This window comes from bacterium (assembly GCA_035419245.1).
Taxonomy (GTDB): domain Bacteria; phylum Zhuqueibacterota; class Zhuqueibacteria; order Residuimicrobiales; family Residuimicrobiaceae; genus JAKPUX01.
The window spans coordinates 1-55,273 of sequence record DAOLSP010000020.1 but is presented as its reverse complement, the minus strand read 5'-3'; the positions used below and the strand labels follow the sequence as shown (position 1 = coordinate 55,273).

Sequence of the window (55,273 nt, the reverse complement as noted above, 5' to 3'; positions counted from 1 at the left end):
GGGGGGGGGGGGGGGGCAAAAAATTTGGGGGCTTACGGGTGGGCGCCAGATTTGGGGATCAGCGGATGGGGACCAGATTTCGCGTGGGACAAGCCCATTTCGCCGTTGCGAAAGACGTTTGCATTTCATACCTTTCCAGGTGCTGAATTCCTGCAGCGAGACCGTCATGAAAGATGAGATCCTCCTGGTCGGCCCGGTGCCGCCTCAGATCGGCGGCGTTGAGTTCTTCATTGCCGCCCTGCTCAAATCGCCCCTTAACGAGCGCTTCCGGCTGCGCCATTTCGACATCTCCAAGCCCCGAAGCCGCAACCGTGACCAGTTTGACTCGCCAATGGGCTACGCCCGTTCCTTCCGACGCGATTTCCTCACCAGCTTTTTCAGTTTTGGCTATTCGTTCCTCTTTTTCATCAGGTATCTTTTCACCATTCCTGATCCCCGCATCGGCCTGGTTCATCTGCACGCCTCCGCGTATATGTCTTTCTGGGAAAAATGCGCTTATCTGGATGTGGCCAAGCTTTGGGGCAAGAAAGTGGTCCTCCACATCCATGGCTCCGGTTTTGACCGTTTTATCCGCGAAAGTGGTCCATGCGCCCGGCGGGCGATCGTCCGCCACCTGCGGCGTTGCGACCGGGTGGTGGCGCTGTCGCAGAGCTGGAAGACCCTTTTGCTGAATTATCTGCCCGCCGTCAAGGTTGCTGTTATCGAGAACGGCATCGATCTTTCCCTCTTTCGCGACCTCCAACCAACGCCGGCCCCGGTGCCCACCATCCTTTTTCTTGGAGAGGTCTGCGGTCGCAAAGGGGTCTACGATCTCCTGCCCGCTTTCAGGAGGGTACTGGAGCAGCTTCCCGAGGCCCGCTGCGTTCTTATCGGCCCCGGCGAGCTGGAAGAAGTCCGTGCTGCAGCGCAGGAACTTGGCATTACGGCCGCACTGGAGATTGCCGGCCCGAAGTGGCACAGGGAGAAAGCCGAGGCGCTCAGCCGTGGATGGCTCTTCGCACTGCCCTCTCATGCCGAGGTCTTTCCCCTGGCCTTGCTCGAAGCCTATGCGGCCGGACTTCCCGTGGTCTCGACCATGGTCGGGGGCATTCCCGATTTTGTCCACGATGGGGAGAACGGCTTCCTGATCGCGCCAGGCGACCGGGAGGGCCTGGCGGCTGCATTGTCCCGACTTTTGTGTGACAGGGCCTTGCGGCAAATCATGGCGGAGAATAACCGCCGCTTGGCCTGGGAGCGCTATGACATCTCCCTCTGTGCAGAGAAAATCGGCGCCCTTTACTCGGAATTGTTAAAGCAAGCAAGTTCAGCTTGAGGCGCAAGATTTTATCTTGCTTTTTAGACAAAAAATAAGTATACTAAACGAATTGTGATGAATCCGGAGCAGGCTGCTAGGGCGTCTATCCATGCCGATATATGAGTACAAATGCCGGGAATGCGGCGGGGCCTTTGAAGAGCTAGTCGCCGCGGCAAGCGCAGCGGAGCATACGCCTTGCCCCCATTGTGCCAGTCACGATGTGGAGCGCCTGATCTCCAGCTTCGGCTTCACGAGCGGCGGGACACACAGCACTGATACCCGTTCTTCCTCATCGGGCCATTCCTGCGGGTCCTGTTCCAGCCATGCCTGCAGCCATTGTCATTGATGCAGTCTGCCTGAAAGGAAACCCCTATGACCAAAGCAGAGATCGTCGATATCGTTGCTGAAGGAACCGGGTTGACCAAGACAGAGACCCAGGCTGTGATCGAAGGTTTTCTCGCAACGGTCGGATATGCCCTGCGCCAGGGGGACCGGGTCGACTTACGCGGGTTCGGGAATTTCAAGGTCGTCGACCGTGCCACGCGTGCGACCTTCAATCCGGTCACCAAAGAGCCGGTGGTCATTCCTGCGCACCGGGCGCCTCTTTTCAAAGCCTCACGCGAATTGAAAAAGTTCATCAATAAAACTTGAGTTGACGAATGCGCTGCCCGATCGGTTGCGCCAGGATAGGAGGTGATCGTTTTGCCAAGCGGAAAAAAGAGAAAAAGAGCCAAGATTGCCACGCATAAACGTAAAAAAAGATTGCGCAAAGATCGACACAAGAAGAAATTACGCTAATCTTATACAGGGCTGAGAGTCGCATCTTGGCCCTTTTCCTTTCCCGGAGGCGCGGCATCGGCCGGCGTCCGCCTCCATCCTGGCGCCGTAAACCACACGCACCTTCAGGACCGATCCATGGATCACTGGGACACGACCCCTTCAAGCTATTCCGTCACGGAATTCACCCGCCGGATCAAATCCCTGCTCGAGACCGAGCTGCCACCGGTCTGGCTGCATGGCGAGATCTCCAATTTTGTCCGGCACACCTCGGGGCATCTGTACTTCTCCCTCAAGGATGAATCGGCCCAGATCGCCTGTGTGATGTGGCGCAGCCGCACCGCGTCGCTGCTCACCACGCCCTGTGACGGGATGCAGGTGCTGCTGTTTGGCCAGGTCACGCTCTATGAAAAACGCGGCGTCTACCAGATCGATGTGGTCAAGATGATCCCGGCGGGGGTGGGGCAGCTGCAGTTGGCTCTGGAAAAGCTCAAGGCGCGGCTGGCGGCCGAGGGACTCTTTGATCAAGCGCATAAAAGGCCGTTGCCGGTCCTGCCGCAGCGCATCGGCATCGTCACCTCGCCGACTGGGGCGGCGCTCCGCGATCTGGTTCAGATCGCGCGGCGGCGCATGCCGTCCATCGGTATTGTGCTGCGCCCGGCTTTGGTTCAGGGCGAGGGAGCGGCGGCGGATATTGCGGCCGCGATTGCCGAATTCAATGCCTGGGGCCAGGTCGATGTGATCATTGTCGGTCGGGGAGGAGGCAGTCTCGAAGACTTGTGGGCTTTTAACGAGGAGGTGGTGGCCCGGGCGATTTACGATTCGCGTATCCCGGTTGTCGCGGCGGTGGGCCACGAAATTGATGTCACGATTGCCGATTTTGTCGCCGACCTGCGCGCGCCGACGCCATCAGCGGCGGCTGAGCTGGTGGTCCCCGATGCTGGCGCGCTGCGCCGCCGCCTGGCCGAAGTGGCCCGGCTCCTGCTCAACGCCACCCGGCGCCGGCTCGACCTTGACCGCCTGCGCCTTAAGGGGTTGCGCGCGCGCCACGGCCTGCGCCGGCCCCTGGACCTCGTCCATCAGCGGCGCCAGCGCCTCGATGAGCTCGACCACCTCCGCCTCCTTGCCTTGACCAGCCGCCTGCAGCGCGAACGCAGCCGCGCCAAGGCGCTCGCCCAACGCTGCCGCGACCTGGCACCCGGCGCCGTGCTCCAACGCGGCTATGCCCTCTGCTGGCGTCCGGAGGACGAACACTTTTTGCACAGTGCGGCCGGCCTGGCCCCGGACGATGAACTTATCATTCAGCTGTCCAGCGACCGTCTGGAGAGCCGTATTACCATGATCCATCCCGGGCTGACAGTCCTCGATGAGCGGAAGCCGAAGGATGGAAAGCCTGCACAAGAGAGAGGAGTGGAGCCATGACCACCCGGAATTTTGAGTCCGCCATGGAGCGTTTGGAGGAGATCGCCACCTTGCTCGAAGAGGGCTCCGCCCCCCTCGAGGAGTCGCTGCGGTTGTTCGAGGAGAGCAATGAACTGCTCGTTTTTTGTCTGGCCAAGCTCGACGAAGCGGAGGAAAAGATTCAGCTCCTGAGCAAGACCGCCGAGGGCTTCCAGCTTGAAGAGACCCCGCTGGATTAGATCGTTTGGGCCCGGTGTTATAACCTGTGGCCTGGAAACAAACCCTGGCAAACCTGCATCATTCTAAGGTAGTATATGGACGCTCTGCTCCCCCATATCAATTCTCCCCAGGATATTCGCCGCCTGGATATTCCCCAACTGACCCAACTCGCGCGCGAGATCCGCGAATATATCATTCACACCATCAGCGAGACCGGCGGCCATCTGGCCCCCTCCCTCGGTGTCGTTGAACTCACCCTGGCCCTGCACCATGTGCTCGACACGCCGCACGACAAAATCGTCTGGGACGTCGGCCATCAGGCCTATGCTCACAAAATCATCACCGGCCGCCGCGAGGCCTTCAGCCGGGTGCGGCAGGAGGGGGGGATCAGCGGATTTCCCAAACCCTCAGAGAGTCTCTACGACGCTTTCGGGGTCGGTCACGCCAGTACCGCCATCTCCGCTGCCTTTGGCATGGCCTGTGCACGCGACCTCGCTGGCGACGACAACCGGGTGGTGGCGGTCATCGGCGACGGCGCCCTGACCGGTGGCCTCGCCTATGAGGGATTGAACAACGCCGGCGCTTCGGGCAAGGATATCCTCGTCATCGTCAATGACAACAGCATGTCGATTTCCCATAATGTCGGCGCGATGAGCAAGTATCTAACCAATCTCATCTCCAATCCCCTCTACAACCGGATTAAGTCCGAGGTTTGGGATTTCACCGGCAAATTTGACCGCATGGGACCGCGCATCCGTCAGACCGCCCGCCGCATGGAGGAGAGCCTGAAGGGCTTTATCATGCCGGGGGTGCTCTTCGAGCGGCTCGGATTCCGCTATCTCGGTCCGATCGACGGCCATAATTTCGCCGAAATGCTCCACACCTTGCACGAGATCCAGGCGCTCAAGGGGCCGATCCTGCTGCACGTTCTGACCAAGAAGGGGCGCGGTTATCGCCCAGCTGAGGAAAACGCGCCGGTTTTTCACGGTCTCGGCAAGTTCGACAAGATCACCGGCGAGGTGATCAAGAGCGGCAATGGACCGACCTATACCGAGATCTTTGGCCGCACCCTGATCGAGCTGGCCGACGGACATCCTGAAATGGTGGGGATCACCGCCGCCATGTCGTTAGGGACCGGCATGAGCCGTTTTGCCGAGAAATTCCCCGAGCGCTTCTTCGATGTCGGCATCGCCGAGGGCCACGCCCTGACCTTTGCCGCCGGCATGGCCTCGCAGGGATTCCATCCGGTGGTGGGCATCTATTCGACCTTTCTGCAGCGGGCTTATGATCACCTCCTCCATGATATCGCCCTGCAGAAACTGCCGGTGGTACTGGCCATAGACCGTGCCGGGATTGTCGGCGATGACGGCCCGACCCATCACGGTGTTTTTGATATTGCCTATTTGCGTACCGTGCCGGACCTAGTCATCATGGCGCCGAAGGATGAGGAGGAACTGCGCCAGATGCTCTACACGGCGATGGAGTATAAAGCAGGCCCGGTTGCCATCCGCTATCCGCGGGGGGCCGGTGAAGGGGTGGCCCTCACGAGCGGCTATCAGCCGCTGGAGATCGGCCGCAGCGAACTTCTCGATGCGGGCGAAGAGATTGCCATTCTCGCACTGGGGCATCTGGCCAGCAAGGCCAGTAGTGCTGCCCGGATCCTGCGCGAGCAGGATCATCTCTACGTCCAGGTCATTAACACGCGCTTTGTCAAACCCCTTGATCTCGATATGCTCGAGGAGGTGACGGCGCATTTCAAGGCTCTCATCACTCTGGAAGAGGGGACGCTGGCAGGGGGATTCGGCAGCGCCATCGCGGAATATCTCGCCGACCACCATCTTGAGGGGGTCGAACTGTACCGTTATGGTCTGCCCGACCATTTCCTGTTGCAGGGCAACCGGGACCGCATGCTCGACCAGGCTGGTTTGAGCATCCCGGCGATCGTCGCCGCGGTGCGCAGCGTCCACAGGGGGCTGGAGGAGAACAAACCCGGCAAGATTCGCAACCTGTTCCGCTTTAACAAACACGCGAAAAGCGCATGATCATCGGCATCGCCGGCAACACCCATAAACCCAACGTCCGCGAGGCCATCCTTCATCTGACCGCTTATCTGGATGGGCTTGGCGTGCCTCTCGTCATCGACCGGCAGCTGCAGGGATTCCCAGGTCTTGGAGCCGAGCGGGACTACTTCTCCCTCGAGGAGATCGGCCGCCACTGCGACCTCCTCGCCGCTTTCGGCGGCGACGGCACCCTCCTGGCAACCGCGAGCAAGGTCGGCGCCAGCGGCACGCCGATCCTCGGAGTCAACCTCGGCAGTCTGGGATTTCTCGCCGAAGTCCCGCTGGATGAGATGGAGGCAACCTTCGACGATCTTCTAGCGGGGCGCTACACCTTGATCGAGCGCATGCTCCTCAAGATCACGCTGGAAAAGGGCCGCCAGATCAGGAGCCACCATGCGCTCAACGATTTGGTTGTGGAAAAGGGAAGCGTGCCCCGCCTGATCCTCGTCGAAGTCTGGGTGGACGGTACCTACCTAAACACCTACCGGTGCGACGGGGTGATCATCGCCACGCCGACCGGATCGACCGCCTATTCGCTTTCCGCCGGGGGACCGCTGCTGATGCCGACCATGGAGGCGATGATCGTCACCCCGATCTGTCCCCATTCCCTCACCGTCCGGCCGGTGGTGCTCTCGGAGACGTGCCATCTCGAGCTACGGCTGGTTGATCAAACCCACACCGCCCAGATCAATATCGATGGCCAGAATTGCTGCGATCTGCGCCCATCGGACCGCATCTTTATCGAAAAGGGGACGTACAAGATCAAATGGGTGGACACCGGCCGGCGCGACTTTTTCAATCTACTGCGAACCAAATTCAACTGGGGCATAGACCTGACCGCCTATCAATCCGCCAGGAACAGGAACGAATCCTAACCCCGCGGCTTTGACCCGTAAACCAGAAAGAACCTGTGACGCACGGAGATACCAAAACACCATTGATGGAGCAATACCTGGCCATCAAGAACAAGCACAAGGATGCTGTGCTCTTCTTCCGCATGGGTGATTTCTACGAAATGTTCTTTGAGGATGCCAAAACCGGGGCCTCGGTTTTGGGCATCACCCTCACCTCACGCGCGCATGGCAAGGCGGCGAATGTGCCGCTCGCGGGCTTTCCGCATCATGCCCTGGATACCTACCTGGCTAAAATGATCAAGGCCGGCTATCGAGTCGCCATCTGCGAACAGACCGAAAACCCCAAATTTGCGAAAAACATTGTCAAACGCGAGGTCCTCGAGGTGGTGACACCGGGGACTGCGGTGGTCGATGATCTGCTGGAGACCAAACGCAACAACTACCTCCTCGGGCTCGTCGTGCGCGACCAGCGCTGCGGCGCCGCCGCAGTGGATGTCTCGACCGGAGAGTTCCAGGTGCGCGAGCTGGCGCTCTCCGCCCTCGACGAGTACCTCCACGCCCTCGCTCCGGCTGAGCTGTTGATTTCCACGATGCCGCATCCGGCTCTCGAGAAGATCCTGCAGCCACTCGCGGAGGTCACGATCACCCGCCGCGAGGAATGGATGTTTCTCTACGACTTTGCACTCGAGACCCTCAATGACCAGTTCGGAACGCTCTCGCTCAAGGGATTCGGGATCGAGGATCTGCCGCTCGGCATCTGTGCCGCAGGCGGCGTGCTGGCCTATCTGCGTGAGAACCAGAAAGAGAAGCTGATCCATATCAACCGGGTCTCCCGCGCCGCCGAAGAACAGTATATGGTCATCGACAGCAGCACTCGGCACAATCTCGAACTGGTGAGTTCTTTTCATGCCGCGCGCAAGCATGGTTCTCTGCTCGGTATCCTCGACCAGACGCGCACGCCTATGGGGGGGCGCATGCTGGTGCAGTGGATCACCTGCCCGCTGATGGATCTGGAAGAGATCACGGCGCGACACGACGCCGTCGAGGAGTGGACCCGCAACAGCAGCGGCCGCAAGGCAGTGATCGAGACCCTGCGGCAGAGCGGCGACCTCGAGCGGCTTCTGGCGCGCTTCGTGACCGGCCGTGCCAACGCCCGCGATGCCATAGCCGTGCTTAATTCGCTTCAGGTTGTTGCGACCCTGCAAGCCCAGCTGCAGGAAAATGACGCGGCGCTGCTGGCGGGGGCGCGCGCAGCCCTCAATCCCCTGCCCGAACTGCGCAATGAGATCGAGCGAGCCCTGGTTCAGGATCCGCCCCTCGCCATCACCGAGGGCGGTTTCATCCGCAGCGGCTACAACCCCCAGCTCGATGAACTGCGGGAGATCGCCTTCCGGGGCAAGGACTGGATAGCACGACTGCAGCAGCAAGAACGCGAGCGGACCGGCATCCCCTCGCTCAAGGTGAGCTACACCAAGGTCTTTGGCTATTTCATCGAGGTGACCAATCCCAATCTCTCCCGTGTGCCGGACTGGTACATCCGCAAGCAGACCTTGGTCAACGCCGAACGGTTTATCACGCCTGAACTCAAGGAGTATGAAGAGAAGGTCCTTGGGGCGGAAGAGAAGATCATCGAGCTTGAGTATGAGCTTTTCAATCAGCTGCGGCGGCGCATCCTCGACGATACCATGGCTTTGCAGGAGAATGCCCGGATCATCGCCCGCATTGACTGCTTGAGCACCCTGGCTCAGGTGGCCGTCGATTATGGCTATGTGCGCCCCGTGATGCATGGCGATTCCAGTCTGGACATCCGAGAGGGGCGCCATCCGGTGATCGAGCGGCTGCTGCCGGCGGGGGAAAGCTTCATCGTCAACGATACCCACATTGACACCCGCAAGGAGCAGATCCTGATAATCACCGGTCCCAATATGGCTGGGAAATCGACCTATTTACGCCAGGTCGGGCTGATCGTCATCATGGCCCAGATGGGCTCTTTTGTGCCCGCCACCGCCGCCGAGATCGGGGTGGTCGACCGCGTCTTCACCCGGGTCGGGGCTTCGGATAACCTGGTGGCTGGAGAGAGCACTTTCCTTACCGAGATGAACGAGACCGCCAATATCCTCAACAATGCCACGCCGCGCAGCTTGATCCTCCTCGACGAGATCGGGCGCGGCACCAGCACCTTCGATGGCCTCTCAATCGCCTGGTCCGTGGCCGAGTATATTCATGAAACGCCGCGCATCGCGGCAAAAACCATCTTCGCCACCCATTATCACGAACTGACGGAACTGGAGCTGGTGCTGCCGCGTGTAAAAAACTACAATGTTGCGGTCAAGGAGTGGGGCGATCGCATTGTCTTTCTGCGCAAGATCGTCCCTGGCGGTTGCGATCACAGCTATGGCATTCACGTCGCGCAGCTGGCTGGGCTGCCACGGCCGGTTATTCTCCGCGCTCGGGAAATTCTCGCCAACCTCGAGACCGTTTCGCTCGACGACGACAAGGCGCCCCAGTTGGCGCACCACCGCCGGGCTACCGCAACGCCGCCACCGCAGCAGATGAGTCTCTTTGCGGAACTGGAGAAGAGCTTGCGCGAGGAACTGCAGCGGCTCGATCCCAATCAGCTCACGCCGCTCGAGGCCCTCAATAAGCTGGAGGAATTGCGGCAGTTGGCTTCAGACCGGTAGCACCCGGCACCGGCCTGCTGCGTAAAACGTGCTACAGGTCGCATCCGGGCGATAATTCGTTTGCAGGTTGGACAATTTTCTGTAAATTATGGTTATATTACCCCGGCATGGCAGCCGGACATCCCGAGCAATCTGAGGTAGAGCGTGGTCACTCGAACCAGGTTAGTGTTGACAGGAGTTATCCTTCTCTGGACCGCATGGGGCAATGCGGCGGCGATCCGTAAATATGCCGGTGAATTCATGGCGGGTGGGGTCGGCGGCCGTGCCCTTGGCATGGGCGGAGCCTATGTCGCGGTGACCGGCGATGTGACCTTCAGCTACTGGAATCCAGCCGGCCTCTCGACCATCCGCTATCCCGAACTCGGTTTCATGCACGCCCGCCGTTTTGGCGGCGTGGTGAATTATGACTATCTGGGCGGCGCCCTGCCGGTCAGCCGCCGTGAGACCATCGGCATCAGCCTGGTACGCCTGGCTGTCGACGATATTCCCGTCACCGCCCTGCCGCGGCCGGATCTGCCCCTCGATGCCGTCTACACCAACGAAAGCGGGGAGACGCTCAACAACCGGCCCTTTGCCGTGCGCAGCGTCAGCGATGGCGAATATGCCCTCTACCTGAGCTATGCGCGCATGCAGATGGGGCGCTTTGCCTGGGGCGTAAGCGCCAAAATGGTGCACAAGGCCACCGGCGACAACGCCGCCTGGGGCGCCGGCTTCGACCTCGGCGCGGTCTGGCTGCCCTGGCGCTCTCTGCGCCTCGGCGCCAATCTCCAGGACTTTACCACGACCCTGCTCGCTTGGGACACCGGGGAACGCGAGTTGGTTTCACCCACCCTCAAACTCGGGGCTGCCTATCCCTTCATCCTGCGGCCGCTCAGGAGCCGCTTGCTCCTGGCTGCCGATACCGACCTGCGCATGGAAGGCCGCGCGATCGCTGCGCAAAGCCACTATGGCCCGGTCAGCGCCGATTTCCATTTCGGGGCGGAATGGGTCTTCCATAACGTGCTCTCGCTCCGCACCGGCAGCGATACCGGCTATTTCAGCGCCGGGGCCGGACTTCGGCTGCCACGGCTCGATCTGGATTACGCCTTCCTCAAACACGATCAGCTGGATAATTCGCACCGGATCTCCCTGCGCGTCCGCATCGAAGAGCGCAAAGCGCGTAAATAACCCCGGCCCGGGAGATCCGCCCCGGGGTCTGGCGCAAGGTAAAAAATGAATTGACTATATCGAAAAAAATCATTAAAATATACACTGCATTTTCCGATAACGTCAGTTCATCAGGATGAATTCATGATCTCAAGCATGACCGGCTTTGGACGCGCGACTCACCGGATCGAGGATGTCGAAGTCCTGGTCGAAATCCGTTCCGTGAACAACCGCTTCCTCGATTTTTCACTGCGCATTCCGCGCATCCTGGCGGACTACGAGGGCCAAATCAAGGAACTGGTGGGGAAAAGCCTGTCTCGCGGCCGCATCAATATCTCCATCAGCGTGACCAGTGACACATCCAATGCGCAGCAACTCGCCCTCAACAAGCCCCTTGCCGCCGCCTATTACCGGCTCGTGCGCGAACTGCAGGCAGAACTCGGGCTCCCCGGAGAGGTACAGCTCAACCAACTCCTGGCGCTGCCGGACATCATCGTCGTCGACGACCGCACCCCGGAGGCTGAGCGTTACTGGGAGTGCACGCGCGCCGCGGTGGTCAAGGTGCTCGAGGATATCCAGCTCATGCGCCGCCAGGAGGGGGAGCAGCTGCTCAAGGATTTTGTCCAGCGCATCGCCACCCTCGATGACAAGATCACCCGGGTGCGTGAACTGGGTGCGAAACGCCCGGCGGCCGAAATGGAAAAGCTGCGGCAGCGGATCGCGCAACTGGTCAAGGAAGTCCCGGTCGATACGGGACGGCTCGAGAGCGAGATGGCCCTCATCGCCGACCGCCTCGACATCACCGAGGAGTGTGTCCGGTTTCACAGCCATAACCGGGCTTTTTTGAATATCCTCGAGACCGAGGCTGCCCCCGGCCGCAAGCTCAATTTCCTGCTGCAGGAAATGCATCGCGAGGTCAATACCATCGGCAGCAAGGCCGCCTCCGTCGAGATTTCCCACCTGGTGGTCGAAATCAAGGACGAAGTGGAAAAACTGCGAGAACAGATACAGAACATCGAGTAGGAGGGGAGCAGCGGCATGACGCACAACGGCTTGCTGGTTGTCATCTCCTCTCCCTCCGGCGGTGGCAAATCGACGGTGATCCATCGTATCCTCAGTGAAGGTGATCCGCGCTACCGCTATTCCATCTCCGTGACGACGCGGGCGAAACGTCCCGGCGAAACCAACGGCGTAGATTACTGGTTTGTGACCGAATCCGATTTCACCGCGATGATCGGCCGACATGAACTGGTCGAGCATGAACGGGTTCACGGCCACCTTTACGGCACGCCCGCAGGGCCCATTGAGCAGTGGTTGAAGGAGGGGCGCATCATCTTCTTCGACATCGATGTCAAGGGCGCCTTTGCCGTACAAAAGCGCTTTCCCGCGCAAACCCTGATGATCTTCTTGGCGCCGCCGGACCTGAAGATTCTCGAACAACGTTTGATCGGCCGCGGCACCGAGAGTTCTCCGGAGCTCAAAACTCGGCTCGCCCGGGTGGCCATGGAGATGGAGATGGGAAAACAGTTCGAATTCACCGTGGTTAACCGCGATCTTGAGCAGACCATCGCCGAGGTCAAACAGATCATCGCCAGCCGCCTGAAACCGGCGCGGCCCACTTCCCGATAAAATTCGGTCATTCTTGCACCTGTGAATTGGAGGTATTGTTCATGATCAAGACTCTGCCCATTGATAACCTTGATAACTATGCCGAGAACGTCTACGAAGCCATCATTATGGTGGCCCGCCGCGCGCGCCAGATCAACGATTTGCAGAAGAAGGTGCTGGATGCCGAGGCCGCATCGATCAGCAACAGCGACAATTATGACGACGAAGGCGTGAGCCAGGATGTCGTGGACCGCCAGTATCTGAAACTCCCCAAACCCACCAGTGTCGCCCTCCAGGAGATGCTCGAAGGGAAGCTGAGCAAACAGTATCCCGGCTGATCCGGGAGCAGCATAGGAGCCAACGCCGCATGCTGACGGACAAGAAGATTGTGGTTGGCGTGACGGGTGGAATCGCAGCCTACAAGGCGGCGGAACTGGTGCGCCAGCTCATCCAGGCCGGCTGCGGGGTCCGGGTGATGATGACCGCAGCAGCGGCCGAATTTGTTACCCCTCTGACCTTTGAGACGCTGACCCATCATCCCGTTCTCGTGCAGCTCTTCCCCGGAGACCAGGGCGGGGGCACTGTCCATATCGAATGGGCACGCTGGGCGGACCTTTTCGTCCTCTGCCCGGCCTCCGCCAATACCGTCGCCAAACTTGCCCATGGTCTGGCGGATAATGCCCTCACCACCACCCTCCTTGCCACTACCGCGCCGATTCTTCTTTGCCCGGCGATGAATAAACAGATGTATGCCAATCCCTTCTACCGGGACAATGAGGAGCGTCTCAGAAGAGCCGGCCTGCGGATCGTCACGCCCGGAAGCGGCGCACTGGCTTGCGGGGAGACCGGACCCGGCAGGCTGGCGGATCTTGCCGAGATTATGGATCAGATCCGCCTCGCCTTGGAGACGCGACGGGATTATCAAGGCAAACGGGTGCTGGTCACGGCGGGCCCGACGCATGAGCCGCTTGATCCGGTACGCTACCTCAGCAATCGCTCCACTGGCAAGATGGGATTTGCCCTGGCGGGGCAGGCTGCGCTGCGCGGCGCCCGGGTCACCCTGGTCAGCGGGCCGAGCACGGAACGTCCCTTTGCGGGGGTGCAGGTGGTCCCGGTAACGACAGCCGCGGAGATGGCGGAGGCGGTGCTGCCGCGGCTCAGCGAGACCGACCTGCTGCTCATGGCAGCCGCGGTGAGCGATTACCGGCCCAAGTCCTTTTCTCCCGGAAAAATCAAGAAGGGGGAGGAAGAGCTTGCCCTTAAGCTGGTCCGCACCGAGGATATCCTCCGGAGCGCCGGCCGTTCCAAGGGCGACCGGATCCATGTCGGCTTTTCTGTAGAGACCATGGATGAAATCGTAGCTTCACGCCGCAAGCTGGAAGAGAAGCATCTCGACATGATAGTGATCAACAATCCGCTCGAGCCCGGCGCCGGTTTTGCCGTGGATACCAATATCGTCACTCTGCTGTGCCGCGGTCGTGAGCCGGAAACCTGGCCGCTGCTCTCCAAAACCGAGGTGGCGGACCGGCTGCTGACAGCTATCTTGGCCTATGAAAACGAAAAAATGGCATGATCATGGGAACCGGATCCGAATTGCAGCGTTTTCTCCAAGAGCAGATCGAGATTTATGGAGACGAGCTGGCACTGGAGCTGACGGTCCTGGAGGCGAGCCGGAAAGCGCCGGCCTATCCCGCCGCGCCGGTGCTCCCCGTTCAGGCAGTGCGTGAAATCGCGCCCCTGGAGCTTGCGAAGACGCAACGCGCGCCGCTGGATCTCCAAGCTGCCACTCTGGCGGAGCTGCACGAGCGGATCGGAGGCTGCCTGAACTGCGCCATTGGTCACCAGCGCAAGCACCTGGTCTTCGGGACTGGCAACCCCGCGGCCGACATCGTTCTGGTCGGCGAGGCGCCCGGCTACAATGAGGATCAGCAGGGAGAACCCTTCGTCGGCGAAGCCGGACAGCTGCTGAACAAAATCCTCGCCGCCATCCGGCTTGAGCGCAGCGAGGTCTATATCTGCAATCTGCTCAAATGCCGTCCGACCAACAATCGGGATCCCTTGCCCGACGAGGTTCAGAACTGCCTTCCCTATCTGGAAAAACAGCTGGAGCTGATCCAGCCGGCTTTTATCCTGTGTCTTGGCCGGTTTGCCGCCCAGACCCTGCTGCAGAGCACGGCGCCCCTCTCTCAACTGCGCAGCCAGGTGCATGCCTGGCACGGGGTGAAGCTGCTGGTCACCTATCACCCGGCCGCCTTGCTGCGTTACCCCAAGTTCAAGGCCGAGACCTGGCGGGATGTCCAGATGCTCCGCCGCCTATACGATGAATTCCTGGCCCAAACTCTTCCTCGCTGAACGAGCCGCCCATGCCCGAACAAAATGAAACACCGATAAAATTGCCACCGCAGTCGATTGAAGCGGAGATGGCCGCGCTGGGATCGATGATGATCGAGGCGCATGCGGCGAACACCCTCTTCGAACTGCTGGACGAAACCTGTTTCTACAAGGATGCGCACCGCCGGATTTTCCTGGCCGCGCGCAGCCTCTATTCCCGCAGCGAGCCCATTGATGTTCTCACTGTCTCCTCCGAGCTCGAAAAAGCCCACGATCTCGAGCGGATCGGCGGCCTGTACTACCTCACCGAGTTGGTTGAACGGATCCCGTCGGCAGCCAACATCGAACAGTACTGCCGCATTGTCCTCAACCGCGCCTTGCTGCGGAAGCTGATCGACGTCTCCGGCGAGATCCAGCAGGACTGTTACGAGGGCGCCGAGGATGCCTACGATGTGATCGATCAGGCGGAAAAAAAGATCTTTACCCTCTCCGAGCGCGGCAAGAAGCGGGCTGTCGAGCACATCCGGCCGATCCTCTTCAAGACGATGAATCTCATCGACAACTACAACGCCAAGGCGGACGGAGTCACCGGCGTGCCGACCGGATTCGAAGAACTCGACCGCTTGCTCTCCGGCCTACAGAATTCTGATCTCATCATTCTCGCCGCCCGGCCCTCGATGGGCAAGACGGCTCTGGCCCTGAACATAGCCCGCAAGGCCGCCGGCCATGGTGTGCCCGTCGGCATCTTCAGCCTGGAGATGGCCTCACCGCAGATCGCGATGCGTCTGCTGTGCTCGGAGGCGCAGGTGGATGCCCATCTGGTCCGTATCGGCAAACTGCCGGGCGACCAGATGAGCCGGTTGTCGTCAGCGGTCGGCACCCTCGAAAAGGCCCCTATCTATATTGATGATTCACCGGCGATGTCGATCATGGAAATCCGCTCCAAGGCGCGCCGGCTCAAAGTCGAATACGATATCGGGCTGATCGTCGTGGACTATTTGCAGCTGGTCCACGGTGTCGGCCGGGTCGAAAGCAGGCAGATCGAGATCGCCCAGATTTCGCAATCCCTGAAAGCCCTGGCCAAGGAGCTCGATATTCCGGTGCTGGCCCTCTCCCAGCTCTCCCGCGCGGTCGAATCGCGCGGCGGCGAACGCAAACCCATGCTCTCGGATCTGCGCGAGTCGGGCGCCATCGAACAGGATGCCGATGTGGTCATGTTCATCTACCGTCCCTCGGTTTACGGTCCGGTCGAACCTGGCCAGGAGAATGACGCCGAGCTGATTATCGCCAAACAGCGCAACGGACCGACCGACAGCATCAATCTTTACTTTTACAAGGAATATCTGCTCTTCCAGAGCAAGAATGCACCGCGACTTGACGTTGCCGTCATCTCTCCGGCACCCTATTGATAAATTCCGTAGCGGAAGATCATGGATGAATCCTATCAAAAGGTTACCGAGGGGCTGATTCGCCGTATCCGGCGCTACAATCAGTCCATGGATGCCGCATTGCTGCGCAAGGCCTTTGAATTCAGCTTTGAGGCGCATCGTAACCAGCTTCGCAAGTCAGGGCATATCTACTTTGAGCATCCCCTCGAGGTTGCCAAGATTCTCGTCGGGCTGAAGATGGATTACGAAACCGTTGCCGCGGCCATCCTTCATGATGTGGCCGAGGATACGGAGTACACCATCGCCCGGGTGGAGAGCGAATTCGGCCCCAATATCGCCGGCCTGGTAGACGGGGTCACCAAGATCTCCGATATCAAGTTGCTCGAGTTTGAGGAGCGGCAGGCTGAGAATTTCCGCAAAATGCTGCTCTCGATGGTGAAAGACATCCGGGTGATCATTATCAAATTCGCAGACCGCCTGCACAACATGCGCACCCTAGAGTATCTGCCGGAGAAAAAGCGGCGTCGCATCGCGCTCGAAACTCGCGAGGTGTATGCGCCGCTGGCCCACCGCCTGGGCCTGGCCAAGATCAAGTGGGAACTGGAAGATCTGTCGCTCAAATTCCTCGAGCCCGAAATTTATGCGGATCTGGTCAAGCGCATCAACGCCAGCCGCGACGAACGTGAGGAGTTGATCCGCCATGTCACCCGCCCCGTGCGCGAGGCGCTGGTGGAGTCCAAGATCCATGCCCGTTTCGAGGGACGCCCCAAACATTTCTACAGCATCTACAACAAGATCGTCAAGCGCGGCATCCTTTTCGAAGAGATCTATGATCTCCACGCCATCCGCATCATCGTCGAGAAGGTGGAAGAGTGTTACCATACCCTGGGTATCGTCCATTCGCTCTACACGCCGATTCATGAGCGCTTCAAGGATTACATCTCTGCGCCGAAGAGCAACGGCTATCAGTCCCTGCATACCACGGTCATCGGTCCGGACGGCAAAAAAGTGGAGATCCAGATACGCACCGAGGAGATGCACCGCACCGCCGAGGATGGGATCGCCGCGCATTGGCGCTACAAGGAGGGGAGGCTCCAGGAGGATGAGCTGGACAAGCATATGGGGTGGATGCGTCAGGTCCTTGAGGCGGTCGACGACGAGGAGGTGGAATCCAGCTCCTTCATGGAGCACTTAAAGATCAACCTGTTTCAGGATGAGGTCTTTGTCTTCACGCCGCGGGGCGACCTCTACCGGCTGCCGGCTCATTCCACGCCGGTCGATTTTGCTTTTGCCGTCCATACCGATATCGGCCTGCACTGTCTGGCCGCCAAAGTCAACGGCCGCATCGTCCCCCTGAGTCATCAGCTTCGCAGCGGCGATACAGTCGAAATTATCACTTCCGCCAATCAGCGTCCGAATGAAGGGTGGCTGAACTTTGCCATCAGCAGCAAGGCCAAGGGGCGCATCAAGAAATGGCTCCGAGACACACAATTCGAAAGAAGCACAGCCCTGGGAGAGGAGATCCTGACCCGATCGCTCTCCAAGTTTTCGATCAAACTCAAGGAGGTCAACCTCAGCGATCTGGCAGCTAAATTAAGCCTCAAGGATGCCAAACAACTGCTCGCCGGATTGGGTCGCGGCGAGATCAAACTCGAGGCCGTGCTGCACAAGATCCTGCCGGAGGACAAGCCGGTCGAACAGGAGAGCTCCCTGTTCAAAAAGTTCATCGAGCGGGCGCGCAAATCGAGCAAGGGGGTGAGCGTGGCCGGGATGGATAACATCATGCTCAGCTTTGGCAAGTGCTGCAATCCGGTGCCGGGGGATCCGATCACCGGTATCGTCACCCGCGGTCGCGGCATCGTCGTCCATGCCAATACCTGCAACAATCTGCTGCGCCTGATGCAGGAGACCGAGCGCATTATCGACGTGGCCTGGGATGTAGACAAGGGCAATCGGTTCCTTGCCGGGCTCTATATCCTGTGCGAGCGGCGGAGTAAATTTCTTGCGGAACTCTCGGATGCGGTCTCTAACAGCGATGGCATTATCGCCAGCGCCAATATGAGTTCGGATGCCTCGCTGGTCAACTGCATGATCAGCGTCGAAGTATATGATTTGGAACACCTTAACCGGATTATAGCGAAAATTAAAAAAGTGGCCGGCGTCATTTCCGTCAGCCGCTGGTCCGAGCCTAAGTGAATGAAATAGAGCACTTTTTTTGAAAATATTTGGCCCGTCATGCATTTTTTTGTTGTCTTTTATAAAAAAAATAGTTATTTATGGTTATTAATTATAGTGTTATACTGTCAACGGATGACTCTTAATCATAATTGAACCCAATTGTAGGAGCTGGCCATGTCTGATGACGCTTTGAAATCCACGATTACGAAAAAGGATGTCGCCAAGCGAACAGCAAAGATCGTGGGCGAGAAGATATATCTGACGGAAAAAGTGGTCGATGGTGTGTTTCAAGCGTTGCGCGAATTCATGTCCGAGGCCAATCCCGAAGTGCGTATCGAGATTCGCGATTTCGGCGTCTTTGAAGTGAAAAAAACCAAACCCAAACCCAAAGCCCGCAATCCCAAGACCGGCGAGATCATCTACGTCCCTGCGCGCCGCAAAACCCATTTCAAGGCCGGCAAGCTCCTTAAAGAGGTACTCAAACAGCCGTTGCCTCGGGAAACCAAATAACCACCCCCCGCGCGGAACCGCCTTCCAGCATGGCAGCGCTCGATCCGATACCGCTCCACCAACTGCCGCTTGGACGCCTCCTGGGGATTGATTATGGAGAGAAGCGCATCGGCGTGGCGGTCAGTGATCCCTCACAAACGATCGCTTCGCCTCTGGTCACCCTGTTCCGCCGCGGGACGGACCTTCTCATCGCAGAAATAGTCTCTTTGGTACAGGAGCAAGCCGCTGTGGCCATCATTGTCGGTTTGCCCTTGCACATGAACGGCCGCCGCGGCGACAAAGCCGAGGCGGCCTTGATGTTTGCCGGGCTTTTGGCCAAGGCGGTTCCCGTTCCCGTTTTCACCCTGGATGAGCGATGGACCACCGCCAGCGCCCATAAGAGCCTGATCGAACGTGGCCGGCATCCCAGCCGGGAGCGCGACAAGGTGGATCAGATCGCTGCCGCATTCCTGGTGCAAGCCTTTGTCGACCGCCTCCAGTATTGCCGCAGGCACCCCCCGGAGAGTTGAACTCGATCTATGAAACGCAATATCATCCTCAGCCTCCTCACCGCCTTACTGATGGCTTGCGCCTTCCCTCCGTTCCGCACCGGGTTCGTGGGCTGGTTCGCCCTGCTGCCCTACTTCATGCTCCTGGAGGACAAGAGAGCGGGCGAAGGTCTGCGCTGGAGTTACCTCACCGGGCTCTTCATCTGCATCACGACGCTCTACTGGATCGGTCACGTCACCCAGGCGGGCTTCGTCGGCGCCATCTTGATCATTCCGCTCTATCTGACCCTCTACGGCCTGTTTCATATCGGACTGCGGCGCCAATTCGGCGGCAAGGCCTGGCTGATTCTGCCCTTTCTCTGGGTCGCGATCGAATACCTGCAATCGCGTTCCGAGCTGGCTTTCCCCTGGAACTACCTCGGCTACACCCAGTCCTACTATACACCGCTGATTCAATATGCCGAGTACACAGGGATCTGGGGCGTCAGTCTTTGGGTGATGCTCCTTAATGTCCTCTTCTGGCAGCTCTACCGCAATGGGAAGGAGCGCTGCCGCCGGCGGCTGCTCATCGGCGCACTGGGGGTACTGCTGTTTCTGCCGCTTCTGCAAGGTGGACTGGTCTTGCAGCGGCAACCTCAAGCGGGGAGGCCGGTGACCGTGGCGCTTCTTCAGGGCAATGTCGATCCTTTCGAAAAATGGGCCGCGGACAGCGATGAAAAAAACCTCGCGCTGTACGAGGCCATGAGCCGCGAGGCCGCCGCCGCCAAGCCGGATCTCATCGTCTGGCCCGAAACCGCCCTGCCTTTTTATCTGCGCGGCGAAACCCTCTACCTGCAGCGATTCGAGCACTTGGCCGATTCTCTCGGTGTCCCGCTGCTGACCGGATCCCTGGACTACCAGTTCGCCAACGAGAAGGAGTACACCTACTACAACGCCGCCTTTGTCGCAGAGCCCGGGAGCAGTTTTCTTCAGGTCTACCGAAAGATCCGCCTGGTCCCGGGATCGGAGCGCATCCCCTATCGTGACTATTTTCCCTTCAACCATCTCAAGGATTGGCTCAGCGATCTCGCTCTGGGCGTCGGAGATTATGGCCGGGGCGAGGAATACACCGTTTTCACGACCCGCCATGCCGGACGGCCGCTGCGTTTCTCGACGCCGATCTGTTACGACTCGGCTTTCCCCGATCTCGTCCGCCGCTTCGTCGCAGGCGGCGCGGAGTTCCTCTGCATCATCACCAATGATGCCTGGTTCGGCCGGACCTCAGCACCCGCCCAACACTCCCAGTTTGCGGTCTTCCGGGCGATCGAGAACCGGACGCCCATCGCCCGCTGCGCCAATACCGGCATCTCCTGTTATGTCGACGCGTATGGCCGGGTCTCGCAGCGGACCACGCTCTATAGCAAGGCGATTCTGAACGGGACGTTATCGGTGAACCGGCGTGCTACCCTTTACACCCGCCGCGGCGACTGGTTCGCCCTAGCCTGCGTCATCCTTGCGCTCGCTGGAATGGGGGGAGCGGTCATCAACTACCGCTGGAGACGGAGAGCACACTCCGCCCGGCCATGAACCGGCGCGGCGCGAAATTGCTTGATTCTTTCCCCCGATGTGCGTATTGTATTAGCTGAGGTCCGTTAAGCGGACGACGTAGCTGGCTCCTCTGCCACGACGGTTTAAGGCCGGAGCGGGACCCAGCAGAGGGCCGCGTCGCTTTCCGGCAGCCGGTCGATATTTATTATTGGGAACTCATTACGAATAAAAAAGTTATACATGGTGTGCCCCTGTTTTTTCTGCTGCTGCAGGCAGGCCTGGCGGTCGCACAGACAGCGCCCGCCAATCTTGAGCTGCTGAACCGAACCCTGCATGCCGTAGCAGTGGAGACCGCGCGGCATATCGATCTCCCCGACTCCGCAGGGTTGCACTATGCCGCCGCCCGGGAATCGGCAGCCTGGGATTGGCTCTTCGAAAGAGCCCTGTACGACGAGCTGAGCGTCAAACGGGGCCTGCGGCTGCACCGCGTGGAGGCTGCTGTGTCGGAGTGGCCGCTGCTCTTTTATGCGCCACTGGAACTCAGGATACGCTACGACCACCACCGTGCCGGCAGCGGCCGGTCCGTGCGCTGGGCTACCGCCCGGCTTTATGTAAAATATCAGGATCCCACGGGAGAATTGATCTTCAGCAGCGAGGTGGAGCGTACGCTCGTCGATACCATTCGCAGTGATCAAATCGCCGCTCTCGAGGACCATGCCTATCCCTTCACCGCCGGTGAACGTACGCCGCCATCCCGTCTGAAACGGATACTGGAGCCGCTCCTTCTCACCGCCATCACCGGGGGGATCATCTATCTATTTTACTCTTTCCGCAGCAACTGAACAGGATGCTTATGAACTCTGCCACACGACTGTCCATCATCACCCTCCTCGCCCTCGGCGTCTATGCTCTCTCCGGATGCAGCGGCGCCAAGCTGCGTGCCAACATGACGCTCGAGGAACGGATGGCCGCTGCCATGCAGCTCTATCAGAAAAAGGATTATTACGAGGCCAAGAACCAGTTCAGGATCATCACCCTGAGCTATAGCAACAGCAACCTCGCGGACAAGGCCCAGTTTTACCTGGGTGAGTGCCATTACGGGATGAAGGAATACATCCTTGCGGGGAGCGAATACGAAAGGCTGCTCAAGGTGTATCCCAACTCGGAGTGGGTGGATGATGCCAAATTCAAGCTTGGCATGAGTTATTTCAAACTCTCCCCCAAGTACTCACTCGATCAGGAATATACCAACAAGGCCATCCGGGAATTCCAGGAGTTTCTCGAGGAATACCATCGCAGCGATCTGATCAAGCAGGTGCAGGAAAAACTGGACGAATGCCGCAACAAGCTGGCACAAAAGGTCTATGCCGCGGCGGAACAGTACTACAAGCTCAAATATTACGAAGCAGCGATCGTCTATTTTAATATCATTTTAGACCAGCATTATGATTCTCGCTTCAGCCCCATGGCGCAATATTATCTCGGCGAATGCTATCGCCATATCGGGAAAACCGGCGAGGCGCTGGAGGCCTATCAGCGTCTGGTGGACAAGTATCCGGACCACCCCCTGGTGAAGAAGGCCAAACAGCGGATTCCCGAAGTCCAGGCCATGGCCAAAGCCATGGCGGGTGCTGCAGAAAAACCCTGAGGTCCCATCCGTTGAAACTGGCACTCTTCGGCGGATCGTTCAATCCGATCCATATCGCCCACCTGATCATCGCCGAGCGGGTGGTGGATGCCCTGCAGGTGGACCGGCTGCTCTTCATGCCCTGTTCGATCCCGGCGTTGAAATCGGGCGAGCAGATGGCCGAAGTGGCCCACCGGCTGAACATGGTCCGGCGGGCGATTGCCGGAAATCCGCGGTTCCGGGTCAGCGAGCTGGAGCTGCGCCGCGGGGGCAAATCCTATACGGTCGAGACCCTGCGCGTTCTGAAAAAAAAGTACCGGCTTGAACGGGAGGACCTGTTTCTGGTCATTGGCGGCGACAATCTGGCTGATTTTGTGCAATGGCGCGACCCTGAGGAAATCAGCCGGCTTTGCCGGGTGGCGGTCGCGGATCGGCCGGAAAGTGACTACACCGGCCGGATCCCCCCATATCTCACAGACGTGGTCCGGATTGACACGCCGTTGATGGCGGTCTCCTCCACCGATATCCGCAAACGGTTGCGCGAAGGCCGCTCCATCCGGTATCTCGTCCCATCAACGGTCGAGCGCTACATCCGCCTGCAGCAGCTATACCTCGGTTGAGGGACCGGCGCCGATGGCGGATAAGAAATGGCATATCGCTCAGATCTGTTCCTCACGCTCCTGGGGTGGATTGGAGATGCATGTGGCGCTCCTCTCCAACTGGCTGGTGGAGGCAGGAAACGCAGTGGAGGTCTGGTGTGCCCCTGGTTCGCCGCTTGAGGCTGAAGCACGCCGCCTTGGATTGCACACGGTACCTTTCGCGCCACTCGGCTATCTGGACCTGGTTGCGGTCCTGCGTCTCTACCGGCAGCTGAAGCAACGGGGTATTGAGCTGATCCACGCCCATTATGCGCGCGATCTTTGGATCATTGCGCCGGTTGTCCGTTTCATCTGGCGTTGGCCGCTGGTTTTCATCAAGCATATCGGCACTGCCCGTCCCAAACGCGATCCCCTGCACCGCTGGATTTATGGCGGTGTCGACGAGATCATTGCGATCTCCCGGGTCATTGCGGCGAATATCCTCGCCACCCATCCGGTCGGACCGGGCCGCGTCAACGTCCTGCATCATGGCGTGGATGCCCGGCTCTTCTACTTCGACCAGGATGCGCGCCGCCGCGTGCGGGCAGAGTGGGGGGTGGGGGAAAAGGAGCTGCTGATCGGAACCATCGGCCGGCTGCAGCCCGGCAAGGGCCATCTCGAGTTCCTGGAGATGGCTGCGTCGCTGCGTACCCGCCATCCCCTGGCGCGTTTCGTCATCGTCGGCGAACCGACCCGCGGCGAAGAATCGCGCGCAGAGGAGATCCTGGCACGACGCCGCAGCCTCGGTCTGGAAGAGGCAGTCCTGATGCCCGGCTTTCGCAGCGATATTCCGGCTGTGCTCTCTGCCATGGATATTTTCGCCTTTCCCTCACGAGCGGAAGCCTTCGGCCTGGTGCTGATCGAGGCGATGGCCGTCGCCAGGCCCGTCATTTCTACCCGCTGTGATGGTGTGCTGGATATCATCGAGGAGGAGGAGAACGGCCTACTCTTCAATCCCATGGATATCAGCGGACTGACCCGCCAGGCCGAACGGTTGATTGCCGATCCCGTTCTTCGCGCTAGGCTGGGCCGCCGTGCGCTGGCGACCGTTCAGGAAAAATTCACCCGCGAAGCCATGCTCAATCAGCTTTATGCAATCTATGCCCGCGCGGCTGCGCGGCGCGGTTTCTGACAAGAGGAAGGAGTTCCCCATGGCAGAGGAAAGAGTCATCCGGCTGCTCAAACGGGTGCCGCTGTTTGCTAAGATGAGTGATCTGGATGTGGAACAGGTGGCGGACCGCTGTCTGCGCAAGGATTGCCACAAGGAGCAGGTGATCCTCGTGGAGGAGGAAGTCGGTCAAACCCTCTTCATCATCCTGCGCGGCACCGTCAAGATCACCCGGCAAAGCGATGAAGGGCGCGAGGTCATCATCACCATGCTCAAGGCGGGCGATTTCTTCGGCGAACTCTCCATTCTCGACGGCAAGGGGCGCTCCGCCTCGGTGATCGCCATGGAAGAATCCGAGCTGCTCACCCTGCGCCGCACTGATTTTCTGCATCTGCTCGAGCGCTTTCCCTCGATTGGCCTGGAGATGCTTCGCGTGCTGGCGGACCGCATCCGTAAGGCGGACATGATGATCGAAAATCTCACCCTGCAGGATGCCGTGGGCCGGGTAGGTTCTACACTCATCCATGTCGCCGAACAGACCGGCTACATGCGCGGCCCCAGCATGATCATCGCCAAACTGCCGGTCCAGCAGGATCTGGCCAATATGGCGGGCACCGCCCGCGAAACGATTTCACGGGTGATGGCCGTCTTTGAGAGCAAAAAATTGATTGAACGGGATGGTCATCGCGTCATCATCAGCGATTTCGAACGCTTTAAACGGGAATACTGGTCCTGAGCGGACCTGGATTACTCTATCAGGAGGTCTTCATGTCGATTATCGAGCAGCTGGCTGAAAATGTGATTGCTGGGAATGCGGCTAAAGTGGAAGAATACACCCAGAGTGCCCTGGCTGAGGGCCTGGCCCCGGAGGAGATTCTCAACAAGGGCCTGATCGCAGCCATGGACGTTGTCGGTGACAAATTCCGCAATAACGAATTTTATGTGCCCGAAATGCTGATCGCAGCGCGGGCCATGAAGGCTGGCATCAAGCTGCTCCGGCCCCGGCTGATAGAAACGGGGATCAAGCCGATCGGTCGTTTTGTGATCGGAACGGTCAAGGGCGATCTCCACGATATCGGCAAGAATCTGGTTTCGATGATGATGGAGGGGGCGGGTTTTGAGGTTATTGATCTTGGCGTCGACGTTTCGGCGGACAAATTCATCGCTGCGGTCAAGGAGTATCAGCCCCACATCGTCGGGCTCTCTGCCCTGCTGACCACCACGATGCTCAACATGAAGGAGACGATCACGGCGATGCAGGCAACCGGCGTCCGCGACCAGGTCAAGGTGGTCATCGGCGGTGCGCCCGTGACCCGGCAGTATGCCGACGAGATCCGCGCCGATGGTTTTGCGACCGACGCCGCCAGCGCCGTCGATCTGGCCAAGGGTCTTTTGCCTGCGTGAGTTATCTGGTCACACAGGAGGCCCGTTGAATCCCACGGTCCGGATCCGGGTCGTCTTTTTTGATCTCGGTGGTGTCTTGGTCCATGTCCATTACCACCGGTTGATCGACGCCCTGGCGCAGGAGATGGGGATCAGTGCATCGGCGATGCCGCCGCACCTCGAGGCGCTGGAGCCTGAGGTGCGCCTCTTCGACATCGGGGCGATCGACGGGCCGGAATTCCATCGCCGCTTGATCCGCCGTTTGCGCATCGATCTCGACTGGCCGCGCTTCCAGGCGCTTTATACCGGTATTTTTTCCCTGCAAGAGGAGGTGGCGGCGCTCGCTGGAGAGCTCCGCGGCGCGGCGCGCCTCTCCATCATCAGCAATACCGATCCCCTACATTACGGCCGGATCCTCGGCGACTATCCAGTCATCGGCACCTTTGAGCGGCCGGTGCTCTCCTTTCGCGCTCGCGCCGTCAAACCCGACCCGGCCATTTTCCGGTATGCCCTGGCTGAGCTGGAAGTCAAACCGGAAGCGGCCCTCCTCATCGACGATCTGGCCGCTAACACCGCAGCAGCGCAGGCGTTGGGGATGCAGGCGATCCAGTTTCAGGATGCACAGCGGCTTCGGAAGCAGCTGACGCCCATTTTCCCGCGGCTTTTGGATTAGAACCGCGTAGGTGAACCAATCAAACCTTGGGGGCATTACAAGAGGAGGCATGTCATGGCTTTGGCAATCAATGGCGGGACGCCGGTCCGCACCAAGCCCTTTCCGGTATGGCCCGTCTGGGGTGATGAAGAGATTGAGGGATTGACGCGGGTTATCAAGAGCGGCAAATGGGGCCGCCTGGCAGGCAAGGAGAGCGAGACCTTTGAGAAACTGTTCGCCGAGGCCCACGCCGCCAAGCACGGGATCGCCCTGAACAGCGGCACAACCGCGCTGCGGGTGGCGATGATGGCTGCCGATGTCGATGCCGGCGACGAGATCATCGTACCGGCCTATACCTTCATCGCCACCGCGAGCGCGGCGGTGGAGGCCGGGGCCATTCCCATCTTTGTCGATATCGACCGCGATACCTATAATATTGATCCCGCGCTGGTCGAGGCCGCCATCACGCCGCGCACCAAAGCCATCATGCCGGTGCATTTCGCCGGACGCCCCGCCGACATGGACGCGATCATGCAAATCGCCGCCAAACATAACCTGGTGGTCATCGAGGACGCCGCCCAGGCCTGGGGCTCCGCCTGGAACGGCCGTCCGGTAGGGGCCATCGGCGCCGCAGGCTGCTTCTCCTTCCAGTCCTCCAAAAATATCAACTGCGGCGAGGGCGGCATCATCCTCACCAACGACGATGTGGTCGCCAAATTTGCCCGCTCGCATCACAACTGCGGCCGCAGCGACGACGGCCTCTGGTATGAGCACTTTTATTTTGGCGGCAACTACCGGATCACCGAATTCCAGTCCGCTGTACTTCTCGCCCAAATGGGCCGTTATGAGGAACTCAAAGCCATCCGCCGCGCCAACCTGGACCTGCTCAACGAACTGCTCGGCGGGATCGCGGGCATCTCGCCCCTGCCGATGCAAAAAGAGGTGACCAGTCATTCCTGCCATCTCTATATCTTCCGCTACGACAAGACCGCCTTTGCCGGCAAATCCAAGAGCGCGTTCATCAATGCCATGCGCAAGGAAGGCATCCCCACCAGCCCCGGTTATTCGCTGCCGCTATACAAACAGCCGGTGTTCATGAACAAAAGCTTCGGCCCGCGCGGCAAGAAGGTCGATCTGCCCGTCGATTATACCGGAAATTATTGTCCGGAGAGTGAAAAGGCCTGCTATGAGGAGGGCATCTGGTTCACGCAGAGCATTCTCCTCGGCACCGAAGAGGATATGGACGATATCGCCACAGCCATCGGCAAGGTGCAGCAGCATGCCACGGAGATGCCGGATTAGCCTGGAACGGGCGAATAAATCAACGCCCGCCATCGTTACAGGATGCAAACGAGCCGGCCGGTACGGCCGGCGCATCCGATATCGGGAGGAACCCCATGTATCGTCTGGTTGCACGGGCGCAGTTCTCCGCTGCCCATCGACTCCATTATTACCCCGGCGCCTGTGAGCGCATACATGGCCATAACTGGAAGGTCAAGGCCACGGTCGCCGGTTCGGAACTGGATCAGCTTGGGATGGTGATCGACTTGATGGTCTTCAAGACCATCCTCGACGAGTGCCTTGATGCCTTCGATCATCGCATGATCAACGACATCGCCCCCTTTGATACCATGAATCCGACCTCCGAAAACCTCGCCCGCTATATTTTTGAATGGATGAAGAAAAACCTCCCGGCCAAGTCCAGGATGGTTGAGGTGGAGGTGGCCGAAAATGACGATTTCTCCGTCAGCTACAGTGAAGATGACAAATAAGGGATCTGTTGCATGGCGGCTCACCGCGCCGGGCCGTATCTAAAAAAAGACTTGCTTCTGGTCATTAATTTCGTAAATTCACTATCAGAACCTTCAGTCCGGGAACCCTGCAATAAAATGAATCACTATCGCTACACCTATCCTTTTAACTACGGCCGTTTTGGCGGCAGCAGCGGATAACAACCCGGCGCATCGCGATCCGACGACCTTATCCGCCCACCCCGCTCTACATCTGGTGGGCTTTTTTTTGCAAGGAGGCAAACATGGACCTTTCATCCCTCCGGCAGGAGATTGACCGCATCGACGAGCAAATTGTCGATCTTCTCAACGAACGCGCCACCCTGGCTCAGGAGATCGGCACACTGAAGGGTAGCACCGGACTGTCGCTCCGCGACAAACGGCGTGAAGATGAGGTTCTTTATCACGTCCAGAGCTTTAATCAGGGTCCGCTTTCCAGTGAGGAGATCATCGCGATCTTTGAACGGATCATCCAGTCCTGCCGGGATTTGCAGCGCCTGGCTTAACCCCATTCTACGCGAGCGAGGCCGCACTTGGTTATTGTCATGAAAGACAGCGCCACTGAGGGGATGGTGCATGCCGTATGGGAAAAGCTTGAGAAGCAAGGCTTTCAGGTTCATCAGGTGGTCGGAGTCAACCAGACTATCCTGGGGGGGATCGGCGATATTCGCGATGTGGACATCCGCGAATACGAGGTCATGGAGGGCGTCCAAGAGGTCCTGCGGATCACGGAGCCCTACAAGCTGGCAAGCCGGACCTTTCATCCTGATAACACCATCGTCGAAGTGCGGGAGGCTTCTTTTGGCGGCGAGATCGTGACGGTCTGCGCCGGTCCCTGCTCGGTGGAGAGCGAGGAGCAGCTGTATACCATCGCCCGCGAGGTTAAAAAATGCGGCGCCAAGGTGCTGCGCGCCGGTGCCTTCAAACCACGCACCTCGCCCTATGCCTTTCAGGGGCTGGGTGAAAAAGGCTTGCAGCTGATGCAGCAGGTGGGGGAGGAACTGGAAATCGCGACGGTCTCTGAAATCATGGAGATCGCCCAACTGGATATGATGCTCAAATATATCGACATCATCCAGGTTGGTGCGCGCAACATGCAAAATTACTCCCTGCTGCGGGAGCTCGGGCACATCCGCAAGCCGATCCTGCTAAAGCGCGGCCTCTCCGCCACCATCGAGGAATTACTGATGGCGGCCGAGTACATCATGTCCGGCGGCAATTATGATGTGATCCTGTGCGAGCGCGGCATCCGCACCTTTGAAACCTACACACGCAATACCATGGACATTTCGGCCATCCCGGTCACACAGAAGCACAGCCATCTGCCCATCATCGCCGACCCGAGCCATGGCACCGGCCGCCGCGACAAGGTGGCGCCGATGGCGCGCGCTGCCGTAGCCGCCGGCGCCAACGGCCTCATCATCGAGGTCCATCATGACCCCGATCACGCCCTGTCCGACGGGGCACAATCCATCTATCCCAACCAATTCCATCGCCTGATGGAAGAACTGCGCATGATCGCCTGGGCCATCGGAAAACGCATCTAACCGGAGAAGCAGCAGGAGATGGAAGGACCCCACAGCTTCAAAAATGTGGTCGTTATCGGCATGGGTCTGATCGGCGGCTCGCTGGCCCTGGCGCTGAAACGCAAGGGCTTTCAGGGCACGCTCACCGGGGTGGACCAGCCCGAGGTCCTCGCCCTGGCCCGGCAACGGCAGGCGATCGATCAGGGTTTCACACCCATGCAGATCGCTGAAGCCCTGGCCCGGGCAGACTTGGTCTTCCTCTGTACGCCGATCGCCGGGATCCTCAGCTATCTGCAGACCATCGGCCCCTACATCCAGCCCGGGACCTTGATCACCGATGTTGGCAGCACCAAACGCAAGATCGTCGAAACCGCCGCCTTTCATCTTCCCTCGCAATGCGATTTCATCGGCGGCCACCCCATGGCTGGCTCCGAGTTCAAGGGGATGGAAGCAGCGGATGCCTTTCTCTTCGAAAACACCACCTGGGTGCTGACTCCAGCCAAGCCGATGCAGGAAGAACGCCGCAAGGCCATCGGCGAACTGGTGGAGAGGACCGGCGCTCTGGTCCTGCTGATCTCGCCCTATCTCCACGACGAGATTGCCGCCGCCGTAAGCCACTTGCCGCAGATGGCGGCAATCGCCCTGATGAGCCTCGCCGCCCGGCGCCAGAGCGAAAGCAGCCATTTCCTCAAAATGGCCGCCGGAGGCTTCCGCGATATGACACGGATCGCCTCCAGCCCTTTCAGCATCTGGGAGGATATCCTTGCCACCAACGACGATATGATCATGGAATATATCGATGCCTATATCGAGGAGCTCAAGTGCGTCCGGACGGCGCTGGAGCACAAGGAGATGCGAGCCATTTTCGACCAGTCGGCGCGCAACCGCCTCTCGATTCCGCGCGATACCCGCGGTTTTTTCCGGCCGCATTTCGACATCCTGGTGGCGGTACAGGACCGGCCGGGCATGCTGGCGGCTATTGCAGACACCCTGTGCGAGAAGAACATCAACATTAAGGATATCGAGATCCTGAAGATCAGGGAGAACGAAGGCGGGACCATGCGCCTGGCCTTTGCCTCGGAATCCGACCGTCAAACGGCTCTGGAGCTGCTCCAATCCCGTGGTCTTGAATGCAGAAAGAGGGACTAACATGGCAGATATCCTGATCAAACCGGCACGCGCCATCCAGGGCACCCTGAATGTGCCCGGCGATAAATCGATCTCCCACCGCGCCCTGATCCTCGCCGCCATGGCGGAGGGTACCAGCAGGATCCATGGCCTCTCCGATGCGCGCGATGTGGCCAGCACCCGCACCTGCCTCCAGGCGCTCGGCATCAAGATCACCCGGGCAAGGGGTGTCTTTTCGGTCGCCGGTATGGGTAAGTACGGTTTCCGACCGGCCAAAAAGCCGCTGGATGCGGGCAATTCGGGCAGCACGATCCGCATGCTCGCAGGCCTCCTCGCCGCCCAGCCCTTCACGACCACCATCACTGGAGACGAATCTCTGCGCCGCCGCCCGATGCGCCGGATCATCGAGCCCCTCGAACAGATGGGCGCACACATCGAGAGCGACAGCTACAAGGCCCCCCTGGTGATCAAAGGGGGACCGCTCCGCTCCATCGATTACGCTTCGACCATCGCCAGCGCGCAGGTCAAATCCTGCATTCTGCTGGCCGGCCTTTATGCCAATGGCACTACCCGCATCACCGAGCCGAGCCCTTCGCGCGATCATACCGAGCGCATGCTGGGCGCCTTCGGCGTCACCGCCCGTTTCAGCCAGGCGGGCGCGGGAGTTCAGGGCCCCGCAACGCTGCATGCCTGCGATCTGGAGGTGCCGGGCGACCTCTCTTCGGCGGCCTTTTTCCTGGTTGCCGCGGCCTTGCTCCAGGATTCGGAGGTGACTGTAAAACAGGTGAGCGTCAATCCGACGCGTATGGGTATCTGCGATGCGCTCTCGTCCATGGGGGCGATGATCCGGATGACGCCCGCGATATTGGTGCAGGGTGAACCGCGCGCCGATTTGACCGCCCGCAGCAGCCGGCTGCACGCGGCCAGCCTGGGCGGTTCGATGATTCCCCGCATCCTCGACGAGATCCCCATTCTCGCGGTGGCCGCAACCCAGGCCCAGGGCGTCACTGTGGTCCGCGACGCCGGCGAGCTGCGCCTCAAGGAGTCCGACCGCCTGACCGCCGTGGCCCGCAACCTGCTCGCCATGGGAGCGAACGTCCGTGAAACCCGCGACGGCCTGATCATCAACGGGCCGACGCCCCTGCACGGGGCGGAAATCGATAGCTTTGATGACCACCGCATCGCCATGGCCTTCGCCATCGCCGGTCTGATCGCCAGCGGCGAGACGGTCATTAGAAACAGCGAGTGCGTGCAGATCTCTTTTCCCGGCTTCTTCGAACTGCTCGACCAACTGCGTCAGGATTGAGGTCCGCTTCGACCGTGTTTGACAGGAATTACAGGCCGCCGGAGCAGGATCCGCTGAGCCGGATCACCAGCCGTACCCGGCTGTTCGCAGTCATCGGCGATCCCGTCGCGCATAGCCTTTCGCCGCGGCTACAGAATGCGCTCTTCCGGCACTTTGGCTTGGGGGGTGCCTATCTCGCGCTGCGCGTCGCCCCGGGGGCGCTTGCGGACGCCATCGTCGGGGCCCGCGCCCTGGGCATTGCGGGCCTGAACGTCACCATTCCTCACAAGGCCGCGGTCGTGCCCTGGTGCGACGCGCGCACCGCCGAGGTGGATCTGCTGGGGGTCGCCAATACTCTGGCCTTCCGCGAGGGCCGGATCGAGGCTTACAACACCGATGCCGCCGGCTTTGCCGCTTCGCTGGGCGCTGAAGCCGGCCGGTTCAGGCAGGGCAAGGTGGTGCTGCTGGGGGCCGGCGGCGCGGCTCGCGCGGTCGTCTTCGCACTTTCCCGGCTGGGCGCAGCACAATTGACCGTCGTCAACCGCTCGCTGCAACGCGCGGAGGATCTGATCGGCTTCTGCCGCGACAACCTGGGTTTCTCCGATCTGCTCGCTATCACCCCGGATGATCCCCGCCTCAGCGAAACGTTACGCGGCGCGGAAATCATCATCAATGCCACGCCCGCCGGCATGCATCCCGATATCGATGCGGCGCCGCTGCATGATTTTTCGATGCTTTCGCGCCGGCATCTGGTCTATGACCTGATTTACAATCCCCTTGCGACCCGCTTTATGAAGGAGGCGGAGGCACGCGGAGCGCGGATTCTGGGGGGACTGGATATGCTCATCTTTCAGGGGCTGGCTGCCCTGAATATCTGGTACGGCAGCGATTTCCGGCTTGAGATCACGGAAGTCGATGAACTGAGAACGCTACTGATGCGCGAATTGCAATGATGGAACGGATCCGTTTTCTGACCGCAGGGGAGTCGCACGGACAGGCCCTCGTGACGATAGTCGAGGGTATGCCGGCCGGCGTGCCACTGGATGCCGGCATGGTTGCCCGGGATCTGAAACGCCGGCAACGCGGTTATGGTCGCGGCGGGCGCATGAAGATCGAGCGGGACCGTATCCGCTTGCTTTCGGGTCTCCGCTACGGCCGGACCCTGGGCAGCCCGATCGCCATGCTGCTGCAGAACCGCGACTGGCCGAACTGGACTGGAAAAATGGCGGTCGAGGCCACCAGCGAGCCGGCCGCGGCGCTGCATATGCCTCGGCCCGGTCATGCCGATTTCGCCGGAATGATCAAGTACCGGCAAGCGGACCTGCGCAACATCCTCGAGCGCTCCTCGGCGCGGGAAACTGCGGCCCGGGTCGCTGCCGGCGCTGTCGCGCGACGCTTGCTTGAACTGTTTGAAATCGAGATCTCCAGCCATGTCACCGCCATTCGCGGCATTCCCTCCAGTTTCAGCGCGGCCGGATATTTTGCCGGAAAAAATCACCGGGATGCGGCCGTTCGCGCGGCCTGGCGGGAAGCGATGGCGGCAGTCGAGGCCTCGCCCTTGGCTTGTGCGGATCCGGAAGCCGAGCGTGAGATGATCGCCGCCATAGACGCCGCCCGGGAGGAGGGCGACAGCCTTGGCGGCGTGGTGGAGATCGTGGTTCTCGGCCTTTTCCCCGGTCTGGGCAGCCATGTCCATTGGGACCGGCGGCTCGATACCTTGCTCGGCGGCGCCTTGATGAGCATTCCCGCCATCAAGGCAGTGGAAATCGGCCTCGGCTGCGGCGTGACGCTCGCACCGGGCTCGAAAATTCATGACGAGCTTTTCTTCGATCCGGACCACGGGTACTTTCGCAGCAGCAATCATGCAGGCGGCATTGAGGGGGGCATGAGCAATGGCGAACCCTTGATTCTGCACGTGCACATGAAGCCTTTGCCCACTTTGGCCCGGCCGCTGCGTTCAGTGGATGTCGCGACCTTGCAGCCGCGTTCGGCTCATCACGAGCGTGCCGATGTCTGCGCCGTCCCGGCTGCGGCGGTCGTGGCGGAAGCGATGACCGCGCTGATTCTGGCCGATGCCCTCTGCCTCAAACTGGGGGGCGACTCCCTGCAGGAAATGCAGCAAAATTACAGGAATGTGGTGCATGTACCCTTGGGATGGTAAAAACGTCTATTTTATGGGCTTTATGGGGACAGGCAAAAGCAAGGTCGGCCGCGCCTTCGCCCGCCTGCTCGGCCGGCCTTTCGCTGATACCGATGACCTGATTGTCGAGCGCGCCGGAATGGACATACGTACCATCTTTGCGCAAAAAGGGGAGGCCTGGTTCCGCGCATGTGAGGATGAGGTGGTGCAGGAGATCTGCGGCCGCAGCGCCTGGGTGTTCTCCCTAGGTGGCGGGGCCGTGATGCAGCCCGCCAATTGGGCCCGGATTTGTGAGACCGGCTTGACGATTTGCCTCGAGGCCTCGATCGAGGTGCTGATCAGCCGCCTCTCGCGCAAGCGCGGACGCCCCCTCGTTCAGGACCTGGACGACGCAGCCCTGCGCCGTCGCATCGAAGAACTATACGCCGAGCGCGAACCCGTGTACCGGCAGGCTCAATATCATTTCGAGAGCCGTGAAGAGGTGGCCGCCTGGCAGCTGGCCGAGAATATCTTTCTCTATCTTCGGGACGAGCCATGAAAAGCGTCCTGGTCCGGCTGGAACAGGCTTCAAAACCGGTTCACATCGGCGCCGGCCTCCTCGACCACCTTCCCGAACTCATGGACCGGCAGGGGCTGGACGGGGAACTGGTGGCGATCACCGATACCCGGGTCGCCGCACTCTACGGCGAGCGGCTGATCCACCTTTTTGCCGATGCGGGTCGGCCGCTGCCGCTGCTGCAGGTGCCCGAGGGCGAAGCATCCAAATCCCTCCATCAGTGTGAGCTGCTCTACCGCGCGCTGATCGAACGGCGCTGTACCCGCTCCACGATTATCCTCGCTTTCGGCGGTGGTGTCGTCGGCGACCTCGCCGGATTCATTGCCGCCACTTTTTTACGCGGCGTCCGCCTCGTGCAGATTCCCACAACCCTGCTCGCTCAGGTCGACAGCAGCGTCGGCGGCAAGACCGGAGTAAATCATCCTCTCGGCAAAAACCTCATCGGCGCCTTTCACCAGCCGGAACTGGTCTGCATCGATCCCCTGCTCCTCGCTACCCTGGAGCGGCGTGAGCGCCTGGCCGGCATGGGCGAAGTCGTCAAGTACGCCCTGATCCGCGACCGCGGCTTCTTCACCCTGCTCTCGCTCAATCTGGAGGCCCTGCTCGATCTGACCTACCCGGATCTGGCGGAGAAAGTCATCGAAACCTGCTGCACCATCAAGGCCGAAATTGTCTCGGAAGATGAGCGGGAGAGGGGTAACCGCGCTCTGCTCAATTTCGGCCACACCATCGGGCACGGTCTGGAAGCCGCTGGGGGGTATCGTCAACTCCGCCATGGGGAGGCGGTGACCCGCGGCATGGCTGCAGCCGTCTGGCTCTCACTGCAGATGGGCCGCCTGACGAAACCGGAGGCACGAGCCGCCTGGCGGCTCCTTTCCCGCCTGGCGCCGCCGTCCACAGCAAGGATATCGATTCCAAAGGTCCTCTCCTTCATGGAGCATGATAAAAAGCAGGAGGGAGGCGGCCAATCCTGGATCCTGCTCGAGGAGATCGGCCAGGCCTGCATCGCCCGCGATCTGCCAGCAACCCTCATTCCGGATGCCGTCCGCTTCGCCTGCAACGAGGTTTGGCACCAGGAGAGAGTGCGCTCATGATCACCATCCTGGTCCTGCATGGCCCCAACCTGAACCTGCTCGGCGAGCGCGAGCCGGAACATTATGGCCGCCGCAGCCTCGCCGATCTCAACGACGAACTGGCGCGGGATGCCGCAGTGCTCGGGGTGCGGCTCTCGATCTTGCAGTCCAATCACGAGGGGGAACTCATCGATTTCATCCATGCTGAGCGCCGGACCGCCGGCGGCATCCTCATCAATCCCGGCGCCTTGACCCATTACAGCTATGCCCTGCGCGACGCGATTGCCGCGGTGCGCCTGCCAGCCGTCGAGGTTCACCTTTCCGATATCCGGCATCGCGAAGCGTTCCGTCGCCGCAGCGTCATCCGCGAGGTGTGCCTGGCGCAAATCTCGGGGAAAGGATTTGACTCCTATCGCGAAGGCCTGCACTTATTGGTTGATTATCTCCGCAAAAATGGCTAAACTGGAGGGATGCCCGGACTCCCTGCGGGTGCAGTCCGGCTCTTGTATCAAAACGAATCATCCTGGCCGGTTTGCATCACTTTGATACCGCGGTTTGGGCCAAATTCCGCTCGAGGAATGAAAGGCACGCTATTATTGTTCTAAATACATATAAATTATGTACAAAAACCATAAAAAAACCAGCAGCAGCCGTTGTCCATGGCATGATTCATGCATTCCTCATTGGTCAATCCTTTTGCATAAAATGGAGGGCACCTTGATGAGCCTTCGGCTACAGAATCAGCAACTTCGGTTCTTTTTATTGCTTTTACTCCTGGGGATTCCCGCACTCCTGATGGGCGCCGACCTGCAGCGGCCTTACGACCCGGTTGTCATCAAGGGATCGGCGATGAGCGCCTTTCTCGGCGCCGATACCGGCGATGTCTTTGTCTATGCCTACAAGGAGGGGAACTGGAAGCAGATCCCGTTTCAGATCGATCAGGTGGACATCGACAGTATAGGCCTTAAAAGCTATTTTGCACCGCACAATGCGGTGATCGATACCACCGACGAGCTCTGCTTTATGGCGGCCGATATGGGCGACAGCGTCGCCGATAACCGCTGGATCAGTGATCTTAATTCGATCCTTTTCCAGCGCTATCAGGTAGCGGCCTGGGATACCAGCACCGTCCCCGCCCGCAAAGCTTATGCCTATGTCTATCGTTCCGCGACGCTGAGCCGCACCTCCACGCCCTACATGCATTACCGGCCGGGTGCGGTCGGCCGCTCGGACACGGTCAGTGCTGTTTCGTATGCATATGGTCAGAACGGCGATGCCATCCCCGATTATCTCAGCCTGAAAAAGGGCGAGACGGCTGGTCCCGACATCCTCGACCGCTGGAAGATCCGTTTCAAGGGCCAGATCGGTTTTATCGGCCAGATCCCGCCCTATATCGAAAGCGAACAGAGCGCCCTGCGGGACACCAGCCTGCTGGTCCGCAAGGGTCCGGTGCGCGTTCTGCACCGCAGGGTCTATGAGCTGATCTGGCAGGGCATCGACGTCGGTGTCACCCTCGAACTCGAATCCATCTTTTATCCCTGGTCGTACCAAATCGATATGATTCAGAAGGATATGCCCGGCTACCTCGGCATGACCGAGATGCGCCAGACCGTCGATTATCTGCCCTCCATCTCTGGATCGCTCTTCCACTGGTCCAAGGGAACGGATATCCCTGTGGACGGGACGCCGGACGCCATACCGGACAAGGTCTTCGAGGTGCCCGGGGTCAACTGGTACATGGTCCAGGGCGATTTCGGCTCGGCCGCCACCGTCTTCGACATGGACGCCATCCCCGGAACCCAGCTCTCGCTCTATTATATGGATGACGCCTCCAAGAGCCACGGCGCCGTCCGCGACGGCATCGGCGATACCGGAGATTCGATGGCCTACGCCGAAAGCGGTGTGCAACTGGCGGCGCTCACTCAATCGATCGACATAGAAAACCAGAACCTCGCAGCCACTTTCTATTATCAGCCGGGCTATCATACCGCCGCCTGGGGGGATTCCCTTGCTGCCTATACCCTTCATCCCCTGAAGGTGGTGGTGATGCCGCGGACCAATACCGTGATCCCGGTCGAAATGACCGCCCTCAAGGCAACGGTCGTCCAAGGCGCGGTGCGGCTGGAGTGGACGACGGTTACCGAGTCGAACAACTATGGGTTTGATATCGAGCGCAAGACTGTGGCGGATGGGCAATGGAAAAAGATCGGTTTTATCAAGGGGCAAGGCACCAGCCAGACCGCCCGCGCCTATCAATTCAGCGATGCCCGGCCCGGGAACGGCGCCAACTATTACCGGATCCGCCAGATCGATCTCGACGGCCGGGCCACGCTATCCGCGGAGGTGCTGGTGGAGATCCAGCTTCCCGAAGCCCTCGAGCTGGGGCAGAATTATCCCAATCCTTTCAATCCCGGCACGGATATCCTCTTCCGGGTCCCGGCGGCCGCGCAGCAGCAGGTGAGCCTGACGATCTACAATCTGTTGGGCCAGAAAATCGCCACGCTGGTGGACAAGCCGCTCGAACCCGGAAGCCATTATCTCCACTGGGACGGCCGGGATGAGCGCGGACAGAACGTCGTCTCAGGCGCCTATCTCTACCGTCTGCAAATGGGCGAACAGATCCTGACCCGGAAGATGATCAAGATGCAGTAATACGCTTCCCGGCAATAATAAAACGCCGTCTCCTCCGCGAGAAGACGGCGTTTTGCTTTTTGCGGGGGAGCTTTCTTCATTCAGCCGGCGGCAGCGGGATGCTCGCTGCCTTCTGCCGTGTGATCTGGCGTTTGAACTCCTCGCTGTATATGTCGAGCAGGGTGATCAGCAGGGAGGCGACCACCGGTCCGATAATGAAGCCGAGGGCGCCGAAGAAACCGATACCTCCGAGCGTGGAGAAGAAGACCATCAGGTCGTGCATGCCGACATCCCGGCCGACCAGACGCGGGCGCAGCAGATTGTCGATGTTCGAGATGACGATGACGCTGATGAGGATGATGGCTATACCACTGCCGGTGTGCCCAGTGGCGATGTCATAGATTGCCGCGGGAACCAGCACCATGTAGGCGCCCACCATCGGTAGCAGGGAGAGGATGACCATCACCATGCCCCACATGACGGCAGCCTTGAATCCAAAGATCCACAGGGTCAATCCGCCCAGGATGCCCTGGATCGCCCCGAGAATGACGCTCCCCTTGATGGTCGCCCGCGAAGTCGCATCAAAGCGGGTGATGATCTGCTGTTTGTAGCCCTCCTCGAGCGGCAGAAAGGCCATGATCTGCCTGACGATCTCGTCTCCGTCGCGGAAGAAATAAAACATGGTAAAAAAGATCATCAGCAGGTTGGTGAGAAAGGCAAAGGTGCTGCGCGAGGTCGCGTTGATGGCCTTGCCCGCATAGGTGGAGATGGTCGTGATCCCCTCCTTGATGGTCGCCTGCCAGTCTATCTGGTCGAGCTTGAGCTTGACCACCAGCGGATGACGGGTCAGGGCCTCGGGGGTGAAATTGCCGCTGGTAAAAAGCTCCTCGAGGGCAGGCCCGATCGATTCATAGAGCGAGCTCGCCTGGTTGATGATGACGTTAAAGAGCACATAGAGGGGAATGAGCAGGACCAAAAGCAGGATCAGGCACGCCAGGATCGCGGAGATCCCTTTGCGGCCCCGTGTCCAGCGCACGAGCCGCTGATACATCGAGCGGAAGAGGGTTGCGAAGACGGCGGCGACGATGATCGGCACCAGAAAGCCCTTGATCATCAGGAAAAAGAGCACCAGCACAGCCAGCAGCGAGAGGATGAGAAAATACTGGTTGAAATCCATCCTCCCGGCGGGCGCAGCCGTGATCTTGGCGGCGCCGGCCGACCGCCCTCTGCCCGGGCCGGAGGTCTCGCCGGACCGGCTGGTTTCCATCGGGTTTAAGGGGTCACTCTGCATGGGGTTTCTCCCGGATTGGTGGAATGCTGTCGGATTACGCGCTCTTATTTAGGAAAAAATCGGCTGCGAAACAAGCACTATTTGCGCAGGAAGAGGCAGGGGAGAGGATCGCCGTTTCATACCGTTATTATTTTCTTTGCTTCTATTCCGCAGATTACTAAATTGTTCGCGTCCAGTCCTCATGATCTCTCTTGATTCTGTCCGGAGGTGCAATGAAGATCCACGAATACCAGGCGAAGGAACTCCTCGCGCAGTACGGCGTGCCGGTGCAGAAGGGCGCCGTTGCGTACAAGCCGCGCGAAGTGCGCCGGTTGGTCGAAAAGATGGAGCTGCCCCGGGTCGTGCTCAAGGCTCAGGTACATGCCGGCGGCCGGGGCAAGGCCGGCGGCATCAAGGTGGCGGATACAGCCATCGAGGCCGAAGAGCTGGCCGGCAAGATGTTCGGCATGAAACTGGTGACGCCGCAGACCGGCTCTGAGGGCAAGATCGTCCGCCGCATCCTGGTCACCGAAGCCGCAGACATCGCCCGCGAACTCTACGCCGGCATCGTCCTCGACCGCTCCCGGCGCGAACTGGTCTTTATGGTCAGTCAGGCTGGCGGCGTGGAGATCGAAAAGGTGGCCGAGGAGCATCCGGAGCAGATCATCAAGGAATATATCGATCGCGCCGCCGGCTTACAGGCATTCCAGGCCCGCCGTCTCGCCTTTGCCCTCGATCTGACCGGACCGCTTTTCCGTCCCGCGGTCCAGCTTTTCCTCGACCTCTACAAAGCCTATATCGCCTGTGATGCCACCCTGCTCGAAATCAATCCCCTGGTGGTCACGCCGGACCAGAAGCTTCTGGCTCTGGATGTCAAATTCAACATCGACGACAACGCCCTTTTCCGCCATCCCGAGATCCAAGCGATGCGCGATACCGGCGAAGAAGAGCCTCTCGAGGTCGAGGCCTCCAAATCGAACCTCAATTACATCAAGCTCGACGGCAACGTCGGCTGCATGGTCAACGGCGCGGGACTGGCGATGGCGACCATGGATATCATCAAACTGGCGGGAGCGGAGCCGGCCAATTTTCTCGATGTCGGCGGCGGTGCCACCGCCGAGACCGTCGAGAACGGATTCCGTATCATCCTCTCCGACAAGCATGTCCAGGCCATACTGATCAACATCTTCGGCGGGATCGTCCGCTGCGACCGCGTCGCGCGCGGGGTGATCGAAGCGGCGAAAAAAACCGGCATCCGGATCCCGGTGGTCGTCCGCCTCGCCGGCACCAATGCGGAAGAGGCCGCGGTGCTGCTCGAGGAGTCGGGCATGAATTTTGGTGTGGCCAAGGATCTGGCGGAGGCCGCCCGGCTCGTCGTCGCCGCCCTCCATAGCGCCTAACCGGAAAAGGGAGTCCCCATGAGTATACTCGTAGACAGGAAAACGCGCGTGGTCGTCCAGGGTATCACCGGCGGTGAAGGGTCCTTCCACGCCCGGCAGATGATTGAGTATGGCACGCAGGTGGTCGCTGGCGTGACCCCGGGCAAGGGCGGCCAGCTCTTCGACGGAATGGTCCCCATTTACGACACCGTGACAGCGGCAGTGCGCGGGACCAAAGCCGATGCCGCGATCGCTTTTGTTCCGGCCCCCTTTGCGGCCGATGCCGTGATGGAGGCGGCCGATGCAGGGGTCAGACTGGTGGTCTGCATCACCGAAGGCATTCCGATGAACGACATGCTGCGCGTGACCGAATACCTCGCCAAGAAACCGACGCGCCTGATCGGGCCCAATTGCCCGGGCATCATCACCCCTGGTGGCTGCAAACTCGGCATCATGCCCGGTTTCATCCACAAGCCCGGCAAGGTGGGCGTGATTTCGCGCAGCGGCACCCTCACCTATGAAGCGGTCGGCCAACTCACCGGCCTCGGGTTGGGCCAGTCCACTTGCATCGGCATCGGCGGCGACCCGATTGTCGGCACGACCTTCGTCGACGCTCTGGAGTTATTCGAAGCCGATAAAAAAACCGAAGCGGTAGTGATGATCGGAGAGATCGGGGGTGCCGCGGAGGAGGAGGCCGCCCGCTTCATCGAGGAAAAAATGACCAAGCCGGTGGTCAGCTTCATCTCCGGACAAACCGCGCCTCCGGGAAGGCGCATGGGCCACGCCGGGGCGATCATCGCCGGCGGCAAGGGCACGGCCGCGGAAAAAATGGCCGCCCTCGAAGCGGCCGGCGTTGCCGTCTGCACCAGCCCGGCCGATATCGGCCGCATGGTTAAAAAAATCCTCGAGGCGCGCAAGCACATGGAGGAGTGAGGCAAAAAAAAACGGGAACCCGGCAAGGGGTTCGGCCGTTTTATTATTGACAGTTCAACCTTTCCATCTTCACCCTCCTTGCATCAAGGGCCCGCATTCCGTAAGGGATCGGGCCCTTGGTGTTTTCAGGAGATAATCGATGGCGCCTCCGGTCCCTCACAGACAGGCTTGGCTATCTTCTCGCCGGGGGATAATCGGGTCTGGGCAGGATCAGAATTTCCAGCCCAGGGTGAGCTCAAAGAGCGCTACCTTCTTTTTGGTTTGAGGGAGATTCCCGGAGAGTTCCCCGTCGTTCCAGGTGCCGGAAATCTCCGGTCTTCCCAGCGCCATATAATCGGCTTCAAGGATGATACGGCGGCCTGAAATCCCGGCTCCGGCGAGATACCCTGGGGAAAAGGCCAGGTCGTATTCCTCCGAGTATTTCTCATACCTTTCTTCCTTCACCTCCAGGCGGGTGTATTGGACCAGAGCGGCCGAGAATCCGGCCTTGATGTACAGGGAACCCTTTTTATCCTCTTGCAGGGTATAGAGGAGGCCGCCGGAAACCGGCAGCAGCAGGGCGGCGGGGAGCGTGATCCGGGCATTGCGGTTGCTGGCTTGCCAGGCATCCCGGGCCTCTCGGCTGCAGGGATGGACCAGAACATCAGCGCTGGCGAACCAGCCAAGGGCGCTCCCGGAAAGGGAGCGGTAATAGGCGGCGCCGGCGGCCGCGCCCGTGCCTGCCAGACCGGCGTGGCTGTCGCGCGGATCATCTTTCGCAAAATCGCCCGCCGGAAACGCCGGACCGGTCCGGATCACAAAGGCACCTTGGGGAAACGCAACGGCCGCTGTTCCGGCCAGCAGCAGTAAGGCAAAGCGGACTATTCGGCAGGTTTTCATGGTAGGGGTCACTGTTGTTAGCGTGCGCTGCGATCAGGACGATGAAAAGGTGCGGAGGAGATCAGGACTTTCCTGCTTACTCCTGGAGATCGTAAACGGCTACTTTTTTCCACCAGGCGAGCATGTTGGTTCCCGAAAGGACGGCGTTTTCGCCCTGGTCCTGGACTGCAACCCAGTAATAGCGGGGTACCGTTGTGCTGCCGGGCTGCACCTGAATGATGCAGGAATGGCTGCCATACAGGTTTCTGGAATAGGCATAGCGGGATAACCGGGAAAAATCGTTGCGTTGAAGCATGTCGTGCATCTGGTCGCCCGCAAGCCATTGCGTCTCGGGGATGACGAAAAACTCGTACGGCAGTTCGCCGCCGGCGGCTTTGAGGATGATATCCGCCTGGCCTCCCTGGCGGGCCGGTTTGACCGTGGCCGGGGTTGAAAAGGTGAGGGGGGGCGTCTTCGCTTCCGGGCCCAGGCCATCGACGGAGCAGGAGAGAGCGCTCAGCACCAGCAGCACGGCTCCGGCGAAGAGGATCTGTTGGAGGGTGAAGGGTTCTTTTTCCATAGGCGGGGAAATTCCATCCAAGGGTTAGCAGCAGACGGGGTGGGCCGACGGCCGACTTGTCGCTGGCGTACGGCCTGACTACTATTATATATATTATAAATTTTATTGAATAGCAAGAAGTATCTGGTTTCAGGTTCAATTTGGCGAGAGGGTTCAAGGTTGATCAAATCCGTAATTTTGTATAAAAAGAGCTTGTAAATATAAAGAGTCATGCTTACATCCTTTTGTCAGTAGCCCTTAATTAAAAGGAAAGGATGTTCACATGACTCAAGGGAAAGATACAGAAGTGTCGGCAAATCTGCAAACAACTTTGTTGGATGAGCATCATTTTTTATCCGGTTTGGTTCAAGGGTGTTTGCAGGAACTGATTAAGAGTGAATTTGATCGATACATCAATGCCCGGCCGCATCAGCGAAGTGCGGATCGGCGTGGTATTCGCAATGGTTCCTACACCCGTTGTTTCAAAACGCGTGTTGGCCGGCTGGAGCTGACCATCTATCGGGACCGGCTTGGACAGTTTCGCACTGAGTTTTTTAATCGCTATCAGAGAAACGAACAGGCCTTCATGGCCTCCATGCTGGAAATGTATTTGCAGGGTGTTTCCACCCGCAAAGTCGGCAAAATCATCGAAACTCTTTGCGGCACCGCGGTATCCAGGAGCCAAGTCAGTGAGCTGACCAAACGTCTGGACACGCAATTGGACGCCTGGCGTAATCGTCCGCTTAATGAGCGGTATCTTTACCTGATCGTGGATGCCCGTTATGAAAAAGTGCGCACCAAACAAGGCGTTGTATCTCAGGCGGTTATGCTGGTCGTCGGCATTACTGAAGACGGCCATCGGGCCGTCTTGAGCGTTGAAATAGGCGACAGTGAGAACGAATCCAGCTGGGATGATGTCTTTAAAGGCCTGAAAAATCGTGGCCTGCGGGGCATACTATTTGCGGTCTCCGATGACCATACCGGCCTTGTCAAAGCCCTGCATCGTAATTTCCAGGGGGTGGCCTGGCAGCGATGCCAGGTGCACTTTATTCGCAACTTTATCATGAAACTGAGTCGTCGAGATTTGAAGCTTTACCTGCCCTTATTGAAGGATATTTTTACAGCCGCCGATGAGAAAGAAGCGTTGAGAAGAAAAGAGCACCTGGTATTGAAGCTGGAAGAAAAATATCCCAAGGTCGCCGTCTGGGTCGATGAAAACCTGGAATCATGTCTTACAGTCTTACATCTCCCGGTTGACCACAGACGAAAAATGAAATCAACCAACATGCTGGAGCGATTAAATGAGGAACTGCGACGTCGCAGCAGGGTTATCCGCATTTTTCCGAACCAAGCTTCCTGTTTGAGATTGGCGGCTGCGTTATGCCAGGAAACTTCGGAGATCTGGGAGACGGGTAGACGCTACCTCAATTTTGACAAAGAACAGGAAGCCAGCTCATCAGAAAACGATGAAAAGGATGCCGCGTAATACCAGTAAGGTTACACCTTACTGGTATTACTCCCATAAGCATTGACTTTTACACAAGATTTTGGACTTGATTTGTTTCTGCAATAACTTGCCTAAATAGTCGTCGCTGAAAAAATTTTAACAGATTATAAATATTGACTTTGATAATTCGTAATGGCTTCATAAATTGCCAGAAATAGAGAAAAGGACCTCAAAATCCGGTGATTTATGAAGCCCAATTTGTAGCGGATCAGCGCAGCAGAATCATGCGTAATGTGCTAATGCGCTCATCGGATCGCAATGCCGCCACATAGATTCCGCTAGGCACCTGATCGCCTTGATCATCTCTGCCTTGCCAAGTGATCTTGTACTCGCCGGCCGAGTGATTTCTTGCAGCCATGGTTTTTACTTTCTCGCCACGCAAATTGTAAATCTCAAGCGAGATCGGTCCGGACTTTTGAATTGTAAAGGTGATTACTGTCGAGGCATTGAAGGGATTGGGATAGTTTTTCAACAGGGTGAAGCACTTGGGTTCTATTTCTTCATTATTCTGATGAACGCCTGTGTTCACGACGGGGAGGGAGATCGATTTGAGCAAGACCGGCTTGTTGCTGGAGCCTTCGTAAAAGGTTTTAAAAGCTGTTGCCTTGCTGGTCGGGTGGGCGACAAGGTCCTGCACAAACCTTGGTGTGACCGTCTGGTAGCATACTTCGGCCTGGAGGGTGAAACTGGCGCTCCTGCCTGTTAGTGCGACCTTGTAGATCACCCGGTCGGTGCCGCTGCCTTCCACGCCAGAGGGATCACTATTAAAATCGGGATCATCGGCGGCTGAGCCGATGACTGCTATTGATGCGTAGTCGGGAATTTTACGGGTGAAGCCTTTGGGCGGAAGGCGGTTGTCCTTGTGGTATCGTGCGCCGCGAAGTAGGGTGTAAGTCACTTCATTGTCTACATCTTGCATGACCGCCTCATAGATCTGTACCTGCTCTGGCATCGAAATCACTGTGTGATGAGGCTCACATCCTTCGTCGAGGCCGATGATCTCACCGTTGGCATCCCAGTTGCCCGATTCAAAAACAGGATTACCCCGGTCATCAGTGACGCGGAGATGAATCCAAGCGCGCCGGCTTGGAAAACCGGTGGGGAACTTGTGACCGGTCAGGTTTTTGACCTGCACTTCAGCCCACAGGGTATCGCCGGTCAGAAATGCCTCTGCCGTAAGCTCCACCGTTCGCTCCTGGAGCATCTGCCTTGTTATCTCGATGGTGATATCGCTGCGGGAGTCTTTGGCGGTCACCCCTAATTCCGAGGCGTTCGCTTTAATCAGAGTGTTCATGAAGATATTTCCACCGACGAAATCGTGCCCCCAAATGGGTGTACGCTTTTCGGAAGACCCAAGAGGCCGACTGGAAATCCTCATCGGCTCAGGACTGGCAGGCATATGGCAGGTCTGGCAGTAGACCGATTGGCTGGAATATTGGCTATTCAGCCATTCAAGGTAAGGTGTCTGCTCAGGAAAATACCCAGCCACCTCGCCCTGATTGTTGACGTATGGCGTATACAGGGTATGACAAGTGGCGCAGAGCTCGGAATGATTCACATGGCTAGAATGTAGCGGTGTATAACCGACCTGGTTGAACATTGTCGTGGTAATCGGATTTGGATAGGGACCGAAGATGTCGTGAATATCTGTTATCTGATAGGCGCCGGAAAAGCTCTCTATTGTGCCGAGATTTTGCGGCTGGATCTGGTGGCACAGGGTACAGCTGACACCGTCCATGCTCAAAGGATCTGTCGTGCCGGCTTCGAAGGAAAAGTGGGCGTTCCCAAGATGAAAGGCCTCTGTCTTGCCCATCGGCATATGACAGGTGGTGCATTTGTCTTCGATCACTGCCTGCAGGGCCGGGTGTTCAGCCACTTCAGCGGTCACCTTGGCCTGCCACAGGGGATCTTTGGCGGCATTGGCCATCATGGTCGACTGCCAGAGAGCGACCGGGGAGATATCCGTCCCGGTTGACGTCGTAAAAACACCACTAGCGGCACTGTGACACATGGCACAATTACCCGAACCAGAAAAGAGGCTGGATGTGGCCGTGGGTAAGTTTTGTGCTTGAAGCACTTCAAATTGACTGTGGAGCAGAGCCAATAGTATTGCAGTGGTTTTAACGATGCGTGTACAGACGTCTTTTATCATATGAAGGCCTTTAAGTTAAGTAATATTTATCCTTGATTTCTGCAATTCCTATGCCAGACCTCTTAGATAGATATAATATGCAAATAATCAATATGATAAGCCGATATTGTGCCGAAAATAGTTAAGCAATTTCGACCAAAAAGTCGAGTTGCTCGACATTTTGGTCGCGGGCTGCTGTCGCAACCGGACTTTGTGCAAATCCCCCTGCTCTTACGGCCGCTGCAGCACTTCGATTTCCCTAGAATCAACCGGGTCCGAGGACAATTTCGGCCAATTTCACGAATAGGTAACTCTTGCGCGACTTTTGCCTTTGACCGCAGGTCTGGACACTGCAATATACGATGAGCATCATCATGCTGAAAACTGCTGATAGTTGATCTTATATGCAGATTTTGCATGTATCCAAACAAGGTCGAGAAAAGGCTAAAATTAAGCGGGGAAAATATCAGCTAGATGGTATGAGTCCGAGTTTTCTTGCGTTTTTGGTCTACAGGACCAATCGGACGGGTAGACGCTACCTCAATTTTGATATGAACAGGAAGCCAGCTCATCAGAAAACGATGAAAAGGATGCCGCGTAATACCAGTAAGGTTACACCTTACTGGTATTACGCCCATAAGCATTGACTTTTACACAAGATTTTGGACTTGACTCTAATTATGCACTTGGCTTTTCAAAACTTTATTATAAGCTTCGGATTTATCCTTCGGTGACTTCTTACGTTAGTCAAACAAGGACTCACGAATTTGCCGTTGAGGCTGGGCAAAGTGAATGTAAGCAGATGCCGGTTGATACCTTTTAACAAGAATTAACCCTTGAACAATTCTATCAGATGCCATTCAAGATACTCACGCTTCGGTTGCCAGGCTTCTCGCTCTGGAATGAATATCGTCAAATCATTAAGACCATAATAGCTTCTACCATTGTTGAACTCTTGGCGAAGCCTTTCACCCACTCGAAATTTATATTCTGGTGTTACAGTAACATATCCTCGGTCGAACAAGCGATGTAGATCGCTTCTAAGCAGAAGTCCATTGTCAATAGTATGTTTTCCACCCCGGCCATATGGGACAATGTGAGATGCTTCTAGTACGGGTCCGGAATGTTCACCGGTGACCGCACATGCGCCACGATAGGCATCACGGACCTCTAGACTGAATATCCCCTGCCCAAGTCTTGGACGAACCAATAGGGGCTCACCGTATCGAGGTGCATCGTCTGCAACATGGTCTACGTTCCAATAGCGCTCACTATGTTCGGCCCGCTCCATGCATTCATGAAATATGCGATATCCCTCACCAGAAAGCAAATCGTACCTCTTGCCCTGTTGTATGCCGGTGGCAGCCCAATTATTGGGCGGCTTAATCCAATCATCTTCTGGGAAAAAGACAGGAGCTGTGACCATAATACAGCCAATCTGGAAATCACCCGAACGTGAACCATTGTCACCCCTAAGACGGATAATCCGGTCAACCATGGATTCGAAGTCGGGGGCGCCATTCATCTCGCCAAAGCTTTCCCAGGCAAGCCAAGCGGGGAGAGATTCATAACGCTCGAAAAAACCAAATCCAGCTATTCTCTTGAATGGTGCCCTCAGTTTGAAGAAGAACATCTCGCCAGGCTCGATGGCTCTAAATGCACGGTTGCCATGTGGTTGCCAGAAATTCACTTCATCCAGATGAGGATGGTTGGATAGATAGTCATACCAATCTGGATCCGTGAGACCTATGTAACCTCTCTTAACTACCTCTGTCATAGAATGGCGATTCCTCAATTACTCTTCTTGCCAGCTTACAGATTAAACTGCCTGCTCACTTCACCAATGGAATGGTCAATCCCCGAAAATTGCGACACACAGTTAAGCCACAAGATTTGGAATTTCAAACTGTGACGGGACTGCATAGTTGATGGTAGAATGAATTCTACCGGCTGTAAAGATTCCGTGCTCTGTTTATAACAGTAATCTGACTAAAAACTTTTGGCCCCTGCCCGGCCAATACCGCAAAATACTACCCGCTCATGAGATATCCAGCTTTCATAACCACCCACTTCTGCACTTAGAAACAGTCCCCAAAAATTGTTACTGAATGGCGTCTTTTTACGCACAGCCTCCCTTAAAATAGCTGGTTTACCGAGGCAAATATTCTGATGGTTTCATTGATGCGAGAATATTATCAAGTTCTTCGACATACCCGGACTTTCGCAATGCAGTAACGTATAAGACATCTTGGGCCCTGGTAAGTCCAACATAGGCAAGGCTCCTCTGTGACTCCTCATCGCGAGTTCTCTTGGGTAAATCTTCAAGACCAGAAAAAAACACGATTCTAAATTCCAGGCCTTTGCATGATTCTAGAGTAAGTAGTTTAACATCATTGGAGGAGATATCGAGGTTGATTTTGCTTTCTCTATCACGTGTAACCCAATAGCACTTATCAGCTCCAAAAACTTTTTCGAATTTATCGAGGAAAAGAGGAGGTAATACTTTCCAATCAGTATATAGAACTCCAATATCAGCGAAAGTGCACTCTTTTTGTTCTATATATTTGCCAATTTCGTCCAATATGAAATCAACGAGGCTTTCATCATCTTGAAAATACTTTAGAACTGGCAATTCCCCATGCCTCTTAGTGGCTATTTCGGGAAACAAAGTACAATCAATAATATCATCTGTATTCTGTTTCGCTTGCGCATCGATCCTGCCTAATTTGGTAGCGATACTTAAAATCTCCACAGTATTGCGATAACTCTTTTTTAGTTCAGAGGGTTTTTTGCCCTGGACTTTGAAACCAGCAGTTTTCCAATTCGGCTTTCGTTTCCCAAATACGTTTTGAGCTGGATCGTAGCAAAATAGTAGACTATCTGAATTCTCATTTAACAGCTGAGATAAACCCTGCATCCATTCAGTCGTAAAATCTTGACCTTCATCAATCAATATTGCGTCATAGATGCCTTTCTTAATACGACCCTCAGCTATCGCACCTATCAAAATTCTACCAACCCGAATATCATATTCATCTTCTGATTCATCCGGAAGCTTGGTTAAATTAGCGTTGGTCAATTCTTTAACTAATCCATGAAAATGAAAAATATCAATATCATTATTTACTGTGCCCGAATTGCCGGAAACCTGTATTAGTTGCCGAAGGTATTGTCTCAATGAAATATTGAAGCAAACGACAAGGATTCGCCAGCGTGGGTGGATTTGTTTTAAGTACTTAACCCTGCAGGCCAATACGAGGGTCTTGCCGCTTCCAGCAACCCCTTTCAAGATTCGATGGCCTTCTCCTAAACTCTTTGCAGTTCTCTCTTGTTGAAGATCCAACGTCTTTAATAATTCTTCATCTTCAGCAGTTCTGAGCTTCCTAATTTTACTTACATTGACCCGGACTTCAGGGAATATCGCAAAACGTAATGCATTTAAATCATTATATGTTAAAGGTTCAAAATAATATTTCACTGTGAATGTTTTCTTCAGTTTTGTAATAAATTCCCGGCACTGCTCCTTATCATCAACATCAAAGCTTATATCATCGCTAAATAAGGTCTGAAAATCACCTAAAATTTGTGCGTTGGAGAGTAATCCCTTCTCCTGTGCCTGCGCTCTTGAAATATTAGCAAGTATGGCACAATGACCTACCGGAAATTTTAACTTATTGCGGAATTCACCTTCGAGATGGACGAGTGACGATATGCTTCTCAATAATTCCATGATTCTTGTAGCGACATCTCTTGCCTGAGCCACGGGATTGGCAACTTCTTTCTCTACGCCGTGGAAAATTCCCTTAAAAATGCGTGGATTGAATTCCTTAATATTGGATATGACCCAGTCTTTGACCTCGACTGCTATTAATCCAAATCGTTGGGAGAAAATGATAAAGTCGCTATACCTGTCGATGATTTTAGGCTCATACCAAACGAGGAAATCTTCATCTGGTGTGAGGGCGTCTTGTAGAAGTCTAAATATACGTTTTTCCCCTGCAGTTGCCTCGGAGTTTGCGCTAATGCTTTCTGGAATCATCTCTGCCATGGCATGCCCCTCATGATATCTTCCTGGCTATAACAGCAAATTACCGCACACATTTAAGTCGCATTATTTGAATGTTCAAACTGAACATGGATTGTATAGCTTTGGCTGAATGAATTCTGCCGGCTATTAAGGTCTCAATGTGCTCTTGCAACTAATAACCGGTTATGAAGATACGGATTTCTCAAGGTGTCCACTTTCTCGGTTTTAGTTGATCCTACTTTTTCTCGCTGCCGCTTTTCTTTCGCAACGAGAGGAAGCGTTGAGCTGCTACCCCGGAAGCAATTATACCAATGACCGTGGCACCATGTTTACCTGTCGTGATGCCAAAAATTATCAACACGATCCCTAGGAGTCTGTCGGAATTGAGATTTTGAAAAAATATAAGCTATTGATTAATAGATGTTTATAAAATTATCCGCTAAAGTGCCATCATAATAAAAATAAACACTTACAAATTAAATCCGACAGACTCCTAGCGCACCTAAAATGAGTGCGAGGACCATGAGAGTTGAGGTTTTCATGGATTCCATCCTTTGCAGATTGAGCTTGCTGCAAGAGCTTGAAGTAGATTTCAAAACAAATACGCCAGTGTGCTTAACCACTGTGTTGGAGCGTTATTTAATCTCAACAACCATCTCAACCGGAAAATGATCGCTATACCCCTTCCTTGTTTTCTTGTCAAACGCCTTGGGCCGTTTCTTGTTCTCCGCCGGTCGAAGTTCTCGAGTTCCTTAAACAACCGCTAGTTGGCTATAAAGACCTGAACTTTTCAGGGTGTCCACAATATTGGGTCTAGTTCATCACTCTACCAGTTTTGCATCCCTCAACTGCTTATCTACTAGCTCCCATGCTTTCTCTGGAGATAATGGGAGTCTTAAGTTTTGGTGCTGTTTATTGGCTATTTCGAAAAATAGCCTTTTTAGTTCTGATACCGTAATGCCGTTCTTTTTGGAGATAGAAATGACTTGGTCTATCTCAATTGCAAGCATACCCTCTTTAGGTAAAAAGCGGGGTTCTTTTCTGGGATTAGCTTCTTTATAGAGATATACCGTACAGTTTTGTGGACCATTTAGATCCAGATAGCACACTTCCAAATAGGTCCGTAAAGCATGATCCAATTTATTCCTTTTTTGAAGTGCTTCCGCCATCTGCCGTCTGGTGCTGGTATATCCTCCCCAGGCATTCTCTCGAGCCTCCCGATGGAGTTGCCTATTTAAACGAACCCACTCAATGTCCTCTTTGTCTGGAGGATGACCAAACTTTTTATGCAATTCATCTCGAATACTTTCACGCTCGCGTTTTCCCGCCAGGTAAAATTCGTGGGTTCCATTTACTATTGCCCACTCTTCTTCAATTATTTCAATCTCATCTTGTGTTACGAGAACTTGCTTTTTGTCAATCGGGCGGGTTCTTACAAAAATATAACATCCGCAGAAAGGGCATTTTGTTTTTGCGCCAGGCTTTTTTTTAAGGGCACTGCCGCAATAGGGACAATTTGCATCGATATTGCCGACAAGAGATAATGGGCGTTTTGGTGGTGGTGGTGGTGGCTCCAATCTCCTATTTGCTGATGTATTTCTTTCAGTATTTACAAGCCTGAATAAAATTGAAAGGAGTTTCAATGTCGACTTCCTTTATCTATGTCCAGCATACTTATCCACTATTTGTGTCAGCGGGCACTCAAAACCGGCCAGCAATGGGCACTTTAAAACCGGCCACTTTCAGCATGCATAAGTCAGGCATAAAATTTGAATATTTCCCTCCAACCATTTGGAGGGAAAGCCATGGCCAACATACTGAAGATGGACAAGACTATTTTAATCGAACAATTACTGAAGCTTGGCTGGTCCTACCGCCAGATCGAAAGAGAAACCGGCATCCGTCGCGAGACCATAGCCAAGTATGATCCACGGCGTTCAAAACCGGCCAAAGTGCCCACCGAGTGTCCGGCTTTAATTGAAAACCGGCCAAAGTGCCCGCCGGGCGAATTCGACGTAGTCTCACCCCCGCAACTACCTGTCCATTTACCCACCAGAGTCAGCAATGCGGCCATCTATGCAGAGCAAATCACCCAAAAGCTTGAAGTGGGTCTCACCGCACAACGCATCTACCAGGACCTTGTAGCCGACTTTGCATTCAAAGGATCATATGACTGCATAAAGCGCTTCGTGCGTAAGTTCAAGAAGCGTACGCCTCATCTTGTTGGTCATATGCACGTCTTACCCGGTGAGGAGGCGCAAGTCGACTTTGGCCGCGGCGCACCTGTTCTGAAAAACGGCCGCTACCAACGTCCGTGGTTTTTCAAAATGGTGCTTTCCTATTCCCGCCACTCCTATGAGGAAGTGGTATGGAAACAGGACGTTGAGACTTTCATCCGCTGCCACGAGCATGCCTTTACCGAATTTGGCGGGGTGCCAGCCGTGATCCGCTACGACAATCTTAAAAGCGGTGTTTTGGATGCCAATCTCTTTGAACCCGAGCTATATCCCTTATACGCTGAATTTGCCAAACATACCGGTTTTGTGCCGTTGCCCTGTTTGCCCCGAAAGCCGGAGCATAAGGGAAAAACAGAATCCGGCGTCGGCTACACCAAAGACAATGCGCTTAAAGGACTGAAATTTGAATCGCTTGAAGCCGAGAATGCCCATCTGCGAAACTGGAATAAAAATGTGGCGCGTACCCGGATTCACGGTACCACCAAACGTCAAGTCTGGGCGGTTTTCATCAACGAAGAAAAACCTGCTTTAAAGCCCTTGCCGGCAATGGCATTTGTCTATTTCCAGATCGGACAGCGCACTGTCCTTGACGATGGCCATATCGAAGTCAAAGGCGCCTATTACTCGGTCTCCCACAAATTGATCGGGCAAAGGGTCCAAGTCCGCTTCAATGCTGAAACAGTGAAAGTTCTGCTCAAAGATCAGGTCGTGGCGTTTCATCGCACTATCGAATCGGGGCGTTTCAGCACCAATAAAGAACACCTGCCCGAGGGATTTTGCCGCACCATGGAAGAGACCAAGCGGTATCTGCTATCCCGGCTGGCCGAGATCGGCCCGCATTGTCAAAAGGCAGGACAAGAGATTATCCTGGCCAGAGGTCAACTGGGCTTCCGCGCCATCCGTGGCATCCTGCAGCTCTATAAGAAATACTCCGCCGATACTCTGGAGCAAGCCTGTTATCAAGCCCAGCAAATTCACTCCGTGCGCTATCATACGATCAAAGCGCTGTGCGAAAACCGGCAGTACGACCTTGACCTGGACGATGGCAGGACTGCTTTCCTGCAACACCATGAAATCATTCGGCCGCCGCAAGATTATCAGCATTACGCACAAGCCCTGCAGCAGCTCACCGAAAAAGGAGATTAGCATGGAACAGATCCTCTACCAGCTCAAGATGATCCGCCTCTCCGGCATGGCCAATGGCTTACCCATCCGCTTGCAGGAGGCGCAGGCCAACGACCTCTCGTATCTGGATTTTCTCACCAATCTGCTGAAAGATGAACTCCTTAAACGGCAAGAACGGCTCTTGAACCGAAGGCTGAAATCGGCCAAATTGCCTGAGCTCAAAACCCTGGACACCTTTGACTTTTCCTTTAACCCGGCCATCCGCAAGAAAAACATCATGGATTTGGCCGCTTGCCGCTTTATCCAAAATAACGAACCGGTCATCCTTCTTGGCCCGCCAGGAGTCGGTAAAACTCATCTCGCCATCGGCCTGGCTATTGCCGCTGTGGAAAAAGGCTTTACGGTCATCTACCGCTCTATCTTTGATCTGGCTGAGGAACTCGCTGAAGCCACCGCTCTGGGCCAGCGCAAACAGATGATCCATGATTTGGTCAAACCCGATTTGTTGGTCGTCGATGAATTTGGCATGCGCAATCTCGCTCCCACCGCAGCCGAAGATCTGCTCGAAATTATCCATCGCCGCTATCGCCACGGATCCACCCTGATCGCCACCAACCGCCCCCTGGAAGATTGGGGAAAACTCCTCGGGGATAATGCCGCAACTTCTGCCATCCTCGACCGCATGATGCACACCGTCCATATGATCATGATTACTGGCCGTAGCTATCGATTGAAACACGCAGATGAGAAAGAACAAAAAGAACTTGATAATGAATCAAAAAAAGAATAAACTTAACTCCTCGCTGACTGGCCGCTTTTGATCTGCCCACCCCTGGCCGCTTTTAAAGTGCCCGCTGACAATTTATGATCCCACCATGTCACCTCCCAAAAGAGCAATTCTTTCCGTTTACAGGCGGACAGAGAATTTCGATCATTAGTTCTATTATGTAATAATATTATACATAAAAACAAGACTTTTTGCGGAAGTTATCAATTCATCCCAATAGCTTTGTAATTCTGGACTACCAGCTGGCGATCATCGATGAATGTGAAAAAGCCGAAAATGCAGGGCATGAGATGAACGTCGAAAAGATGTGGGATCCTCTGCTTTCGGAAAGGCGAGGCGAGATTGACCGTTGGGGCAACTTCGAAGATTAACTATAAATTTTAAACATTTTACGAGTTCGTTAAGGAGTCAAGTCCAAAATCTTGTGTAAAAGTCAATGCTTATAGGAGTAATACCAGTAA

The 55,273-nt window shown here is 56.9% G+C and carries 50 protein-coding genes; 43 read left to right on the top strand and 7 right to left on the bottom strand.

Annotation, left to right across the window (positions count from 1 at the left end; genetic code table 11):
• Positions 1-166 precede the first annotated feature (166 nt).
• The 38 genes from PLH32_16080 (at position 167) to PLH32_15895 (ending at position 38,020) form a co-directional block, all read left to right on the top strand.
• Entirely contained in the window at positions 167-1,312 is a 1,146-nt protein-coding gene (locus PLH32_16080; protein ID HQJ66126.1) for a glycosyltransferase family 4 protein, read from the top strand.
• Positions 1,313-1,403: 91 nt separating this feature from the next.
• Complete coding sequence (locus PLH32_16075) at positions 1,404-1,640, top strand: zinc ribbon domain-containing protein (GenBank protein ID HQJ66125.1); 237 nt, start codon at positions 1,404-1,406, stop codon at positions 1,638-1,640.
• A gap of 26 nt (positions 1,641-1,666) precedes the next feature.
• Positions 1,667-1,945, top strand: a complete 279-nt coding sequence (locus PLH32_16070; protein HQJ66124.1) for an HU family DNA-binding protein — start codon at positions 1,667-1,669, stop codon at positions 1,943-1,945.
• Between the two features lie 264 nt (positions 1,946-2,209).
• Entirely contained in the window at positions 2,210-3,493 is a 1,284-nt protein-coding gene (xseA, locus tag PLH32_16065; GenBank protein ID HQJ66123.1) for an exodeoxyribonuclease VII large subunit, read from the top strand.
• A complete protein-coding gene (gene xseB / locus PLH32_16060; protein HQJ66122.1) occupies positions 3,490-3,711 on the top strand; it encodes an exodeoxyribonuclease VII small subunit in 222 nt (73 codons plus the stop codon). The genes xseA and xseB overlap by 4 nt, the downstream gene beginning before the upstream one ends.
• Before the next feature lie 75 nt (positions 3,712-3,786).
• Entirely contained in the window at positions 3,787-5,733 is a 1,947-nt protein-coding gene (gene dxs / locus PLH32_16055) for a 1-deoxy-D-xylulose-5-phosphate synthase (GenBank protein ID HQJ66121.1), read from the top strand.
• Positions 5,730-6,626, top strand: a complete 897-nt coding sequence (locus tag PLH32_16050; GenBank protein ID HQJ66120.1) for an NAD(+)/NADH kinase — start codon at positions 5,730-5,732, stop codon at positions 6,624-6,626. The genes dxs and PLH32_16050 overlap by 4 nt, the downstream gene beginning before the upstream one ends.
• 65 nt (positions 6,627-6,691) lie before the next feature.
• On the top strand, positions 6,692-9,286 hold the full coding sequence (gene mutS / locus PLH32_16045) for a DNA mismatch repair protein MutS (GenBank protein ID HQJ66119.1): 2,595 nt from the start codon (positions 6,692-6,694) through the stop codon (positions 9,284-9,286).
• 168 nt (positions 9,287-9,454) lie between these two features.
• Positions 9,455-10,453: a PorV/PorQ family protein gene (locus tag PLH32_16040; GenBank protein ID HQJ66118.1), complete on the top strand. Its 999-nt coding sequence runs from the start codon at positions 9,455-9,457 to the stop codon at positions 10,451-10,453.
• A 123-nt stretch (positions 10,454-10,576) separates the two neighbouring features.
• Positions 10,577-11,455, top strand: a complete 879-nt coding sequence (locus PLH32_16035; protein ID HQJ66117.1) for a YicC family protein — start codon at positions 10,577-10,579, stop codon at positions 11,453-11,455.
• 15 nt (positions 11,456-11,470) lie between these two features.
• The gene (gmk, locus tag PLH32_16030; GenBank protein HQJ66116.1) at positions 11,471-12,061 is read left to right on the top strand and encodes a guanylate kinase; all 591 of its coding nucleotides are present in this window, start codon (positions 11,471-11,473) and stop codon (positions 12,059-12,061) included.
• A gap of 41 nt (positions 12,062-12,102) precedes the next feature.
• Complete coding sequence (gene rpoZ / locus PLH32_16025; protein HQJ66115.1) at positions 12,103-12,378, top strand: DNA-directed RNA polymerase subunit omega; 276 nt, start codon at positions 12,103-12,105, stop codon at positions 12,376-12,378.
• A gap of 29 nt (positions 12,379-12,407) precedes the next feature.
• Positions 12,408-13,613 carry a bifunctional phosphopantothenoylcysteine decarboxylase/phosphopantothenate--cysteine ligase CoaBC gene (coaBC, locus tag PLH32_16020; protein ID HQJ66114.1) on the top strand — a complete coding sequence of 402 codons (1,206 nt, stop codon included), beginning with the start codon at positions 12,408-12,410 and terminating at the stop codon, positions 13,611-13,613.
• Positions 13,610-14,392, top strand: a complete 783-nt coding sequence (locus tag PLH32_16015) for a uracil-DNA glycosylase (protein ID HQJ66113.1) — start codon at positions 13,610-13,612, stop codon at positions 14,390-14,392. The genes coaBC and PLH32_16015 overlap by 4 nt, the downstream gene beginning before the upstream one ends.
• 11 nt (positions 14,393-14,403) lie before the next feature.
• Positions 14,404-15,780: a replicative DNA helicase gene (gene dnaB, locus PLH32_16010; GenBank protein ID HQJ66112.1), complete on the top strand. Its 1,377-nt coding sequence runs from the start codon at positions 14,404-14,406 to the stop codon at positions 15,778-15,780.
• Between the two features lie 21 nt (positions 15,781-15,801).
• A complete protein-coding gene (locus tag PLH32_16005; protein ID HQJ66111.1) occupies positions 15,802-17,955 on the top strand; it encodes a bifunctional (p)ppGpp synthetase/guanosine-3',5'-bis(diphosphate) 3'-pyrophosphohydrolase in 2,154 nt (717 codons plus the stop codon).
• 156 nt (positions 17,956-18,111) lie between these two features.
• A complete protein-coding gene (locus tag PLH32_16000; GenBank protein HQJ66110.1) occupies positions 18,112-18,447 on the top strand; it encodes an HU family DNA-binding protein in 336 nt (111 codons plus the stop codon).
• A 29-nt stretch (positions 18,448-18,476) separates the two neighbouring features.
• Entirely contained in the window at positions 18,477-18,956 is a 480-nt protein-coding gene (gene ruvX / locus PLH32_15995; GenBank protein ID HQJ66109.1) for a Holliday junction resolvase RuvX, read from the top strand.
• A 9-nt stretch (positions 18,957-18,965) separates the two neighbouring features.
• Positions 18,966-20,501 carry an apolipoprotein N-acyltransferase gene (lnt, locus tag PLH32_15990; GenBank protein HQJ66108.1) on the top strand — a complete coding sequence of 512 codons (1,536 nt, stop codon included), beginning with the start codon at positions 18,966-18,968 and terminating at the stop codon, positions 20,499-20,501.
• A gap of 206 nt (positions 20,502-20,707) precedes the next feature.
• On the top strand, positions 20,708-21,304 hold the full coding sequence (locus PLH32_15985; protein HQJ66107.1) for a hypothetical protein: 597 nt from the start codon (positions 20,708-20,710) through the stop codon (positions 21,302-21,304).
• Between the two features lie 11 nt (positions 21,305-21,315).
• Positions 21,316-22,110, top strand: a complete 795-nt coding sequence (gene bamD, locus PLH32_15980) for an outer membrane protein assembly factor BamD (protein ID HQJ66106.1) — start codon at positions 21,316-21,318, stop codon at positions 22,108-22,110.
• 11 nt (positions 22,111-22,121) lie between these two features.
• Positions 22,122-22,709, top strand: a complete 588-nt coding sequence (gene nadD, locus PLH32_15975) for a nicotinate (nicotinamide) nucleotide adenylyltransferase (protein HQJ66105.1) — start codon at positions 22,122-22,124, stop codon at positions 22,707-22,709.
• A gap of 13 nt (positions 22,710-22,722) precedes the next feature.
• Positions 22,723-23,859 (top strand): glycosyltransferase family 4 protein, encoded by a 1,137-nt coding sequence (locus PLH32_15970; protein ID HQJ66104.1) that lies wholly within the window; start codon positions 22,723-22,725, stop codon positions 23,857-23,859.
• 19 nt (positions 23,860-23,878) lie between these two features.
• Complete coding sequence (locus PLH32_15965; protein HQJ66103.1) at positions 23,879-24,571, top strand: Crp/Fnr family transcriptional regulator; 693 nt, start codon at positions 23,879-23,881, stop codon at positions 24,569-24,571.
• Positions 24,572-24,603: 32 nt separating this feature from the next.
• Positions 24,604-25,239, top strand: a complete 636-nt coding sequence (locus PLH32_15960; protein HQJ66102.1) for a corrinoid protein — start codon at positions 24,604-24,606, stop codon at positions 25,237-25,239.
• 25 nt (positions 25,240-25,264) lie between these two features.
• Positions 25,265-25,891 (top strand): HAD-IA family hydrolase, encoded by a 627-nt coding sequence (locus PLH32_15955; protein ID HQJ66101.1) that lies wholly within the window; start codon positions 25,265-25,267, stop codon positions 25,889-25,891.
• 54 nt (positions 25,892-25,945) lie between these two features.
• Complete coding sequence (locus PLH32_15950) at positions 25,946-27,172, top strand: DegT/DnrJ/EryC1/StrS family aminotransferase (GenBank protein ID HQJ66100.1); 1,227 nt, start codon at positions 25,946-25,948, stop codon at positions 27,170-27,172.
• Between the two features lie 95 nt (positions 27,173-27,267).
• Positions 27,268-27,642 carry a 6-carboxytetrahydropterin synthase QueD gene (gene queD, locus PLH32_15945; protein HQJ66099.1) on the top strand — a complete coding sequence of 125 codons (375 nt, stop codon included), beginning with the start codon at positions 27,268-27,270 and terminating at the stop codon, positions 27,640-27,642.
• A 263-nt stretch (positions 27,643-27,905) separates the two neighbouring features.
• On the top strand, positions 27,906-28,166 hold the full coding sequence (locus PLH32_15940; protein HQJ66098.1) for a chorismate mutase: 261 nt from the start codon (positions 27,906-27,908) through the stop codon (positions 28,164-28,166).
• A 27-nt stretch (positions 28,167-28,193) separates the two neighbouring features.
• On the top strand, positions 28,194-29,207 hold the full coding sequence (gene aroF, locus PLH32_15935) for a 3-deoxy-7-phosphoheptulonate synthase (protein ID HQJ66097.1): 1,014 nt from the start codon (positions 28,194-28,196) through the stop codon (positions 29,205-29,207).
• 18 nt (positions 29,208-29,225) lie between these two features.
• Positions 29,226-30,335 (top strand): prephenate dehydrogenase, encoded by a 1,110-nt coding sequence (locus tag PLH32_15930; GenBank protein HQJ66096.1) that lies wholly within the window; start codon positions 29,226-29,228, stop codon positions 30,333-30,335.
• A gap of 1 nt (position 30,336) precedes the next feature.
• Positions 30,337-31,620, top strand: coding sequence for a 3-phosphoshikimate 1-carboxyvinyltransferase (gene aroA, locus PLH32_15925; GenBank protein ID HQJ66095.1), 1,284 nt, complete (start codon positions 30,337-30,339; stop codon positions 31,618-31,620).
• A 14-nt stretch (positions 31,621-31,634) separates the two neighbouring features.
• Positions 31,635-32,552, top strand: a complete 918-nt coding sequence (gene aroE, locus PLH32_15920; GenBank protein ID HQJ66094.1) for a shikimate dehydrogenase — start codon at positions 31,635-31,637, stop codon at positions 32,550-32,552.
• Entirely contained in the window at positions 32,552-33,760 is a 1,209-nt protein-coding gene (aroC, locus tag PLH32_15915; GenBank protein ID HQJ66093.1) for a chorismate synthase, read from the top strand. The genes aroE and aroC overlap by 1 nt, the downstream gene beginning before the upstream one ends.
• The gene (locus PLH32_15910) at positions 33,741-34,277 is read left to right on the top strand and encodes a shikimate kinase (protein HQJ66092.1); all 537 of its coding nucleotides are present in this window, start codon (positions 33,741-33,743) and stop codon (positions 34,275-34,277) included. The genes aroC and PLH32_15910 overlap by 20 nt, the downstream gene beginning before the upstream one ends.
• Complete coding sequence (gene aroB / locus PLH32_15905; GenBank protein HQJ66091.1) at positions 34,274-35,389, top strand: 3-dehydroquinate synthase; 1,116 nt, start codon at positions 34,274-34,276, stop codon at positions 35,387-35,389. The genes PLH32_15910 and aroB overlap by 4 nt, the downstream gene beginning before the upstream one ends.
• Positions 35,386-35,829: a type II 3-dehydroquinate dehydratase gene (gene aroQ, locus PLH32_15900; GenBank protein ID HQJ66090.1), complete on the top strand. Its 444-nt coding sequence runs from the start codon at positions 35,386-35,388 to the stop codon at positions 35,827-35,829. Before aroB ends, aroQ begins: the two co-directional genes overlap by 4 nt.
• A 259-nt stretch (positions 35,830-36,088) precedes the next feature.
• Positions 36,089-38,020, top strand: a complete 1,932-nt coding sequence (locus PLH32_15895; protein ID HQJ66089.1) for a T9SS type A sorting domain-containing protein — start codon at positions 36,089-36,091, stop codon at positions 38,018-38,020.
• A gap of 76 nt (positions 38,021-38,096) precedes the next feature.
• Here the strand turns inward: PLH32_15895 and PLH32_15890 are convergent, their stop codons facing one another.
• A complete protein-coding gene (locus PLH32_15890; GenBank protein ID HQJ66088.1) occupies positions 38,097-39,290 on the bottom strand; it encodes an AI-2E family transporter in 1,194 nt (397 codons plus the stop codon).
• Positions 39,291-39,502: 212 nt separating this feature from the next.
• On the opposite strand from PLH32_15890, the gene sucC reads away from it, so the two are divergent.
• On the top strand, positions 39,503-40,669 hold the full coding sequence (gene sucC, locus PLH32_15885; GenBank protein HQJ66087.1) for an ADP-forming succinate--CoA ligase subunit beta: 1,167 nt from the start codon (positions 39,503-39,505) through the stop codon (positions 40,667-40,669).
• Between the two features lie 18 nt (positions 40,670-40,687).
• Positions 40,688-41,581: a succinate--CoA ligase subunit alpha gene (gene sucD / locus PLH32_15880; protein ID HQJ66086.1), complete on the top strand. Its 894-nt coding sequence runs from the start codon at positions 40,688-40,690 to the stop codon at positions 41,579-41,581.
• A gap of 210 nt (positions 41,582-41,791) precedes the next feature.
• Here the strand turns inward: sucD and PLH32_15875 are convergent, their stop codons facing one another.
• Positions 41,792-42,460, bottom strand: a complete 669-nt coding sequence (locus PLH32_15875) for a hypothetical protein (protein ID HQJ66085.1) — start codon at positions 42,458-42,460, stop codon at positions 41,792-41,794.
• A gap of 76 nt (positions 42,461-42,536) precedes the next feature.
• A complete protein-coding gene (locus PLH32_15870) occupies positions 42,537-43,019 on the bottom strand; it encodes a hypothetical protein (GenBank protein HQJ66084.1) in 483 nt (160 codons plus the stop codon).
• Positions 43,020-43,281: 262 nt separating this feature from the next.
• On the opposite strand from PLH32_15870, the gene PLH32_15865 reads away from it, so the two are divergent.
• Positions 43,282-44,484: an IS256 family transposase gene (locus tag PLH32_15865; GenBank protein ID HQJ66083.1), complete on the top strand. Its 1,203-nt coding sequence runs from the start codon at positions 43,282-43,284 to the stop codon at positions 44,482-44,484.
• Between the two features lie 229 nt (positions 44,485-44,713).
• Here the strand turns inward: PLH32_15865 and PLH32_15860 are convergent, their stop codons facing one another.
• The 4 genes from PLH32_15860 to PLH32_15845 all read right to left on the bottom strand — a co-directional run bounded on the left by PLH32_15860 (position 44,714) and on the right by PLH32_15845 (position 52,306).
• Positions 44,714-46,516, bottom strand: a complete 1,803-nt coding sequence (locus PLH32_15860) for a FlgD immunoglobulin-like domain containing protein (protein ID HQJ66082.1) — start codon at positions 46,514-46,516, stop codon at positions 44,714-44,716.
• Positions 46,517-47,465: 949 nt separating this feature from the next.
• Positions 47,466-48,413 (bottom strand): HNH endonuclease, encoded by a 948-nt coding sequence (locus PLH32_15855; GenBank protein HQJ66081.1) that lies wholly within the window; start codon positions 48,411-48,413, stop codon positions 47,466-47,468.
• A gap of 372 nt (positions 48,414-48,785) precedes the next feature.
• Positions 48,786-50,684, bottom strand: coding sequence for a 3'-5' exonuclease (locus tag PLH32_15850; GenBank protein ID HQJ66080.1), 1,899 nt, complete (start codon positions 50,682-50,684; stop codon positions 48,786-48,788).
• Between the two features lie 800 nt (positions 50,685-51,484).
• Positions 51,485-52,306 (bottom strand): hypothetical protein, encoded by an 822-nt coding sequence (locus PLH32_15845; protein HQJ66079.1) that lies wholly within the window; start codon positions 52,304-52,306, stop codon positions 51,485-51,487.
• Between the two features lie 162 nt (positions 52,307-52,468).
• Here PLH32_15845 and istA point away from each other — a divergent pair, with 162 nt between their 5' ends.
• Together istA and istB are read left to right on the top strand one after the other, a co-directional pair.
• Positions 52,469-54,046, top strand: a complete 1,578-nt coding sequence (gene istA, locus PLH32_15840) for an IS21 family transposase (protein HQJ66078.1) — start codon at positions 52,469-52,471, stop codon at positions 54,044-54,046.
• Position 54,047: 1 nt separating this feature from the next.
• Positions 54,048-54,815, top strand: coding sequence for an IS21-like element helper ATPase IstB (gene istB / locus PLH32_15835; GenBank protein ID HQJ66077.1), 768 nt, complete (start codon positions 54,048-54,050; stop codon positions 54,813-54,815).
• The last annotated feature ends 458 nt before the right edge of the window (positions 54,816-55,273 follow it).

Coding starts and splice junctions, on each gene's coding strand:
- PLH32_16080 (HQJ66126.1), top strand. CDS start 167: ATGAAAGATGAGATCCTCCTGGTCGGCCCGGTGCCGCCTCAGATCGGC.
- PLH32_16075 (HQJ66125.1), top strand. CDS start 1,404: ATGCCGATATATGAGTACAAATGCCGGGAATGCGGCGGGGCCTTTGAA.
- PLH32_16070 (HQJ66124.1), top strand. CDS start 1,667: ATGACCAAAGCAGAGATCGTCGATATCGTTGCTGAAGGAACCGGGTTG.
- xseA (HQJ66123.1), top strand. CDS start 2,210: ATGGATCACTGGGACACGACCCCTTCAAGCTATTCCGTCACGGAATTC.
- xseB (HQJ66122.1), top strand. CDS start 3,490: ATGACCACCCGGAATTTTGAGTCCGCCATGGAGCGTTTGGAGGAGATC.
- dxs (HQJ66121.1), top strand. CDS start 3,787: ATGGACGCTCTGCTCCCCCATATCAATTCTCCCCAGGATATTCGCCGC.
- PLH32_16050 (HQJ66120.1), top strand. CDS start 5,730: ATGATCATCGGCATCGCCGGCAACACCCATAAACCCAACGTCCGCGAG.
- mutS (HQJ66119.1), top strand. CDS start 6,692: ATGGAGCAATACCTGGCCATCAAGAACAAGCACAAGGATGCTGTGCTC.
- PLH32_16035 (HQJ66117.1), top strand. CDS start 10,577: ATGATCTCAAGCATGACCGGCTTTGGACGCGCGACTCACCGGATCGAG.
- gmk (HQJ66116.1), top strand. CDS start 11,471: ATGACGCACAACGGCTTGCTGGTTGTCATCTCCTCTCCCTCCGGCGGT.
- rpoZ (HQJ66115.1), top strand. CDS start 12,103: ATGATCAAGACTCTGCCCATTGATAACCTTGATAACTATGCCGAGAAC.
- coaBC (HQJ66114.1), top strand. CDS start 12,408: ATGCTGACGGACAAGAAGATTGTGGTTGGCGTGACGGGTGGAATCGCA.
- PLH32_16015 (HQJ66113.1), top strand. CDS start 13,610: ATGATCATGGGAACCGGATCCGAATTGCAGCGTTTTCTCCAAGAGCAG.
- dnaB (HQJ66112.1), top strand. CDS start 14,404: ATGCCCGAACAAAATGAAACACCGATAAAATTGCCACCGCAGTCGATT.
- PLH32_16005 (HQJ66111.1), top strand. CDS start 15,802: ATGGATGAATCCTATCAAAAGGTTACCGAGGGGCTGATTCGCCGTATC.
- PLH32_16000 (HQJ66110.1), top strand. CDS start 18,112: ATGTCTGATGACGCTTTGAAATCCACGATTACGAAAAAGGATGTCGCC.
- ruvX (HQJ66109.1), top strand. CDS start 18,477: ATGGCAGCGCTCGATCCGATACCGCTCCACCAACTGCCGCTTGGACGC.
- lnt (HQJ66108.1), top strand. CDS start 18,966: ATGAAACGCAATATCATCCTCAGCCTCCTCACCGCCTTACTGATGGCT.
- bamD (HQJ66106.1), top strand. CDS start 21,316: ATGAACTCTGCCACACGACTGTCCATCATCACCCTCCTCGCCCTCGGC.
- PLH32_15970 (HQJ66104.1), top strand. CDS start 22,723: ATGGCGGATAAGAAATGGCATATCGCTCAGATCTGTTCCTCACGCTCC.
- PLH32_15965 (HQJ66103.1), top strand. CDS start 23,879: ATGGCAGAGGAAAGAGTCATCCGGCTGCTCAAACGGGTGCCGCTGTTT.
- PLH32_15960 (HQJ66102.1), top strand. CDS start 24,604: ATGTCGATTATCGAGCAGCTGGCTGAAAATGTGATTGCTGGGAATGCG.
- PLH32_15950 (HQJ66100.1), top strand. CDS start 25,946: ATGGCTTTGGCAATCAATGGCGGGACGCCGGTCCGCACCAAGCCCTTT.
- queD (HQJ66099.1), top strand. CDS start 27,268: ATGTATCGTCTGGTTGCACGGGCGCAGTTCTCCGCTGCCCATCGACTC.
- PLH32_15940 (HQJ66098.1), top strand. CDS start 27,906: ATGGACCTTTCATCCCTCCGGCAGGAGATTGACCGCATCGACGAGCAA.
- PLH32_15930 (HQJ66096.1), top strand. CDS start 29,226: ATGGAAGGACCCCACAGCTTCAAAAATGTGGTCGTTATCGGCATGGGT.
- aroA (HQJ66095.1), top strand. CDS start 30,337: ATGGCAGATATCCTGATCAAACCGGCACGCGCCATCCAGGGCACCCTG.
- aroC (HQJ66093.1), top strand. CDS start 32,552: ATGGAACGGATCCGTTTTCTGACCGCAGGGGAGTCGCACGGACAGGCC.
- PLH32_15910 (HQJ66092.1), top strand. CDS start 33,741: ATGTACCCTTGGGATGGTAAAAACGTCTATTTTATGGGCTTTATGGGG.
- aroB (HQJ66091.1), top strand. CDS start 34,274: ATGAAAAGCGTCCTGGTCCGGCTGGAACAGGCTTCAAAACCGGTTCAC.
- aroQ (HQJ66090.1), top strand. CDS start 35,386: ATGATCACCATCCTGGTCCTGCATGGCCCCAACCTGAACCTGCTCGGC.
- PLH32_15895 (HQJ66089.1), top strand. CDS start 36,089: ATGAGCCTTCGGCTACAGAATCAGCAACTTCGGTTCTTTTTATTGCTT.
- PLH32_15890 (HQJ66088.1), bottom strand. CDS start 39,290: ATGCAGAGTGACCCCTTAAACCCGATGGAAACCAGCCGGTCCGGCGAG.
- sucC (HQJ66087.1), top strand. CDS start 39,503: ATGAAGATCCACGAATACCAGGCGAAGGAACTCCTCGCGCAGTACGGC.
- sucD (HQJ66086.1), top strand. CDS start 40,688: ATGAGTATACTCGTAGACAGGAAAACGCGCGTGGTCGTCCAGGGTATC.
- PLH32_15875 (HQJ66085.1), bottom strand. CDS start 42,460: ATGAAAACCTGCCGAATAGTCCGCTTTGCCTTACTGCTGCTGGCCGGA.
- PLH32_15870 (HQJ66084.1), bottom strand. CDS start 43,019: ATGGAAAAAGAACCCTTCACCCTCCAACAGATCCTCTTCGCCGGAGCC.
- PLH32_15865 (HQJ66083.1), top strand. CDS start 43,282: ATGACTCAAGGGAAAGATACAGAAGTGTCGGCAAATCTGCAAACAACT.
- PLH32_15860 (HQJ66082.1), bottom strand. CDS start 46,516: ATGTGTCACAGTGCCGCTAGTGGTGTTTTTACGACGTCAACCGGGACG.
- PLH32_15855 (HQJ66081.1), bottom strand. CDS start 48,413: ATGACAGAGGTAGTTAAGAGAGGTTACATAGGTCTCACGGATCCAGAT.
- PLH32_15850 (HQJ66080.1), bottom strand. CDS start 50,684: ATGGCAGAGATGATTCCAGAAAGCATTAGCGCAAACTCCGAGGCAACT.
- istA (HQJ66078.1), top strand. CDS start 52,469: ATGGCCAACATACTGAAGATGGACAAGACTATTTTAATCGAACAATTA.
- istB (HQJ66077.1), top strand. CDS start 54,048: ATGGAACAGATCCTCTACCAGCTCAAGATGATCCGCCTCTCCGGCATG.